The organism is Streptomyces sp. NPDC001851 (assembly GCF_040297165.1).
In the GTDB taxonomy this organism is placed as follows: Bacteria; Actinomycetota; Actinomycetes; order Streptomycetales; family Streptomycetaceae; genus Streptomyces.
In genome coordinates this window covers 228,061-284,769 of record NZ_JBEOYR010000010.1, presented here as the reverse complement: position 1 = coordinate 284,769, position 56,709 = coordinate 228,061, and the positions used below count along the sequence as shown (strand labels likewise).

General features: G+C 71.2%; 48 protein-coding genes, 1 tRNA gene and 4 pseudogenes (1 of these 53 only partly in view). 29 read left to right on the top strand and 24 right to left on the bottom strand.

Translation table 11 applies throughout. The features are described from left to right. The 3 genes and pseudogenes from ABT171_RS17620 to ABT171_RS17610 all read left to right on the top strand — a co-directional run. Positions 1-260 carry the end of a glycoside hydrolase family 97 protein gene (locus tag ABT171_RS17620; protein WP_351244601.1) on the top strand. The gene continues 1,690 nt to the left of window position 1, outside the view, so only the last 260 of its 1,950 coding nucleotides appear in the window; the start codon falls outside the window, past its left edge; it ends in the stop codon at positions 258-260. A gap of 231 nt (positions 261-491) precedes the next feature. Then, positions 492-1,148, top strand: a pseudogene (locus ABT171_RS17615) (right-handed parallel beta-helix repeat-containing protein); the annotation flags it as partial. Between the two features lie 418 nt (positions 1,149-1,566). After that, positions 1,567-3,108, top strand: coding sequence for an alpha-L-arabinofuranosidase B (locus ABT171_RS17610; protein WP_351244637.1), 1,542 nt, complete (start codon positions 1,567-1,569; stop codon positions 3,106-3,108). A 135-nt stretch (positions 3,109-3,243) separates the two neighbouring features. On the opposite strand, the pseudogene ABT171_RS17605 reads toward ABT171_RS17610, so the two are convergent. Continuing rightward, positions 3,244-3,582 (bottom strand): annotated as a pseudogene (locus ABT171_RS17605) (right-handed parallel beta-helix repeat-containing protein); the annotation flags it as partial. 211 nt (positions 3,583-3,793) lie between these two features. On the opposite strand from ABT171_RS17605, the pseudogene ABT171_RS17600 reads away from it, so the two are divergent. The 4 genes and pseudogenes from ABT171_RS17600 to ABT171_RS17590 all read left to right on the top strand — a co-directional run. Beyond that, positions 3,794-3,907 (top strand): annotated as a pseudogene (locus ABT171_RS17600) (LPXTG cell wall anchor domain-containing protein); the annotation flags it as partial. A gap of 92 nt (positions 3,908-3,999) precedes the next feature. Continuing rightward, the gene (locus ABT171_RS41915) at positions 4,000-4,491 is read left to right on the top strand and encodes a hypothetical protein (RefSeq protein WP_503075512.1); all 492 of its coding nucleotides are present in this window, start codon (positions 4,000-4,002) and stop codon (positions 4,489-4,491) included. After that, a complete protein-coding gene (locus tag ABT171_RS41910; protein WP_503075511.1) occupies positions 4,464-5,936 on the top strand; it encodes a hypothetical protein in 1,473 nt (490 codons plus the stop codon). The genes ABT171_RS41915 and ABT171_RS41910 overlap by 28 nt, the downstream gene beginning before the upstream one ends. A 174-nt stretch (positions 5,937-6,110) precedes the next feature. After that, a complete protein-coding gene (locus ABT171_RS17590) occupies positions 6,111-7,880 on the top strand; it encodes a sigma-70 family RNA polymerase sigma factor (protein WP_351244599.1) in 1,770 nt (589 codons plus the stop codon). Positions 7,881-7,924: 44 nt separating this feature from the next. On the opposite strand, the gene ABT171_RS17585 is transcribed toward ABT171_RS17590, so the two are convergent. The 9 genes from ABT171_RS17585 to ABT171_RS17545 form a co-directional block, all read right to left on the bottom strand. Continuing rightward, positions 7,925-9,769, bottom strand: coding sequence for an RICIN domain-containing protein (locus tag ABT171_RS17585; protein WP_351244597.1), 1,845 nt, complete (start codon positions 9,767-9,769; stop codon positions 7,925-7,927). Positions 9,770-9,948: 179 nt separating this feature from the next. Next, on the bottom strand, positions 9,949-11,799 hold the full coding sequence (locus tag ABT171_RS17580) for an RICIN domain-containing protein (RefSeq protein WP_351244595.1): 1,851 nt from the start codon (positions 11,797-11,799) through the stop codon (positions 9,949-9,951). A 70-nt stretch (positions 11,800-11,869) separates the two neighbouring features. After that, positions 11,870-13,606: an amylo-alpha-1,6-glucosidase gene (locus tag ABT171_RS17575; protein WP_351244593.1), complete on the bottom strand. Its 1,737-nt coding sequence runs from the start codon at positions 13,604-13,606 to the stop codon at positions 11,870-11,872. A gap of 52 nt (positions 13,607-13,658) precedes the next feature. Next, a complete protein-coding gene (locus ABT171_RS17570; protein WP_351244591.1) occupies positions 13,659-14,498 on the bottom strand; it encodes a carbohydrate ABC transporter permease in 840 nt (279 codons plus the stop codon). Further along, on the bottom strand, positions 14,495-15,478 hold the full coding sequence (locus ABT171_RS17565; RefSeq protein WP_351244589.1) for a carbohydrate ABC transporter permease: 984 nt from the start codon (positions 15,476-15,478) through the stop codon (positions 14,495-14,497). Before ABT171_RS17565 ends, ABT171_RS17570 begins: the two co-directional genes overlap by 4 nt. A 20-nt stretch (positions 15,479-15,498) precedes the next feature. After that, on the bottom strand, positions 15,499-16,746 hold the full coding sequence (locus tag ABT171_RS17560; RefSeq protein ID WP_351244587.1) for a sugar ABC transporter substrate-binding protein: 1,248 nt from the start codon (positions 16,744-16,746) through the stop codon (positions 15,499-15,501). Positions 16,747-16,873: 127 nt separating this feature from the next. After that, positions 16,874-17,920, bottom strand: coding sequence for a LacI family DNA-binding transcriptional regulator (locus tag ABT171_RS17555; RefSeq protein ID WP_351244585.1), 1,047 nt, complete (start codon positions 17,918-17,920; stop codon positions 16,874-16,876). Between the two features lie 507 nt (positions 17,921-18,427). Beyond that, positions 18,428-18,619 carry a PASTA domain-containing protein gene (locus ABT171_RS17550; protein WP_351244635.1) on the bottom strand — a complete coding sequence of 64 codons (192 nt, stop codon included), beginning with the start codon at positions 18,617-18,619 and terminating at the stop codon, positions 18,428-18,430. A 378-nt stretch (positions 18,620-18,997) separates the two neighbouring features. Further along, complete coding sequence (locus tag ABT171_RS17545) at positions 18,998-19,612, bottom strand: protein kinase domain-containing protein (RefSeq protein ID WP_351244583.1); 615 nt, start codon at positions 19,610-19,612, stop codon at positions 18,998-19,000. A 480-nt stretch (positions 19,613-20,092) separates the two neighbouring features. Here ABT171_RS17545 and ABT171_RS17540 point away from each other — a divergent pair, with 480 nt between their 5' ends. The 10 genes from ABT171_RS17540 (at position 20,093) to ABT171_RS17495 (ending at position 30,132) form a co-directional block, all read left to right on the top strand. Continuing rightward, positions 20,093-20,971, top strand: a complete 879-nt coding sequence (locus tag ABT171_RS17540; protein ID WP_503075504.1) for a polysaccharide deacetylase family protein — start codon at positions 20,093-20,095, stop codon at positions 20,969-20,971. A gap of 202 nt (positions 20,972-21,173) precedes the next feature. Further along, positions 21,174-22,295: an alpha/beta hydrolase gene (locus ABT171_RS17535; RefSeq protein WP_351244581.1), complete on the top strand. Its 1,122-nt coding sequence runs from the start codon at positions 21,174-21,176 to the stop codon at positions 22,293-22,295. A gap of 409 nt (positions 22,296-22,704) precedes the next feature. Continuing rightward, positions 22,705-23,289 (top strand): class I SAM-dependent methyltransferase, encoded by a 585-nt coding sequence (locus ABT171_RS17530; RefSeq protein WP_351244579.1) that lies wholly within the window; start codon positions 22,705-22,707, stop codon positions 23,287-23,289. Between the two features lie 342 nt (positions 23,290-23,631). Continuing rightward, positions 23,632-23,763: a hypothetical protein gene (locus ABT171_RS17525; protein WP_351244578.1), complete on the top strand. Its 132-nt coding sequence runs from the start codon at positions 23,632-23,634 to the stop codon at positions 23,761-23,763. A gap of 135 nt (positions 23,764-23,898) precedes the next feature. Beyond that, positions 23,899-24,651 (top strand): hypothetical protein, encoded by a 753-nt coding sequence (locus ABT171_RS17520; RefSeq protein WP_351244577.1) that lies wholly within the window; start codon positions 23,899-23,901, stop codon positions 24,649-24,651. Positions 24,652-24,666: 15 nt separating this feature from the next. Further along, entirely contained in the window at positions 24,667-25,395 is a 729-nt protein-coding gene (locus ABT171_RS17515) for a hypothetical protein (protein WP_351244576.1), read from the top strand. Beyond that, complete coding sequence (locus ABT171_RS17510; RefSeq protein ID WP_351244574.1) at positions 25,388-26,650, top strand: MFS transporter; 1,263 nt, start codon at positions 25,388-25,390, stop codon at positions 26,648-26,650. Before ABT171_RS17515 ends, ABT171_RS17510 begins: the two co-directional genes overlap by 8 nt. Next, positions 26,647-27,843: an insulinase family protein gene (locus tag ABT171_RS17505; RefSeq protein WP_351244572.1), complete on the top strand. Its 1,197-nt coding sequence runs from the start codon at positions 26,647-26,649 to the stop codon at positions 27,841-27,843. The genes ABT171_RS17510 and ABT171_RS17505 overlap by 4 nt, the downstream gene beginning before the upstream one ends. Next, the gene (locus ABT171_RS17500; protein ID WP_351244570.1) at positions 27,840-28,997 is read left to right on the top strand and encodes an insulinase family protein; all 1,158 of its coding nucleotides are present in this window, start codon (positions 27,840-27,842) and stop codon (positions 28,995-28,997) included. The genes ABT171_RS17505 and ABT171_RS17500 overlap by 4 nt, the downstream gene beginning before the upstream one ends. 16 nt (positions 28,998-29,013) lie before the next feature. Beyond that, positions 29,014-30,132: a GNAT family N-acetyltransferase gene (locus ABT171_RS17495; RefSeq protein ID WP_351244568.1), complete on the top strand. Its 1,119-nt coding sequence runs from the start codon at positions 29,014-29,016 to the stop codon at positions 30,130-30,132. Positions 30,133-30,815: 683 nt separating this feature from the next. On the opposite strand, the gene ABT171_RS17490 is transcribed toward ABT171_RS17495, so the two are convergent. Then, positions 30,816-31,844 carry a helix-turn-helix transcriptional regulator gene (locus ABT171_RS17490; RefSeq protein WP_351244566.1) on the bottom strand — a complete coding sequence of 343 codons (1,029 nt, stop codon included), beginning with the start codon at positions 31,842-31,844 and terminating at the stop codon, positions 30,816-30,818. 394 nt (positions 31,845-32,238) lie between these two features. Here ABT171_RS17490 and ABT171_RS17485 point away from each other — a divergent pair, with 394 nt between their 5' ends. Together ABT171_RS17485 and ABT171_RS17480 are read left to right on the top strand one after the other, a co-directional pair. Next, positions 32,239-32,451, top strand: a complete 213-nt coding sequence (locus ABT171_RS17485; RefSeq protein ID WP_351244564.1) for a hypothetical protein — start codon at positions 32,239-32,241, stop codon at positions 32,449-32,451. A gap of 55 nt (positions 32,452-32,506) precedes the next feature. Next, entirely contained in the window at positions 32,507-32,776 is a 270-nt protein-coding gene (locus tag ABT171_RS17480) for a response regulator transcription factor (RefSeq protein WP_351244562.1), read from the top strand. A gap of 105 nt (positions 32,777-32,881) precedes the next feature. On the opposite strand, the gene ABT171_RS17475 is transcribed toward ABT171_RS17480, so the two are convergent. The 5 genes from ABT171_RS17475 to ABT171_RS17455 form a co-directional block, all read right to left on the bottom strand. Then, a tRNA-Leu gene (locus tag ABT171_RS17475) sits at positions 32,882-32,969 on the bottom strand. Between the two features lie 252 nt (positions 32,970-33,221). Then, a complete protein-coding gene (locus ABT171_RS17470; RefSeq protein ID WP_351244560.1) occupies positions 33,222-33,899 on the bottom strand; it encodes a GntR family transcriptional regulator in 678 nt (225 codons plus the stop codon). A 151-nt stretch (positions 33,900-34,050) separates the two neighbouring features. Continuing rightward, positions 34,051-34,998 (bottom strand): beta-ketoacyl-ACP synthase III, encoded by a 948-nt coding sequence (locus ABT171_RS17465; RefSeq protein WP_351244558.1) that lies wholly within the window; start codon positions 34,996-34,998, stop codon positions 34,051-34,053. Between the two features lie 136 nt (positions 34,999-35,134). Beyond that, positions 35,135-35,263 (bottom strand): MFS transporter small subunit, encoded by a 129-nt coding sequence (locus ABT171_RS17460; protein ID WP_351244556.1) that lies wholly within the window; start codon positions 35,261-35,263, stop codon positions 35,135-35,137. Further along, on the bottom strand, positions 35,238-36,566 hold the full coding sequence (locus ABT171_RS17455) for an OFA family MFS transporter (protein WP_351244554.1): 1,329 nt from the start codon (positions 36,564-36,566) through the stop codon (positions 35,238-35,240). The genes ABT171_RS17460 and ABT171_RS17455 overlap by 26 nt, the downstream gene beginning before the upstream one ends. Before the next feature lie 214 nt (positions 36,567-36,780). Here ABT171_RS17455 and ABT171_RS17450 point away from each other — a divergent pair. Then, positions 36,781-36,968 (top strand): annotated as a pseudogene (locus tag ABT171_RS17450) (2Fe-2S iron-sulfur cluster-binding protein); the annotation flags it as partial. 7 nt (positions 36,969-36,975) lie between these two features. Continuing rightward, positions 36,976-37,824, top strand: coding sequence for a formate dehydrogenase accessory sulfurtransferase FdhD (gene fdhD, locus ABT171_RS17445; protein ID WP_351244552.1), 849 nt, complete (start codon positions 36,976-36,978; stop codon positions 37,822-37,824). Positions 37,825-38,077: 253 nt separating this feature from the next. Here the strand turns inward: fdhD and ABT171_RS17440 are convergent, their stop codons facing one another. Continuing rightward, positions 38,078-38,605: an isochorismatase family protein gene (locus tag ABT171_RS17440; RefSeq protein ID WP_351244550.1), complete on the bottom strand. Its 528-nt coding sequence runs from the start codon at positions 38,603-38,605 to the stop codon at positions 38,078-38,080. A 19-nt stretch (positions 38,606-38,624) separates the two neighbouring features. After that, entirely contained in the window at positions 38,625-39,062 is a 438-nt protein-coding gene (locus ABT171_RS17435) for a MarR family winged helix-turn-helix transcriptional regulator (protein ID WP_351244548.1), read from the bottom strand. A 126-nt stretch (positions 39,063-39,188) separates the two neighbouring features. Between ABT171_RS17435 and ABT171_RS17430 the strand changes: the two genes are divergently transcribed. Together ABT171_RS17430 and ABT171_RS17425 are read left to right on the top strand one after the other, a co-directional pair. Further along, a complete protein-coding gene (locus tag ABT171_RS17430; RefSeq protein WP_351244546.1) occupies positions 39,189-40,106 on the top strand; it encodes a quinone oxidoreductase family protein in 918 nt (305 codons plus the stop codon). A 132-nt stretch (positions 40,107-40,238) separates the two neighbouring features. After that, complete coding sequence (locus ABT171_RS17425; RefSeq protein WP_351244544.1) at positions 40,239-42,119, top strand: exo-alpha-sialidase; 1,881 nt, start codon at positions 40,239-40,241, stop codon at positions 42,117-42,119. Here ABT171_RS17425 and ABT171_RS17420 read toward each other — a convergent pair. Beyond that, positions 42,069-43,085 (bottom strand): bile acid:sodium symporter family protein, encoded by a 1,017-nt coding sequence (locus ABT171_RS17420; RefSeq protein WP_351244631.1) that lies wholly within the window; start codon positions 43,083-43,085, stop codon positions 42,069-42,071. The genes ABT171_RS17425 and ABT171_RS17420 overlap by 51 nt on opposite strands. A 178-nt stretch (positions 43,086-43,263) precedes the next feature. Here ABT171_RS17420 and ABT171_RS17415 point away from each other — a divergent pair, with 178 nt between their 5' ends. Continuing rightward, the gene (locus ABT171_RS17415) at positions 43,264-44,133 is read left to right on the top strand and encodes a LysR substrate-binding domain-containing protein (protein ID WP_351244542.1); all 870 of its coding nucleotides are present in this window, start codon (positions 43,264-43,266) and stop codon (positions 44,131-44,133) included. Between the two features lie 16 nt (positions 44,134-44,149). Here ABT171_RS17415 and ABT171_RS17410 read toward each other — a convergent pair whose 3' ends face one another. Continuing rightward, positions 44,150-45,130, bottom strand: a complete 981-nt coding sequence (locus tag ABT171_RS17410; protein ID WP_351244540.1) for an Lrp/AsnC family transcriptional regulator — start codon at positions 45,128-45,130, stop codon at positions 44,150-44,152. 116 nt (positions 45,131-45,246) lie between these two features. Between ABT171_RS17410 and ABT171_RS17405 the strand changes: the two genes are divergently transcribed. The 3 genes from ABT171_RS17405 to ABT171_RS17395 all read left to right on the top strand — a co-directional run bounded on the left by ABT171_RS17405 (position 45,247) and on the right by ABT171_RS17395 (position 49,824). Beyond that, complete coding sequence (locus ABT171_RS17405) at positions 45,247-46,734, top strand: MFS transporter (protein ID WP_351244538.1); 1,488 nt, start codon at positions 45,247-45,249, stop codon at positions 46,732-46,734. 339 nt (positions 46,735-47,073) lie between these two features. Next, a complete protein-coding gene (locus ABT171_RS17400; RefSeq protein ID WP_351244536.1) occupies positions 47,074-48,900 on the top strand; it encodes an AMP-dependent synthetase/ligase in 1,827 nt (608 codons plus the stop codon). A gap of 87 nt (positions 48,901-48,987) precedes the next feature. Further along, the gene (locus ABT171_RS17395) at positions 48,988-49,824 is read left to right on the top strand and encodes an aldo/keto reductase (RefSeq protein WP_351244534.1); all 837 of its coding nucleotides are present in this window, start codon (positions 48,988-48,990) and stop codon (positions 49,822-49,824) included. 95 nt (positions 49,825-49,919) lie between these two features. Here the strand turns inward: ABT171_RS17395 and ABT171_RS17390 are convergent, their stop codons facing one another. Continuing rightward, entirely contained in the window at positions 49,920-50,531 is a 612-nt protein-coding gene (locus ABT171_RS17390) for a hypothetical protein (RefSeq protein ID WP_351244533.1), read from the bottom strand. Positions 50,532-50,694: 163 nt separating this feature from the next. Here ABT171_RS17390 and ABT171_RS17385 point away from each other — a divergent pair, with 163 nt between their 5' ends. Beyond that, positions 50,695-51,393 carry a glycoside hydrolase family 75 protein gene (locus ABT171_RS17385; protein ID WP_351244531.1) on the top strand — a complete coding sequence of 233 codons (699 nt, stop codon included), beginning with the start codon at positions 50,695-50,697 and terminating at the stop codon, positions 51,391-51,393. A 59-nt stretch (positions 51,394-51,452) separates the two neighbouring features. Here ABT171_RS17385 and ABT171_RS17380 read toward each other — a convergent pair whose 3' ends face one another. Then, the gene (locus ABT171_RS17380) at positions 51,453-52,364 is read right to left on the bottom strand and encodes a class I SAM-dependent methyltransferase (RefSeq protein ID WP_351244529.1); all 912 of its coding nucleotides are present in this window, start codon (positions 52,362-52,364) and stop codon (positions 51,453-51,455) included. Positions 52,365-52,492: 128 nt separating this feature from the next. On the opposite strand from ABT171_RS17380, the gene ABT171_RS17375 reads away from it, so the two are divergent. Further along, entirely contained in the window at positions 52,493-53,266 is a 774-nt protein-coding gene (locus ABT171_RS17375; RefSeq protein ID WP_351244527.1) for a phytanoyl-CoA dioxygenase family protein, read from the top strand. A 35-nt stretch (positions 53,267-53,301) separates the two neighbouring features. On the opposite strand, the gene ABT171_RS17370 is transcribed toward ABT171_RS17375, so the two are convergent. Beyond that, positions 53,302-55,035 carry a glycoside hydrolase family 6 protein gene (locus tag ABT171_RS17370; protein WP_351244525.1) on the bottom strand — a complete coding sequence of 578 codons (1,734 nt, stop codon included), beginning with the start codon at positions 55,033-55,035 and terminating at the stop codon, positions 53,302-53,304. A gap of 30 nt (positions 55,036-55,065) precedes the next feature. Next, complete coding sequence (locus ABT171_RS17365) at positions 55,066-56,541, bottom strand: cellulose binding domain-containing protein (protein ID WP_351244523.1); 1,476 nt, start codon at positions 56,539-56,541, stop codon at positions 55,066-55,068. Between the last annotated feature and the right edge of the window lie 168 nt (positions 56,542-56,709).

Sequence of the window (56,709 nt, the reverse complement as noted above, 5' to 3'; positions counted from 1 at the left end):
GCAGCGGCACCACCTGGTACCTGGGGGCGATGACCAACGAGACCGCCCGGACCCTCTCGATCCCGCTGCCCTTCCTCGGCAGCGGCTCCTACACCGCCACGGTCTACGCCGACGGGACACCGGGCAGCAGCCCGTACCGGACCCCCGTCGTCGTGAGCACTCAGAGCGTGACCTCGTCGACCACGCTGAGCGTCGCGATGGCGCCCGCGGGCGGGCAGGCGGTCGTCCTGAGGAGGGATGGGGAGGCACACCGCAGATGAGACCCGCCTACGCGGCCACGACGAACTTCTACGTCGACCCTGTCCATGGCAGTGACAGCAACTCGGGAACCAGCACCGCCACGGCGTTCAAGACCATCCAGGCCGCCAAGGCGGCGGTGCGGGCCGTCAACGCGAACATGTCCGACGACATCGTCGTGAACCTGCGCGGAGGCACCTACCCCCTCACCACCCCGATCACTTCGGCACCAGTGACTCGGGCACTCCACCGGGATGGAGGCGACGGACAACGGCTACCTCAACGGCCAGGGCGGCAACTACAACCTCTCGGCCGACACCTTCACGCAGATGGGCGCCACCGCCCTCGACCTGTCCCACGGCGTGCACGACAGCACCGTGACCGGCAACCTCGTCCATGACATCGCCAGCAACGGAATCATGGTCGACAAGTTCTCCGACCCGACGGTGGAGTTCCACACCGTCTACAACCCGCCCACCTCCCCGGCCGGTGAGGACGCCCGGGAGGTGGTCAAGAACGTCACCGTCAAGGACAACCTGATCACCCGGACCGGCGAGGACTACCTGGGCACCCCGGGCATCAACGCCGGCTTCGTCAACAGCACCACCATCGACCACAACGACATCTCCGACGCTCCGTCGGCCGGCATCTCGCTCGGCTGGGGCTGGCAGTCGGCGGCCAACGCCGAAGGCGACAACAGCGTCAGCCACGACCGGATCGGCAACGTGATGAACCGGCTCTGCGACTCCGCCGGTATCTGCCACCTGTCGAACGACCCGGGCACGGTCTTCGACGGCACCTACATCCACGACGTGATACGCATGCCGTCCGCCTGCACGTCCGCGGTCAGCGGCATCTACCTGGACGAGGGGTCGAACAACATGACCCTGTCGAGCAACGTTCTGTCCCACACCGACGGATTCATCAACCAGAACCACAACGGATCCAACGTCACGCTCACCAACAACAGGACCTCCGGCGACTCGGTGATCAAAGCTTCCGGCCCTGAGTCCGCCTACCGGGGGCTGGCGGCGAAGCTCAACCTCGCCTACGGCAAGCCGGCGTCCTCCTCCTTTGTGAGCAGTTCCGCCTGGGGGCGGCCAAAGCCAACGACAACGACAGTGCCACCGGCTGGTCGTCCAACCAGGCCTGGACGATCCAGTGACCGGGTGACCCGACACGCCGGCGGATCCGCTCGCCCGGATGCATCAGCTCGCCCTCGGTCTCCTCTCAACCCGCCCCTGCCATCAGTCCACCGCGAACCCGGAGGGGCACGGCTTGCCGTCCCCGCATCGACGAACAAGGGAGTTTGTTGTGCTTGCGCTGCTCATGCTTCGACGACTGCGCCGGGGGGTGGTTGTCTGCCTGGCCGCGGTGGCGCTCGTCTTCGCCGGCCTTGGCGCCTTCAGCGGCGCTGCGCAGGCCGCCACGCAGGGACCCTGCGACATTTACGCGGCGGGCGGCACGCCGTGCGTGGCCGCGCACAGCACCACCCGGGCGCTGTTCGCCTCCTACAACGGCCCGCTCTACCAGGTGCAGCGGGCGTCGGACAACACGGTGCAGAACATCGGGGTACGGTCCGCCGGAGGTGTCGCCGACGCAGCGGCCCAGGACTCGTTCTGCGCGGGCACCACCTGCACCATCACCCGTGTCTACGACCAGACCGGCGGCGGCAACACCCTGGTCTACCAGGGACCCGGCGGGACCGGCGGCGCCGACACGGCGGCCACCGCGACCACCGAGGCGCTCAGCGTGGGCGGCCAGAAGGCCTACGCGCTGTACATCAACCCCGGCAACAGCTACTTCGCATACAACTCCACCGGGGGTGTCCCGGCCGGCAGCTCGCCCGAGGGCGCATACATGGTCACCAGCGGCACGCACGTCAACAACAGCTGCTGCTTCGACTACGGCAACACCGAGATCGACCACAAGGCCGACGGCAACGGCGCCATGGACGCGATCAACTTCGGCACGGAATGCTGGTTCGGCGGCTGCAGCGGGACCGGGCCGTGGGTGCAGGCGGACCTGGAGAACGGCCTGTTCTCCGGCGGCAGCACGACGTGGAACCCCAACCAGGTCTCCCAGACCAGCCGCTTCGTCACCGCGATGCTCAAGAACAACGGCACCACCCACATGGCACTCAAGGGCGCCAACGCCCAGTCAGGGAGCCTGACCCAGCTCTACAGCGGCGCACTGCCCACCGGGTACAACCCGATGCACAAGCAGGGCGCCATCATCCTCGGCAGCGGCGGCGACTGCTGCCAGACCAACCGCAACGCGAGCGCGGGCACCTTCTACGAGGGCGCCGTGGTCAAGGGCTACCCCTCCGACGCCACCGACGCCGCGGTCCAGGCCGACATCGCCGCGGCCGGCTACAGCACCCACACCACCAACCCCTTCACCCCGGGCGCGAAGGTGTCGCTGCAGGCCACCACCTCCTGCTGCACCAGCGACTACCTGCAGCACGACACCGGCGACGACAAGGTCGTGATCGCGCCGGTGACCTCCAGCAGTTCCGCCACCGACAAGGGCAACGCCACCTGGATCGTCCGCGCCGGTCTGGCCGACAGCAGCTGCGTCTCCTTCGAGTCGGCCGACACACCCGGCCGCTACCTCAGGCACTACGCGTTCCAGCTCCACCTCCAGCCCCCTGCCGGCACCGGCCAGTTCGCCGCCGACGCCACCTTCTGCCCCAAGCAGGGAAACAGCGGCACGGGTTACTCCCTGCAGTCCTTCAACTACCCGGCCAGGTACATCCGCCACTACCGCTTCACCGGCTACATCGCGAGCAACGGCGGTACCAACGCCTGGGACACGTCGTCGTCGTGGGCCCAGGACACCAGTTGGCTCACCGCACCTGCCTGGAGCTGACGAGCATCCGGCACGCGCAGCCACCCGGCCCGGCCGGGTGGCTGCGCGAGGCCAGCCGGTGACGCGGTGGAAGGTGTAGTAGTACAGCGTGTGCTTCGTCTTGTCGAAGTAGAACTCGCCCGGCTGGTCCAGGAATTCATACGCGTTCATGAGCGTGTGGCTGCCGCTGCCGGCGTTGAACCTGCCGTTCGGCGGGCCCTGGGCGATGGCCGCACCCGGCTCCTGGAACAGGGCCACGCGGTGGGCGCCGTCCGGGCTGGTGGTGATCTGCCGGACCCCCACGATGGCCGTGGTCCAGGTCGTCGCCGACTTGATCTCGACGTCGTCCTGGTGGGAGGCGACGGCGGGCAGGTCGGAGAGGCTGTACTTGGCTCCGTCGCACTGCGAACCCGACTCCCAGGCCCAGGGGGCCTGGCCGGCCGTCACGGTGTAGGTCCCGTAGCATCCGGCCGAGTCGACCGTCTTGGAGGCCATCTGGGCGCGCTTGCCGTTGACGTACAGCGCGCGGAGCTTGTCGTCGCGGTTGAGCGTGGCCTTCCAGATGTTCCCGCTGTGCTGGGTCCAGCCGGTCACCTGAACGCCTCCGTCCAGCACCGGCTTCTCGTTCTGGTAGGCGGCGTACACGACACGGTGGCCGGCCACCGCATCGGCCTCCCCCACCGCGGGGGGCGGCCTCGCCGCCACCGGCTCCGGGGAGAGCGTCGGGTGGACGGCCGCCGCGGGCGTCACCGCCTTCGCCGGCGGCCTGCTCTTCCTGCGCCGCCGCGACCGGGGGCACCACAGCTCCTCCAGGAACTGAAGAACTTCTCCGGGTTTCTGAGATTCCGGTGGCCGGCCACCGGTCTTCAGGTCCGTAAGGATCACCAGCACTTCAGGAAGCACCCTGACTCGATGAAGCGATCTTGGCACCTCGTCCTGGCGTCGGCTCTCGTCGCGGGAGCCGTCACACCGGTGGTTGCGGCGGGCAGCGCAGTCGCCGCAGACGGCGACATCACCTCGGCCGTCCTGGCGAACCGTAATGTCGTCCTGACCGGCGACGCGGTCGTGCGCGTCCCGCAGGGAACCCACACGTACACCGGCGTGATCAGCGGTGAGGGAACCCTTCGCGTGTCCGGCACCGGCACGCTGGTCCTCGCCAAGGACAGCACCTTCACCCTGCCCCGCTCCCGGCAGCACCAGAAGGTCCGGATCCCGGGCGGCAACCATCCGTACGTCGTGGCCGGCAGTCCCGACCAGCCCGCGGTCACCGTGGACGCGGGGGCGACCCTCCAGTACGGCACCGGCGGTACGACCGGCCTGATCGGGTCCTTCCCGTACCACACGCCCGGTTACCGGCAGAACCAGGACAATTCCGGGTGGACGGCACACTGCGCCTGTCGCTGACCCGCCTGTTCAACCTGGGCGTCATCAGCGGCTCCGGCCTGGTCACCCAGCCCCGGAACATGTGGGGAACGCTCCAGATCTGCGGCACCAACCAGTTCTCCGGCGTCTTCGACAACGGCACGGGCGCCAACTTCGCGAGCACCACCTGTGCCGCCTACCTGCCCCACGCCCGCTCCGTCGTCAACCGCGGTTCATGGATCATCGACACCCCGCTCAACCACACTGTCGTACAGCGGCAGAACTTCTACAGCCACGAGTACGGCAACGACGTCAACGTGCACTCCCGCCCGGGCAGCAAGGTGATCCTCACCGGCGTCTACAGCTGGAGTGACAGCGGCGACGGGGCGACGCCCTCGCTGAGCGACCCGGGACTGAACTGGCGGCCCGTGGCCCACAAACTCAACAAGCGCGGCACCAACATCGAGGGCGCCGACGTCCAGTGGGGCGACGGGACCACACACCAGATCTTCATGCCCGGCACGGCGCAGACGGTCTACATCAACCTGCACGCCAGACGACAGCGCTCCCGGCTCACCTTCGACTACAACGGACCGGTGACCCTGGGCGCGCCCATCGGCGGCGGCATGTATCACGACACGCTCAGCGCTCCCGGCGCCGGGGACGTCGTCATCGCCGGCACCAGCGGCAACGATGTGACCTTCGCAGCAGCGCAGTACTACGACGGATCCACCACCATCGACAGGAACGCGACCCTCCGTCTCGGCTCCGGGACCGCGGGCGGCGACGGAAGCCTCCACACCGGCGGAGCCCTCGACAAAGTGATCGACAACGGTTCACTCGTGCTCCGCAACACCAGGACACCCACCTCCCTCCCGACGGTGACCGGTGCCGGATCGGTGACGCAGAGCGGAGCCGCGGCCACCACCGTCACCAGCGCCGCCTACACCGGCGCCACCACCGTGACCAAAGGCAGTCTGATCGTCTCCGGGACCTCTCTGCGGACATCTCACGCGGTCGCTCTGACCGGTCCCTCGGCCGTCCTGGACCTCAGCAGGGCACGCGACACGACCCTGCGCAGGCTACGGGTCATCAAAGGCGCGGAGATCCTTCTTCCCCGGAACTCCCCCGAGTTGACCGTGGGTTCGACGACCGCAACAGTCTCCGGTACCCGTCTCGCCATCGGCGGGGCACGCTTCTCCGTGAGCCGGGGTGACGCCCACACCGTGCTCACCGCTCTCACGTCCACCACGACCGCACACCCGTCCTCCGCCGCGACCGGACCGGCGCCGTCCCCCGCCGGAACCGGCCGAGCGGCCACGCCCCCGGGCTCCTCCACCGGCACCATGGCGGACACCGGCAGCAACGTCGGTGCTCTGAGGACCGTCACAGGACTGGCGGGCGTCGTTCTCGCCGGTGTCGCCGCGGCCTTCGTCTTCGTACGCAGCCGCTCGCGCCGGCGTACGGCCCCGCGTCACTCCCGCTGATCCCCGGCCGCCGCGGATTCCACCGGCCCGCCCATGGCTGTCAGCGCCCGTCTCCTACGATGGCATCGCTGCCACGGTGCCTGTGATACCGACGGCGGTTACCCGAGGGCCCCGCAACCTGACCGGTCGACGTGAGCGGGGCCTCGTACCCGCGGCAGGCCGAAGGGAGACCCGATGCCAAGGCATGCCGAGCCCGCGGCCGACGTGATCGCGGCGGCTCGGGCCGGCGAACGCGGCGCCCTGGAAGAGCTCAGCTCCCGGACGCTTCCGCTGGTCTACAGCGTCGCGGCGCGTGCGCACCCGTACCGCGACGACGTCGACGACATCGTCCAGGAGACGATGGTGCGCATCCTGCGCGGCATCGGGGGGCTGGAGCGCCCGGAGGCGTTCCGGTCCTGGGTGGTCACCATCACCGTGAACGAGGTCCGCGACCACATCCGCCGGCGCGGCAGGAGGGAGACGACGGGGGCGGCGTTCGACGCGGCTGAGCACCGGCCCGACCCGGCCGCCGACTTCGCCGAGGGCGTCATCCTCGACCTGCGGCTGTCCGGGCAGCGCGAGGAGACCGTGCGCGCGACCCGTTGGCTCGACGAGGACGACCGGGAACTGCTGTCACTGTGGTGGCTGGAGACGGCCGGCCGGCTCGCCCGGGCCGAGCTCGCATCCGCTCTGGACATGACGAGCCATCAAGCGGCCGTACGGGTGCAACGCATGAAGGAGCGCCTGCACACCTCCCGCGTCATCGTCCGAGCCCTCGCGGCCAGGCCCGCATGCGGGGAACTGACCCGGCTGACCCTGGACTGGAACGGGGCCCCCAGCGGCCTGTGGCGCAAACGCCTCGGCCGTCATGTGCGGCAGTGCCCGCGGTGCGTGCGTCACGAGGAAGGCATGCTGGCCCCGGAAGGGCTACTGGCGCCCCTGGCCCTCCTGCCCCTGCCGGCGGCACTGCTGGCCTGGCGCCCGTGGCTGTCCGCGGGAACGCACGCCGCGGCGGCCGGCCATGCCGGCACCGCGGCCACTTCAGGCGGCGGGGGTTCCGCGACGGCGGGGACCGCAGGGACGAGCCTCACCGCGAAGGCCGTGGTGGCGGCGAGTGCGCTGCTCGCCGTGGGCGGTGGCGTGCTCGGGTACGCGGCCCCATGGTCCAGCCCGTCGGCGCGTCCGGCCACCGCCCGGACGGCTGCCGGCCCGGCACCCACGCCCTCGCCCACCGCGTCCGCGGCACCGTCGCGGCCGGCACCGGTGCTGGGCTCGGCCGTCTCGCGTCCCTCGCCCCGCCCCCTGCCAGGGCCGCGGTACGGGTCGGTGGTCGACACCGTGGACAGCGCGCCGCCGCCGGACCGGCCGCCCGCGGCATTGCCCCACCGCCCGCAGACCACAGTGACGATGACGGGGCTCAAGAGGCACCTGGACGGCTACCAGCTCGTCCACCGCGGGGACACGGTGGTACTGCGCGGGAAGGGCTACTTCACCGTCCACTGGGACGTGATGTACGGGCTGCGCCCCGGGCTGCTGACCATGCCCTCATGGACCGGACTCCGAGGAAGGCTGTTCCACGTGGCCTCGGGCGGCGGCCACCGCATGGACGACCACCGGCCGGGCGCGACCGCCGGCGGCCCCTGGATGGGCGACAGGCAGCAGGGGCTGATCACCCTGCCGCCGGGAGCCCAGCAGATGTGGCAGAACGAGTACTACTACCTCGACGGCAGCGTCACACTCCACCTCAACGAAACCCAGGCCGACTACAACCTCGACGTCCTGCCCTCCTCCTGGCAGGAGACGGCCGACGGCATCGCCACTCCCCCGACCCCGCACTCCGCCGACCGCGAACGGTACGGACTCGTGCGCGACACCGGCCGCGACGACGCCCCCGTACCGCAGTACACCACCCGCTCCACGCCGGCCGACGCGGGCACCGTGCCCCAGCACTCCGTCGTGTCCTGACCTCGGGTGGCTGCCCTCTGGCAGCCCCCGTGCCAAGCGACGGGTCAGGCGATGCCCATGAGGCGCCAGATCTGGTTCTTCTTGGTGCTCAGTGCGCTCGCGGGGTCGCAGGTCCACTGATGGATCTTGGCTCCGGCCGTTTTCGCGACACCGCTGACATCGACACACTTGCCGCTGTGAACCGCGATCAGCTGGTAGTCCTGGCTGATGCCGGGGGCGGTGACGGGCTTGAGGGCGAACATCTGGTTGGTGGCACCGTTGCAGGTGTACTGGATGACGGCGGCGCCGTCGGCGGTGGAAGCGCCGGAGACATCAAGGCACTTGCCGCTGAGCTCGTTGACGACGGTGTAGGTGTCGGTGCGTCCGGCGACCGGCTTGAGGTCGAGCATCTGCTGGTAGCCGCCCTCGCAGTAGTACTGCTGGTACTGGGTGCCGTTGGCGGTGCTGAGGTTGGTGTCGTCCAGGCACTGGAAGCTGTTCTCGCTGAGGGCGACCGTGGAGATGGTTGTGTCGGTCGGCGGGAGGAGGGTGATGGTGTAGCCGTCCGTGGCGTTGGTGTAGGGAAGGGTCACCGAGGCGGCGTTGTCGCTGACGGTCAGGTCGGTGTCGGAGACGGTGGTGGGTCCGGCGACGCCGTTGCTGTTGGGGACGCGCTGGATGACGGCGCGGACCCGGCCGTTCTCTACCACCGAGGTGGTGTCGAGCCGGTTGAGGGTGACCGTGACGTTACCGGTGTTGCCGTTGCTGCCTATGAGGATCTTGGCGTTCCTGGCGGTGTTGTCCTTGGTGGCGAAGCCGTCGGTGCCGGTGCCGGGGACGAGTTTGACGACGTTGCCCGTCTGGGAGCCGTAGTAGCGGTACATGAACCACTCGCCGCGCGGCAGGTACTGGCCGGCGCTGTTCTTGGTGAGCAGGTTGGCCTCGTAGTCGTGCAGTGCGGTGCCCGACCCCCAGTTGCCGCGCAGGCCGTCGGCGCCGGCCCGCTCCAGGCGGCTGATGTACCAGGCGCCGCCGCCGGGGCTCTGCTGGGCGCGCCTGGCGTATTCGTTGATCTGGTACGGCCGGTGGTTGGTGAGGCCGTAGGTGGCGAGCAGGCTGTCCATGGCGCGCGCGTCGGCGACGGGGTCACCGTCCTCGGCGTGCCAGCTCCAGATGTCGGGGACGGCGTTGTTGGCCTTGACGTAGGGCAGGAACGCCTGCCACCAGGTGTTGTTCTCGGGGTTCTGGGAGTAGCTGGGGCCGACGATGAGCTGGCCGGGGAAGTCGGCGCGGACGGCGGCGTGGAAGCGGGACCACATCTGGAGGTACTGGCTCTCCGGCCGCGGCCAGAACCCCTGGCCGTTGGGCTCGTTCCAGAGGTCCCACTGGACCGTCATGTTGTTGGCCTTGACGTCGGCGAAGAGCTGGTGGACGAAGTCGTCGAACCGGGTCCAGTCGCCGTTGTCACCGGGGAAGGGCTGGGTGGTGGTGCTGTCGGAGCCCCACAGGTCGTGCGGGAGGAGGATGAAGGTGCCGCCGAGCGCCTTGGTGCGCTTGTACTGGGCGAGGGTGGCGTTCCAGCGGGTCTGGTAGGCGGCGAGGCTGGTGCCGTAGCCGCCGCTGTTGAGCTGGGCGCCGCCGGCCCGCTCGAACTTCCACTTGATGTCCTTGTAGAAGTGGTCCTGCGGCAGCGAGCCGTCGGGGGTCATCCCGTACAGGGTGCCCGAGGCGCGGTGGGCCGGGGCGCCCCCGGCGGTGGCGAAGTCGACGGTGACGCTGCTGTCCGCGGCCTGCGACGGGCCGGCGGGCACCAGGGTCGTGGCCAGCGCGGCCAGGAGGACGGCGACCGCCGAGGCGGCTCGGCGTCCGGTGCGGGTGGCGGGCCTGGGAGGTGTCCAGGGCGATTTCATGGTGCGGCTCCTGCGTGAGCGGGGAGGAGGGGTTCCGGGGCTGTGGCACGGCGGACGGTTCATCGGTCGGCCCGGCACGGGGCTGCCCCGCCGGCAGCGGGCCGAAGGCCGTCCGCCATGTCACCGGTCGGCCCGGGCGGGTCTCCCTTTCACGCGGGGAGCCCCCGCCCGGGGACGGGTCAGCGCATGCCCTGGAGGCGCCAGATCTGGTTCCTCTTGTTGTTCAGCGCGCTCGCCGGGTCGCAGGTCCACTGGTGGATCGCCGCGCCGGGTGCGGTCGAGACCCCGCTGACGTCGACGCACTTGCCGCTGTGCACCGCGACCAGCTGGTAGTCCTTGCTGTTGCCGAGCGCGGTCACCGGGTTCAGGGTGAACATCTGGTTCGTGGTGCCGCTACAGGTCCACTGGATGACAGCCGCACCCTCGGCGGTGGAGGCACCCGAGACGTCCAGGCACTTGCCGCTGTGCTCATCCACGATCGTGTAGGTGTTCGCCCGTCCGGCGACCGGCTTGAAGTCCAGCATCTGCTGGTAGCCGCCCTCGCAGTAGTACTGCTGGTACTGCGTGCCGTCGGCGGCGGAGAGGTTGGTGTCGTCCAGGCACTGACCACTGTGCTCGGCCACCGCGACGGTGGAGACGGTCGTGTTCGACGGCGGCAGCAGCGTGACCGTGTAGCCGTCGGCGGCGTCCGTCCACGGCACGGTCACCGAAGCGGAGTTCCCGCTCACGGTCAGGGTCTGGTCCGAGACCGTCACCGGACCCGTCACCGCCCCGCCGCCGTTGTTCGGTATGCGCTGGACGATCGCGCGCACCCGGCTGTTCTCCACCACCGACGTGGTGTCGAGGCGGTTGAGGTCGACGGTGACGTTGCCGGTGTTGCCGTTGCTGCCCAGCAGGATCTTCGCGTTCCGCGCGGAGTTGTCCTTCGTCGCCAGCCCGTCGGTGTTCGTACCGGGCGTGAGGTTCACGATGTTTCCGGTCTGAGAGCCGTAGTACCGGTACAGGAACCACTCGCCCTTCGGCAGGTACTGACTGCCGGTCTTGGTGAGCAGGTTCGCCTCGAAGTCGTGCAGGCCTGCGCCCCACGCCCAGTTGGCGCGCAGGCCGTCCGCTCCGGCGCGCTCCAGACGGGAGATGTACCAGCCGCCGCGGCCGGGGTTCTGCTCGTCGCTGGCGGCGTACTCGTTGATCTGGAAGGGGCGGCTCGTCGTCATCGACCGTGCCGAGAGAAGGGACTTGAGGGAGTTGCTGTGGGCGACCGGGTCTCCGGGGAGGTCGTGCCAGCTGTAGATGTCCGGCGCGACGTTGTTCGCCTTCACGTAGTCGAGGTACGTGGTCCACCAGCCGTTGTCCACCGTGGGGTGGCCGCAGGTGCTCGCGCCGACGACGACCGCGCCGGGTATGGCGGCCCGGATCTTCTGGTAGGCGCGCTTCCACATCTCCAGGTACTGGGGCATGCCGGAACCCCAGAAGCCGGGGCAGTCGGGCTCGTTCCAGATGTCCCACTCGATGTCGGTCATGCCCGCGGCCTTCACGTCGCTGAGAAGGCGGTTGTAGAAGGCGTCGAAGCTGGACCAGTCGCCGTTGTCACCGGGGAAGGTGGGCTTGGTCGTGCCGTCGGCGCCCCAGAGGTCGTGCGGCAGGATGACGAAGGTGCCGCCGAGCGCCTTGGTGCGCTTGTACTGGGCCAGGGTGGCGTTCCACCGGCGGTCGTACTTGCCGGCGACCCAGCCGCCCGGGCTGTCCAGCTGGGCGCCGCCGGCCCGCTCCAGCTTCCACTTGATGTCCTTGTAGAAGTGGTCCTGGGGCAGCGAGCCGTCCTCGGTCATCCCGTAGAGGGTGCCCGAGGCGTGGTAGGCGGGGGCGCCCCCGGCGGCGGAGAAGTCGACGGCGACGGTGGTGTCGGCGGCCTGTGACGAAGCGGCGGGCACCAGGGTCGCGGCCAGGGTGGCCAGGAGGACGGCCGCGGACGAGACGGCTCGGCGTCGGGTGCGGCGTGCGGGTCCGGGCGGTGCGGAGAGCGACTTCATGGTGCGACTCCTAAAGGGTGGGGGACGGACCGGGGACTGAACGGCCCCGGAACTCGCGTAAGGCGGCCGGTCAGCGGCTGCCCCGGTGGGCATGTGCCTCGGCGAGGAGGAGGTAGCTGCTCGCGGTCCAGGTGTAGGCGCGGTCGCGCAGGCCCGTTCCGGTGAGGGCGTCGAAGTTCTCGGCGAAGCCGTGGGTTTCGCACAGGGCGCGGAAGCGGGCGCTGATCTCGTCGGCGAGGCGGTGGTGGCCGGCGCGGCGCAGGCCGTCCTCGACGAGGACGGTGGCGGGGGCCCAGATCGGGCCGCGCCAGTAGCCGTCGGAGAGGTAGTGGGGTGAGGCGGGGTGTTCGGTGGCCAGTCCGTACGGGGTCAGGTGGGTCTCGATCCGGGCGGCCAGGGCGGTGCCGATGTGCTCGGGCAGGTGCTCGCCCAGGGCCATCGGCATCAGGTCCAGCAGGCTGGAGCTGTCCCAGGTCGCAGCGCTGTCGACGCCGCGGGCCACGAACCGCTCTCCCGTCCACAGCTCGTCGAGCATCGCGGCCTGGGTCGCCTCTGCGGTACGGGTCCAGCGCCGGGACTCGTCGGGCAGGTCCAGTTCGGTGGCCAGCCGGGCGAGTTCGCGGAGCTGGAGTATGAGGAAGGCGGCCAGGTCGGCGGTGGCGACCACGCGCTCGGGGTCGAAGGTCGTGGCGTTGTCCCAGCCGCTGTCGTTGCCGTGCTGGTAGTGGGGCAGGGCGCCGCCAGGCGCGCGGCGGGCGGTCAGCCAGAACTCCGTCCACCGTGCCAGCCTGCCGTAGATCTCGGCCAGTTCGGCCCGGCTGAGGGGCTCGGGAAGCCGTCTGCGCAGGTGGGACAGGGTCCAGCCGTGGATGGGCGGCTTGACGAAGTTGTACAGGACCTCGGAGTGCGTCACCGAGTCGGGGAGAGCGCCGGTCTCGTCCTGGTGGTCGAAGGGCAGGGAGAACTGGTCCCGTGCCAGGGCGGGGGCTCCGGGTGCCAGGGCGAGGGCGTTGAAGCAGTGGTCCCAGCTCCAGACCTTGTCCATCCAGTGCTTGGACATCAGCACCGCGGGCCGGGTGACCAGGCCCGCCGGGCGGACCGTCGCCGACCACACGACGTAGGCGGCGAGTTCGGCCGCCGGCGTGGCGGACGAGCGCCAGGGGGCCACCGCGTCGACGAACGCGGCGAAGGCGTGCTCCACGGCCGCCACGACGGCGTCGAACGTCTCCGAGGACGTGTAGGGCAGGCGTGCGCTGTCCAGTTCCTCGACGGCCGCTTCCCAGACTCCGCCAGGGGCCGCGGTGACGGTGAGGCCTCGCGCACCGGCACCGAGGGCCTGACTGCCGGACACCTCGGCGACGGAACCCGACAGCACGGTGACCCGGTAACGGCGACCGGTCTCGTACGAGGTGAACACGTACGCTTCGGCCACCGGGTCGCGGTAGAAGTACGTGCCCGTGAAGGGGGTCAGGGCGTCCGCCGCCGCGTCGATGCGCAGGCCGAGTCCCTCGCCGCGCAGGCGGACGGTGTCCGGTGAGGCGAAGGCCAGGGCTACGCGCCCTCGCTCACCGGTCCAGCTGAGCAGGCCCGGCGTCGCCTCGGCGCGGGTTTCCGCGCGCTCGCCCGTCGTCGTGTCGAGGGGCGTGAAGCGCAGGATCGCGTGCATGCCGTTCTGGTGCGAGACGAGGTGGAGGTCCTCGGCCCGGGTCTTCTCCGCGAGCACGGGAGAGATGCCGAACCAGGAGCCGTGCGTGCTGAACGGGATGTCGTGGACGGAGAAGGCCGGGCCGGATCGGGCGGCGGTCATGTGGCGTGACTCGTTTCTTCAGCAGGGGTGACCGACGGTGGTCGCGTGGTGATCAGTCCTTGACGGCTCCGGCGGAGACGCCGGCGGCGACGTAACGCTGGGCGAGGACGAGGATCACCGCGGCCGGCAGCGAGGCCACGACGGCGGTGGCCATGATGGCGTTCCACTCCTGGTTGTTGTTGCCGATGTAGTGGTAGATGCCGAGGGTGATCGGCTCGTGGGCGCCACCGTTGACCAGGGTGCTGGCGAAGACGAAGTCGGACCAGGACCACAGGAACGCGAACAGCGACACCGTGACGACGGCGTTGCGGCTCATCGGCAGCACGATCGACCGGAAGGTGCGCCAGGTTCCGGCACCGTCCATCGTGGCGGCCTGGAGCAGTTCGCCGGGGATGCCGGACATGAACGCCGTGAAGATCAGGACCGCGAACGGGACGGCCAGGGTGGAGTCGGCGACGATCAGGCCGGGGACGGACTGGAGCAGGCCGAGCTGGAGGTAGACGGCGTAGAAGCCCATCGCCATGATGATGCCGGGGATCATCTGGGCGGCCAGCAGGACGAAGCTGAGGATGCCGGCGCCACGCGGGCGCAGCTTGGCCAGCGCGTACCCGGCGGGGGCGGCCAGGACGACGGTGAGCGCGACGGTGCCCAGCCCGATGACGAGGCTGGTGCCGAGGTAGGGCAGTTGTTCGCCGAGGACGGTGCGGTAGCCGGCCAGGGTGCCGTGCACCGGCAGCAGGTCCGGCGGGCTCTTGCGCATGTCCTGGTCGCGGGTGAGGGACACGTTGATCATCCAGTAGACCGGGAACAGCATGACCGCGGTGAGAAGGACACCCGCGGTCGTCTTCACCCCCGCGCGGCGACGGTTCAGGACCAAGGGCGGACGGGTCATGACCGTGCCTGCTTTCGCTGGACTCTCAGGTACACCAGGCCGAAGAGCAGGGCGGCGACGACGAGCAGGTTGCCGACGGCGGCTCCGGGGCCGAAGGCGGGCAGCAGGCTGCCGAACCCGAGCTGGTAGGACCAGGTGGCGAAGGTGGTGGACGAGTCCGCCGGGCCGCCCTTGGTCATGATCCAGATGATGTCGAAGACCTTGAGCGTGTACACCAGCCCCAGCAGCAGGGTGATCGCGGACACCGGGCGCAGCAGCGGGAAGGTGATGCTCCAGAACCGGCGCCACGCACCCGCCCCGTCGAGCGCCGCGGCCTCGTAGAGGCCGGCCGGGATGGACTGCAGGCCGCTGTAGAGCACGACCAGGTTGAACGGGATGCCGATCCAGATGTTCGCGATGATCACGGAGACCAGCGACCAGGAGGGTGAGGTCAGCCAGTTCACCGGCCCGACGCCGATGACGTGCAGGGCGGCGTTGACGATGCCGGAGTCGCTGTTGAGCATCCACGACCAGGTGGACGCCGACACGATCAGCGGCAGCAGCCAGGGCACCAGGAACAGCGCCCGCAAGGTGACGGACAGCCGGAAGTTCTGGTTGAAGAAGACGGCGAGGGCCAGCCCGATGGCGTACTGGAAGACCAGGCACACGGCGGTGAACACCGCGGTGTGGAGCAGGGCCGGGGCGAAGGCCGGGTCGGCGAAGACGGTGCGGTAGTTCGCCAGGCCCGTGAACGGCGCGTCGCCCTGGACGAAGGAGCGCACGGTGTAGTTGCGCAGGCTCAGGTCGACGTTGCGGTACAACGGATAGGCGTAGAAGAGGGCGAGGTAGAGGATCACCGGGGTGAGGAAGGCCCAGGCGGACCACCGCGTGGAGGGGGGCCGGCGGCGCTTCCCCCGGTGAGCCGGGGGCGGGGCGGCGGTGCCCGCCCCGTTCCGGACGCGCACGGACCGGTGGGCCGGCGTCTGTGTCGTGTGGTTCATGGACGACCCTTGTGCTCCGGCTACTTGACGGCGGACTGGGCCGCGGACAGCGCGTCCTTGGGCGACTTGGACCCGCTGAGGGCGGACTGGACGGCCTTCCACATCTGCTCGGAGATCTTGGGGTACTTGGTGCCCAGGCCGTCACTGGTGCGGCCCTTGGCCGCCTTGACCGCGTCCACCCACGGCTTCAGCTCGGCGTTCGCCGCCACCTGCTTGTCCTGGACGGCACCGGTGGGGGCCACGTACGACAGTGTCTTGTCGGTGACGTTCAGGTTCTGGTCGCTGGTCAGACAGGACACCAGCTTCTGGGAGGTGGCGTAGCGGCCGGTGTCCTTCTGGACCGGGACGGTCACGAACTCGCCGCCGGTCGGGGCCGAGGCGTTGCCTCCGTTCGCGCCGGGAATGGTCAGCACGCCGTAGTCGAGGCCGCTCTTGCGGGCGTTCGCGAGCTGCCAGGTGCCGTTCTCGGCGAAGGCGTAGTCGCCGCCGGCGAACTCCTGCCAGCTGGTGGTCTGGGTGTTGTTGATGACCGAGTTGGGGGCGTACCCCTGCTTCAGCCAGTCCGTCCACAGCGACAACGCCGAGACGCCCTGGGGCGAGTCGAGCTGGGTCAGCTTCGCACCCGAGCCCCAGAACCAGGGCAGGAACTGGAAGCTGCCCTCCTCCGTGCCGATCGCCGCGAAGGTGATGCCCTTCTTGCCCGCCGCCTTGACCTTCGCCAGCGCCGCCGTCAGCGACGTCCAGTCCTTGACCGAGGAGACGTCGACGCCGGCGGCCTTGAGGACCTTCTTGTTGTAGTAGAGGGCGAGGGTGTTGGCGCCGATGGGCGTGCCGTAGGTCTTGCCGCCGGACTGGCCGGCCGCGAGCAGGTTGGGATCCACCTTCGAGGTGTCCAGTTCGATGTCGTCGTTCGTGGTGAGCGCACCGGCCTCCGACAGGGTCGGCACCACGGGATTGTCGACGATCATCACGTCCGGGGAGTTGCCCTGCTGCGCCGCGAGCAGCGCCTTGTTCGCCAGGTCGCTCGTGTCGAACGCCGTCCGCTTGATCTTCACGCCGGCACCCTGGCCGCAGACGTCCAGCAGGTGCGCCCAGGCCGAGCTCCTGTCGAACTGCGGGTAGGGGTCCCAGACGGTGTACGTGCCGCTGCCCGCGCTCTTGGTGCCGCCGCTGCCCGAGCCGGAGGAGCAGCCGGTGGCACCGGCGGCCACGGTCAGGACGGTCAGGGCTGCGGCGGTCAGACGGCGGTGTCTTGAGAAGCGGTTCATTGAGGTTCCCTTGTTCTGTTCCGGACATGCGGGTGCCGAGGGCACGGGTGGTGAGGACAGACGGGCACGGAGAACGGCACCGCCGAGCGGTTCGGCGTCGGGTGGGGGGGCGGTGTGTGAGGAGGGGTCAGAGGGCGCGGGCGGGACCGTCGCCCGTGGTGGGCGTGGCGTGCGCGGGCCCGGTACTCGCCCGCAGGGAGATCGGCGGCGCCAGGAGATGGTGCCGGGGCGGAGCGCCGGGACGGCCGAGCCGCTCCACCAGCAGTTCGACGGCGCGCCGGCCCATCTCCTCCGCCGGTACGTCGGCCGCGGTGAGCTGCGGGGTCACCGTCTCCGCCCAGCGGCCGGCCACGACTCCGGTGACGGAGAAGTCGCGCGGCACATGGCGGCCCGCCCGGGCGAGCCCCCGGTAGAGACCGCCGAGCGCGGCCTCGTTCAGTGTGACCAGGCCGGTGGTGGCCGGGTCGTCGTGCAGGATCCGCTCCAGACATGCCTGGCCGGAGGCGGCGTCGTCCCCGCAGCAGTAGGTCCGCACCGTCAGCCCGCGCTCGGCCGCGGCCTTGGTGAAGCCCTCCAGCCCCCGGTGCGCGGACTCGTACCCGGCCCGCAGCAACTGCTCGGGCCGGTTGACGAACGCGACCCTGCGGTGGCCGAGGTCCGCCAGGTGGTGCGCGCACGCCGCCGCCAGCGCGGTGTGGTCCAGGCCGACCCACCAGCCGCGTTCCGGACGGGCGGTACGGCCGATGGCGACGGCGGGGAAGTCCAGGGCGGCCAGGTGATCCACCCGGTCGTCCTCCAGCCTGATCTCCATCAGGATCGCCCCGTCGACGCGCCGCTCCGCCAGCAACCGCTGAAAGGACCGGTCACTGTCCACGCCGCTGGGCGACAGCAGCACGTCGTAGTCGTATGCCGCGGCGGCCTCCACCACGCTGCCGATGAAGTCCAGTTGCATGCCCGTGTAATGGTTGCCCGCCGGCGGGAAGACCAGGCCGATCGTGCTGGTCCGGCCGTTGGCGAGGGCCCGCGCGCTGGCGTTCGGGCGGTAGCCCAGCTCGTCGATGACCTCCTGGATCTTCCGGCGCGTGTCGTCCGACACCGGGCGTTTGCCGCTCAGCGCGTACGAGACGGTGGAGCGCGAGACACCGGCTCGCCGGGCGATCTCACCGATGTTCACGGCGACTCCTTGCTCGAACCGATCCGCTCCCCCCGTGGAAAGCGGACGTCCGGTCGCGTGGGTACTGGAGTGGGTACTGCGGTGGAAAAGTCGGTCGCCGGTCATCGAACCGGTTCGGTGAGTGAAGATAGAAACGACCCAGAGGGCTGTCAACGCCTGCGGCGAAACTTCTCCGAAGCACTCCTGTCACCCCGCTGATCCGCGGTCTCCGCTCGCGTCGGAGTGTGTTGCTGAGAGCTTTCCTCGCTGCTAGGTTCCTGCGAACCGGTTCGATGAAGCGCGCAACGGGACCACGGAGACCACCGCGATTCCCGGGCATCGGCCTGTCCGGCCGGGGACTTCACTCCTCAAGCCCTTCGGGAAGCGAGGCCCATGTCCGACAGCACGGTCAGCGACCGCTTGACGGGGCTCGACCCGGGACAGCAGCCGCCCCAGGGGGAACCGCACGAGTCCGTGGATCGCGGAGCCGGCGAAGAGTCCGACGCGGCGGCATCGAAGCGGACTGCCTCACCCGCTCCGCGACAGAGTGACCCGCAGGATGGTGTGACGCGGCACCTCGCTGCCGGGCGAGGGGGTCTGCTCACACACTCGGCCGACGGGCGTGCCCGGGTGAGGGCACTCCCGGTGCCGGACGGGCTGGACGCGTACGCCGACCGCCTGCGCGCTCGATCGGGCTTCGTTCATCGTCTCGCCGATCAGCGAGGGTGCCGCGACCCGGGGACGAGCAAGGGAGTGGGAGGCCGGCGATCACGTAGGTGCCCACGGCGGCCGCCAGCAGCACCGCCATCGCCTGGAGTGGCCGGCGGATGCGCCGTCGGCGCACGGGGCGTTCCTTCAGCGGATCCCGGGGCGGCGGCAGCCGGGTGTGCCGAACCGTCGCAGGTGGATCCGCCGGCGGCGAGGTGACCGCTGTGGCACGGCCCGCCAGTACCTTCCCGATGGCGTCGCGCATCTCTTCGGCGGTCTGGTACCGGTCCGCACGGTCCTTGGCCAGCGCGCGCAGCACCAGGGTGTCGTAGGCGGCAGGCAGCTGCGGGGCGTGCGCAGAGGGAGGCACCGGTGGTTCCGAGAGATGCTTCATGGCCACGGCCAGCGGGGTGTCACCGGTGAACGGGGGGCGGCGGTGAGCAGTTCGTACAGCAGGCAGCCGGTCGAGTACAGGTCGGTGCGGACGTCCACCTGCTCGCCCCGGGCCTGTTCCGGCGAGAGGTACGCGGCCGTGCCCACCACCGCCGAGGTGCGGGTGAGGGTCGTACCCGCCCGATCCACCGAGCGGGCGATGCCGAAATCCGTCACCTTCACGGTGCCCTCGTGGGAGAGCATGACGTTCGCCGGTTTGATGTCCCGGTGGACGATGCCGTGGCGGTGGGCGTGACCGAGCGCCTCCAGCACGCCGGCGGTGAGTTCCAGGGCGTGCTCGGGTCCGGCGATCCGTGCCTCGCGCGCGAATTGGAGGAGCGTGGTGCCCTTGACGTACTCCATCACGAGGTACGGCACGAGGTGGCCGTCGATCGTGTCCTCTCCCGCGTCGTGGACGGCGACGACGGACGGGTGGCCCAGCAGGGCCGTCGAGACGACCTCACGGCGGAAACGCGCCCAGTGTTCGGCATCGGCCGCCAGTTCCGGCCGGAGCGCCTTCACCGCGACCGGGCGGAACAGCAGCAGATCGTACGCCAGCCATACTTCGGCCATCCCCCCATGCCCCAGGACCTGTTCAAGACGGTAGCGTCCGCCCAGACGACGTGAACGATCCACGGTGCTCCCCCTCGTTGCCGGCTTCCGCCGGGCACCGTAGGGGCGGTCCTTGTGGGATCTTTGTGATCCGGTCCACCTTCTTGCTGAACGTCACCGCCGGGCCCCCGTCCTCCACCGCGCATGCTTGACCAACCGGTGTGCCCGACAAAGCGCTCGTCATCGTCCACGCTCCGCTGCGCGGGCCGCCAGGACCGAGACAAGAGCCCCCGCGCACCCAAGCCGGTCTGCACGGCTCCGGCAGCCGGCGCGGCAGAAGACCTCGGGCGCCAAGCAGCTGCGCGAAACTCCTTCACCCGCCGCACCGGCGGTGTCAGCTTTGGCCATATTCTCACCCTGCGCTGAACTTCGCCTTTCATGGCGGGGCTACCTTCCCACCAGGGTCAAGGTCAGTGGTTCTGCAGTCAGGAGACCGGTACGGTGAAGCGACGCGACATGGGCGGTGGCAGGTTCTACGCCCCGCTGGCCGGCGTGCTCCTGGCCCTGTCCGCAGGCGGCTGCGGCATGAGCGGCGGCGACGCAGCCGGTCCGGCGGCCACCTCGTCGGCGTCCGCCACCGCCGGCAGCGTGCCCGGGACCGCGTCGCACGTCACGGCTGAGCCTGCCGCCTGGCACAAGTGGGGCCTGACGCCGCTGTCCGCGGCTCCCGAGCCCCCGGCGGACAAACCCGTCAAGCTGTCCCCGACCGGCCCGGTTCCGGTCCTCACACACATACCGACATCCCAGAAGGTCGTCTTCATCACCGTCGACGACGGACTGGAGAAGGACCCCAGGTTCATCGAGATGATGCGGGACCTGAAGATCCCGATCACGATGTTCCTGATGAACGACGCCATCAAGTCGGACTACGGGTACTTCAAGGCACTACAGGCGATGGGCAACCACATCCAGAACCACACCCTGCACCATCCCGCGATGAACACCATCCCACTGGTCCGCCAGAAGCAAGAGGTGTGCGGCGACCAAAGGATCCTCACCCAGCAGTTCGGCACCGCCCCGTTCCTCTTCCGGCCGCCTTACGGGGCGTACAACAACAACACCAGGATCGCGGTGGGAGAGTGCGGGCCGCGAGCGATCGTCTGGTGGCGCGAGTCCATGCAGATACGCGATATGCAGTACCAAGAGCCAGGCAAGAGGCTGCGTCCCGGCGACATCATCCTCGCCCATTTCCGCGGCCCCGCGGAGCTCAAGGGCGCCACCATGACGGAGATGTTCGCCCATCTGCTCAAGCGGATCCGGGAACAAGGCTTCGCGGTGGCCCGCCTGGAGGACTACATCCAGCCGCCGGCCGGAAGCTGAACCGGACAGAAATCAGTGTGCTTCGCAGCCGCAGCACTCTTTCGGCCTCGGAGCGCGGACACCTCAGCAGGCGCTGCGGCTGGACCGGGTCGGAACCTCGCCCCATCGGAAGGCCGGGTCACAGGCCAAGGAAAGCCCCGGGCAAGCCCTCGCAACAAAGCGCGGGCGGGTGCCGGGCGGAAACGCAGGCAGGAAACAGCCCATGGGTCTCACGAGCAACAAAGTGCTGGTGCTGGCGATCGTCCTCGCCGTCGTGCTGTTCGTCGGCACGGTGTGGCTGTGGCCGCGGCTCGCCCGGCAGAGCTGGCGGGCCATCAGCGGCCGGGTCGGCCTGCTCCTCGGCACACAGCTGGCGCTCTTCGCCTCCGTGGGCCTCTACGCCAACCAGGCCTTCGGTTTCTACGCCAGCTGGGCCGACCTGTTCGGCCAGGAGAACGGCCAGGGCGTGGTCGTCGACCACATGGCGGAGGGCAGCAGCCCCGTCCACGTGGTCTCCGCCTCCCGCGTCATCGGCGCGAGCAGCCCGCTGCCGCAGGTGGCCGGGCAGGTCCAGAAGGTCGACATCATCGGCCGTACGACCCACATCGCCACGCCGGCGTTCGTGTACCTGCCCCCGGAGTACTTCCAGCCGCAGAACCGCGCGCGGAAGTTCCCGGTGTCCGTCGTCCTCACGGGATACCCCGGCACGGCTCAGGCGCTGGTGGACAAGCTGCACTACCCCACCACGGCGCAGCAGCTGGCCCGGCAGGGGAAGATGCAGCCGATGATCCTGGTGATGCTGCGGCCGACCGTGGCGCCGCCGCGGGACACCGAGTGCGTGGACGTTCCCGGCGGCCCGCAGACCGAGACCTTCTTCGCCAAGGACCTGCGCGACTCGGTGGTGGCTCACTACCGGGTCGACAAGACGCCCGCCGGCTGGGGCATCGTCGGCGACTCGACCGGCGGTTACTGCGCGCTGAAGATCGCCATGCACCACCCGGCTTCGTACGCGGCCGCCGCGGGCCTGTCGCCGTACTACAAGGCGCCGATCGACCCCACCACCGGTGACCTCTTCCGCGGGAACGAGAACCTGCGGAATCGTGCCGACCTCTTCTGGGACCTCAAGCACCTGACGGCGCCCGAGACGTCGCTGCTCGTCACCAGCAGCAAGGTCGGTGAGCACAACTACAAGGACACGCTCAAGTTCATCAAGAGCGTGCAGGACACGAACGTGACCAGGATTTCCTCGATCATCCTTCCGAGCGGCGGGCACAACTTCCACACCTGGCAGAGGGAGATCCCGTCGATGCTGCAGTGGATGAGCGAGCGGCTGGTCGCACACTGAGCCACGGCGGTGACGGCCACGCCCAGGATGGCCGACGATACGGCCGTGGTCGCGCAGGGGCGGGTTCACCTCGGGCGCCGGGCGCAACGGCCGGGGCGAGACGCCGAGCATGACGGCGGCACATCGCCCACCCATCGGAGTCGCTCCTCGTCCGCCGCCCATGAAAACGCGCGACGCCGTCAGGGCCGGCGGTCCCAGACCCATGGCCCGCCGATTCCGGGAGGTGTGGTAATCGGCGCGGCTCCCGGTCCGGGTGGCGGGGGTGGCGCAGGGGTCGTTGTACGCGAGCTCGCGGCAGAAGGCGGCGCGCCAGGCATCCTGCATCGGCTGCTGCGCTCCGTCCGAAACCTCGGCCAATGCCCAGCGGGACCACGGCCTCGGCTGTCCCGCCCGCTCTCGAAGGAGCCGCATGACGAGCACCCCTGCCACCGCCGACTACTGGGAGCCGCTCTGGGCCGGCGGACGCCGGTACCGGGAAGTCAGCAGCGCCGAGGCCACGCTTCTGGCGGATCACGTCGGCCCCGGCCGTGGACGCCCGGCCCTCGACATCGGCACGGGCGACGGCGCCCTCGCCCACCACCTCCACCAGCTCGGTTACCGCACCACCGGCATCGACTTCTCTCCCGGCGCCCTCGCCGCGGCAGCCCGGAAAGCCCGGAGCCACCAGCACGGCGAAGGGCCGACCTGGCATCTGATGGACTTCGCCGCCGACGACCTCAACGCCCTGCCGGAACGCTCGTACGCGGTCGTCACCTGCCGCCTGGTCTATCGGTGGATGGACGACAAGCCGGCCTTCCTCGACCGCGTCCGGAAGGTCCTGGCACCCGACGGGACCTTCCGGGTCGTCACCGAACCAGCCGGCCGCCGCGAGGACAACGACCCCCGCAGGCACCTCGGGATCACCGCCGCCGAGGCCGAGACGCTCACCGCGGGCTGGTCCCTCGTACGCACCGCCGATCTCGACGTACTGCGCTGCTACGCACTCCGCCCCTGAACCCGGCACGGGCGACAACACGTTGGACCTGGAACGACACACACGCCTCGCCTGGGACGCCTACGGAACACACCACCCGCGGCGCGGTACGCCCCTGACGGGGAGTGGATCAGATCACGTGGGGCCCGCGGCGAACGGACCGGGGGACGGCGGCGGCAGCGGTCTCACCGCGGGCATCGGCCGTCGGGGCCGGACATCCCGTGGGGGCGGTCACGCGTGTCCGTGACCTGGAGCGCGCCCCCCGTGAAGACGTGACTGGGCCGCGGTCCGGCGGTTCGGCAGAGTTCCTCGTGCCGGCAGACGACACTGCGGGCGAAGAAACCGAGACCGAGGGAGAACGCCATGAGCGAGATCACCAGCAACGAGCTGCTCCGCGTCGACGCGATCGTGCAGGACCTGGTGGAGCTCGACGCCACCGAGTACGGGACCGAGGCCCTGTCGATGACCCAGGCCACCTTCTCCGACTACAGCTGAGTGCGGCCGCGGGTGGTGGCGCGGCCCGTCCGCGCCACCGCCCCGGCTCCGGCCGTTGGCGACGGCCGCCGGTGCCGGACGACGGTGCCGGACGACGGTGCCGGACGACGACAGGCTACGGAGAGAGGACGAACGATGCCGGTCCGGTCGGACCCCCATCCGGTGGTGGAACGCTTCGCCCGGGTGCGTGAGGCCGCGTCGGCCCGTTACGGGCCCGACTCGCAGGCCGTCACCTTCCTGCTGTACGAGGAACTGATCTCGATGCGGACACTGCTCGCCCGGGACCTCGGCTGCGCCCCCGTGCGAAGCCGGATCGGCGAGCTGGTACCCGCCATCCAGAGCCGGTTCGACGCAGCCGGACCCCCGGCTCCGGCGCAGCAGTTCCATCGAACGGTGTCCGTGGATCCGACGGTGATCGAGTTCGACCGCCGTTTCTTCGAGTCGCGGTACCGGCGTTCCCTGGAAGGCACGGGCCTGCGTGCCGTTCGGCTCCGGGACCGCGGCCAGGCACTCGCGCTGCTCACCGTCGGGGCTTCCTACCTCTACGCGGTCGACGACGCGGGCGCCCTGTGGGTGTGGCCGCAGCCTCACCGGCTCGCGGACATGATGTTCGGCTGGGCACCGGGCCGCCGCGTCGAGGAGGCCCGCGTCGTGCACCCCATGCTCGTCCCCGACCGGCTCAGGGTCAGGGCTGCCGGGGAACTGGTGGTGGCGGGGTCCCCGGAGCACCTCTTCGTCACCGCCAACCTGAAGTCCGGACACTTCCGGCCGCCGCGCTCGTGCGCGGTGGAGATCCGCCGGGCCGCGATGAGCGCCCTGGCCCTGCGCAGTCCCGTCGATGTCGACGTGTTCACCATGCCGCAGCCGACGGTCACCCCGACCTGTTGAAAGGCGAGTCAACCAATGGAGACGGCAGCGGCAGCTACGCCCCTCTGCGACGACGACATCCACATCGGCGTGGAGCACGAGTGCAAGTGGCAACTCCCCACGGCCGCCGCTGCGGATCCGGCGGCCTTCGTCGAGGCGGCGATGTTCGCCGAGCTCGTCGACGCGGCCGTCGAGCCGCAGGACCACCTGCAGTCGGTGCTCTACCTCGATGACACCTCGGGCAGCCTCGCCCGCGCCGGCCACTCCTTGAGCATCGTCGTCAACAGCGGTGCACCGTCCGAGACCTGCGTCGTCGTGTTCAAGCAGACGATCCACCGCCGCGGTTGGCGCGACGGCCTCGAGGTGCGCCAGCGCGTACCGCACCGGGAGGTCGGCTCCCGCATCCACGACGGCTCGGTACTGCCCGTCGCCCACGCGGGGAGGCTCGGCCTGTTCGCCGGGGCCCTGCAGCCGGCCGGTGTCGCCGTCCAGCGGCGGTACAAGTGGTACGGGCGCACCGCCGACGGCACGGAGGTCTGCTGCAGTCTGGACCAGGTCGAGTTCGGTGACCCTGCGACCCCCCGCGCCGAGCGCCGCCGCTACGACTGTGTCGAGATCGAGGTCAACTCCTCGCTTCCGGTCGTGCTGGCCGGGCTCGACCAGCTGGCCCGGCAGCTGGACGTACGGCTCGGCGTGCCCCGGGATCGCACCAGTAAGTCCCAGCGCGCCTGGGCGGCGGAGAGGGACGGCCGGGCCGATGGGTAGTGCTTCCCGCCCCGAGCGGCTGGGCGGCGCGTTCCTGCTGATCTGGTCCGGGCGATCCCTGTCGCTGCTGGGCGGCTACATCCAGTACCTGGCGCTCCCCCTGTGGATCCGGCAGGTCTCGGGATCGACCGTCGCGGGGCTCCTCGCCCTCGGGATGAACTTCGTACCCCAGATCGTCTGCGCTCCCTTCGCGGGTGTGCTCGCTGACCGGTTCGACCGCCGCCGCCTGGTGATCGCCGTCGACCTCTCCTCCTTCGTGGTGGCGGCCTCGCTGGCGCTCAGCGTCGGCCCGCACCGGCTGGGCTGGGTCTACCCGCACCTCGCCGTGCTCCAGGTGCTCGCGGCGCTGAGCATCCCCGCGTTCATGGGGATGCTCCCCGACGTGGTGCCCACCGGTCGTCTGCTGGCCGCCAACTCCCTGCTCAACGCGTCGGCCGGGGCAGCCGTGACCATCGGACCGCTGCTCGGCACCGCACTGCTGACGCACTCCTCGATCACCGTGGTCGTGTGGATCAACGCGCTGTCCTACCTCGTGGCGGCCGCGTGCATGCTGCCGAAGGCACCCGGCGGCGCCGGCGATGAGGCACCCGGGCGCGGGCAGGTCCGCAAGCAGCTCTGGCAGGGGCTGGCCGCCGTCCGCACCGACCCGGTGCTGCGGGCGACCGTGGCCGCCGAGGCGCCCTGGAACCTGTGCTTCGGCGCAGCGAGCGAACTGGTCCTGATGCACTTCGGCGCGACCGCGCTCAAGCAGGCCCCCGGGCTGTTCGGGCTCGGCGCCGGTCTGGGCAGCCTCGCGGTGACCCTGGTGCTCGCTCGGGTCCGCCGCGACGTGCCGGCCGCGTCCTTGTTCATGACCGCGGTCCTGGGCACCGCGCCGGTGGCCCTCGCGGTGGCCTGGCTCGCGGCCGACGGCGGGACGTGGTGCGTGGTACTCGCCGGACTGCTTCTGGGCGTGCACGCGTATCTGATCGTCATCGGACCGACCATGCACTGCCAGCAGCGTCCGGACCGGCACTACCGAGGGCGCGTCACCGCCGTCCGCCGAGCCTGGAAAGCGGTGTGGCAGCTCGCCGGCCTCGGCACCGCGGCGCTGCTGACCCAGTGGCTGCCGGTGCTGGCCGTGGTGGCCGTCGGCGGTGTCCTGGCCGGCGCGACCGCGGCCCCGTGGGCATGGCGGGCGCTGAGAGCCGACGGCCCGCCCCGGACGACGGTGCCGTCCCCGGTGCCGTTGCCGACCGGCGGAGGCGCCCGGTGACCACCGTCCTGCCTGGCGCGCCCACCGCCGTCCGAGCCGGTGACACAGCCCCCTCCCGCCCCGGCGGGGCGGTCATCGTGGACCTCCCCGCCGGGCACCTCGACGACCCGCCGGACAAGGCGGGCCTGGCCGCTCTGCTTGCCGCCGTGCTGAACGAACCACGGTGCCGCGGTGCCGCGGCGCGCGCCGCGGCCGAAGGCTGGCGCACGCGGCACCGCCTGGACGGACACAGCTCGTCCTTCGCGTACTGGTCGCACGAGCCCGCCGAGCTGGCCCGGATCGTCGACGACGTACGACGCACCCGGCTGCCCTCCGGAGCGGCGGGGGAGGAACTCCTCTCAAGCCTCCGGGCACGGCTGGTGGCAGCGGCCGAGGGACACGGTGCGACCATGCTGGCCCACGTCAAGAGCCAACTCGAACGGGCCTCCTGGGGAACCCTCCCCCACGACCGGGGGATCACCCGCGACACGGTGGCCGCGGTGACGCCCGCCGACGTGGCCCGGTCGGTCGACCTGCTGGTGTCCCGGGCGCAGGTGTACGACGCCACCACAGCGCCGGGCGGCGGCGGCGAGCCGTCGCCCGGGGCGGAGCACCGTGCCGACGCCGACACCGACGCACCCCGGTGGCGCGGCGGACTCGACATCGCCGTGCGTGCCGACAGCGATGCGAGGGTCGCGGTGCGTCTTCCCGTGCAGGCCCCGCCATCCGGGGTCCTCGACCTCGTGGTCGAGGTGCTGGGCAACGGCACCGACGGACGGCTTCACCGCGAGCTGCGCCACCGCAACCACCTCGCCTACGGGTTCACCGCCGCATGCGCGCAGCAGCACGGCTGCGCCTCGATCGACGCCACCGCCACGGTGGCGCCGCAGGACGCCGCGGCGGCCGTGCGCGTGCTGGCGGCAACCCTCCGTCAGCTGGCGGACGCCGTCGGGCCCGAGGAGACGCGCTTGGCGCGGTGGCGGTGCCGGGCCGGGCTGCTCGCCGAACTCGACGGCCCGTTCGGCCCCGCCGACGAACTCCGCCGGTACGTGCTCGGGCGGCGCGGCATCCGGGCGCGGCTGGCGGCAGTGGCGGACCTCGACGTCCTGCCGGGCCTGTCCTTCGTCCCGCTTCCCCCGGCGGTCGCGGCGGTCGGCCCTTTCGACGGGCGACACCGACGGCAACTCGTTGCGGCGTACGAGGAGATCCAGTGAACGACACGGAAGCGGCCTCGGCCGCCCGGGGTCTCGCCTTCGACTCCGGTGGGCTCCGCGTCGAGTGGGAGGTCCTGCCGTGGGCCCACTCGGTCGGCGCCGCCCTCGTGGTGGGCTGCGGCTCCCGCGACGACCCGGCGGACCGCGAGGGCACCGCCCACCTGGCCGAGCACCTCCAGGTGCTCGCCGCACCGGCCGCCGGCACCGGCGGCATCCCCCTGGACGCCGTGACCGGCATCGACCGGACCACGTTCCGGGGCACGGGCGATCCGGACGACGCGGGACGGCTGGTGCGCCGCCTCCTCGACATCGCGTCGGGGCACACGACCCATGCCACCCCGGACGTCTTCGAAGGCGAACGTCATGCGGTGCTCCTGGAGACCCGCCGCATGGATCACCGGCCCCTGCTGCGGCTCGGGCCGGTGCTCGCCGCCGCAGCGGCCGACGAACCGGGTCTGGACGCCATCGGCCGCACCACCACGCGGTCCGTCGGCCGGATCACCCCGGCGGACGTGCGCGAGGTGATCGAGCGGGGGTACCCGGGCGCCAACGCCCGCCTGTTCCTCGCAGGTCCGCCCCGCGTGACCGATGACGTGCGGGCGGCCGTCGACCGCCACCGACCGGCCTTGAGACCTCCCCGGGACTGCGGCGGTGACACCACCGTGCCCCACCACCGGGTGGTGAGCGGCGGCTGCCCCCCGCTCCACGGTCTCGACGGCCTGGCGGCCGTCACGCTGCTGCGCCCGCGCGGCACCCCGTCCCTCACCCTCGACGCGTTCCTGGACCGTCGGGGTCCGGTCGTGGGCCCCCTGGCCGACGACGGCCTGCGGCCACTCGGCAGCACCGTCATCGAAGGCCGCACCGAGCGCGTCGACATGGTCGTGTGGCGCGGCGACATCACCGTCCCGCTCGAACGACGCCTGGCGCAGCTGGTTGCGGGCGGCTGGCGCGTGCCACTGGCGGCGCTCACGAGCCGGCTGCACAGCGCACGCTCGGCCGCACGGCACTGGCGGCTGGCCACACCCATCGGCCGGGTCGGCGACGCGGCCGACCGGTACGCCCTCCCAGGGCGTCCGTGCGGCCTGCCACGGGTCGCACTGTGGCGGATCACCGGTGGGGCCCCCGAATGCCTGGCCCGGCATCCACTTCCCTAGAAGAATCGGAGCGACCATGGAGTTCCCCAGCGCCTTCGACGCCCGCGGGCTGCGTCTGCGCCCCTACCGGGACTCGGACGTGCCGGTCCTCGTGGCCAACGGCAACGATCCCGACACCCTGCGCTTCATGTCCGGCAACCCGGGCGTCATCACCACCGAGACCATGCGTTCCTGGGTGGGCTCATCAGCGTCCCGCGCCCGGCGGAATCCCGACCGACTCGGTTACGCGGTCGCCGACCCGGCCGGCGACGAGTTGCTGGCCGGTGCCGTCATCCACGTCACCCGCCGCCGCTCCAGCGCCGAACTGGGCTTCTGGGTCGCCCCGGCCGCCCGAGGCCGCGGGGTGGCGACGACGCTCACCCGGGCTCTGACCGATGTGTGCTTCGCCCGGGGCCTCCACCGGGTCGAGATGTTCATCAGAGGAGAGAACGTCCGCAGCCAGCGGGTGGCGCTGGCCGCCGGCTTCCGCCGGGAAGGGGAACTCCGCAGCGTCCTGCCGGGAGCCGGCTCCGAGCGGCACTCCGCCACCCTGTGGTCCCGGCTGCCGGCCGACGACGACGCCCGCACCCCCCGGCTGCTGCCGGACCTTCCGGCAGGCGCACTGACCGATGCGGTGGTCACCCTGCGCCCGGTCGGCCCGGACGATGTCGCCACCCTCGCCGCGCTACGGGGCCACACCCCGGCCGGAACACCGGGCGCACCGCAGGACCGGGCCGCCCTCGCGCTGCACTGCGCCCACGCACCGGCCCGTTGGCTGGCCGGTGAGCGCGCGGACGTGCTCGTCGAGGGCGCCGCGGGCGAGGTGGCAGCCGAACTGACGCTGGAGTACCGGGATCCCGAGGCCGGCCACGCCGAAATACAAGCCGTCCTCGCCCGGGGCGAAACGGCTCCGGCGCTCGCGGCGCGGGGCGTGGAGCTGCTGGCGCGCTGGGCCTTCGGTATCGGGGTCGAGACGCTGGCCGCCACCGGGACGCCCGACGCTCGACTGCAGGACGTCCTCACACGGGCCGGGTTCAGCCGGCTGGCGCTGCTCGCCGCCCGGCCGGACACGAGTGCGTCCCCTCCTCCCGGCGCCGACGCCCCGGGAACGGACGCCCGGCGACCGATCGTCCGGCGGCCCGCGCTCCGGTCATGACACACGGCGTCCGGCCGCCCTCATGGCCGCTCGGTTCGCCTGTACGGCGGCGGCCGGGCCGGTCGTCGGCTGACGACGGCCACCGTCTCACCGGCGGGGCGCAGCGGGCGGGCCGAGCCGGACCAGCGTCAGCCGTGCGTTCGGGGTGAGGTGGGCGTGCCACCGCCAGCCGGGTGGCACGCAGAGCACCTCCTCGGACCGCAGGCGACAGCGGAAGTGTCCTCTGCGGCCGTACCGGCTCCGCCGAGCAGCGTCCAGGATCCGGCCCCGGCCGTGTGCCGCACCAGCACATGGCGGGAGGAGCCGGTGGGCATCGGCCGGGTGCCCGCCTCGTCCGTTCGGTGGGTCCCGATGGTCACCGGCATGCCCGTCAGCCGTTCCAGCTCACGGGCCGCCGCGGTGAGGGCGGCAGCGGCGTCCGGCCGGCCGTGGACCGGAGGTTGCTCCTCGGGGCCACAGGATGCCGGGGCCGTCGCCGCGGTGCAGGTCGAGGAACCGCGCCAGTTCCAGCACGCGTGGCAGGATCTCTCCGTCCGCCGACGGCGCGGTGTTCATGGCCCCCCGGTGCCTGTGGTGGCCGTGCGTCCCTGACCGTCCCGGGTAGCGCGGCGTCCGCCCCGGGCATTCCGGTCGCCGGCCCGGGGCAGTCACGATCATCCGTTCCCCGGGCCGTGTCGGAGGATTCAGGGTGCGGTGGCCAGTTCGGTCGGCGCTCCGTCCAGCAGCCCCCGGGCCGAGGCGCGGAACCCGGCCTGGAACCGGCTCCCGGCGCCCAGTTCCTCCATGATGTCGGCGATGTGACGGCGGGCGGTACGCAGCGACATGCCCAGACGGCGGGCTACCGCTTCGTCCTTCAGGCCGGCGGCGAGCAGCCGGACGATCGTTTCGTCGATCTCCCGGGAGACCTCCACGAGCTGTCGGCCGACGGCCGTGGTGAAGGGTGTGGCCCGGTCCCAGTTCTGCTCGAAGACCTCGCACAGATAGGCCACGATGGACGGCTCGCGAATCACGATCGCCCCCCAGCTGCCGTCCTGGGCCGGGATGAACGCGGTCTCGCGGTCGAAGACGATCAGGCGGCCGAACAGCTCGTGCACCGTGCGGTACTCCCCGCCCAGGGCGGAGGCCGCGGCGACGTACGCCTGACTGGGCCCGTTGAAGCGGGCGGTGTGGTGGTAGAGGGTGCGAAGCCGGATACCGCGTTCCAGCATCGCCCGGTCGCGGACCAGGGCCTCTTCCATCGCCTCGGAGGCCCGGGAGCCTCCGCCCGGCTGGCTGGTCAGGACCTCCTTTCGGCAGTGCTCCGACGCCTGGTTGAGGGCGACGCGCACGAGCTGGACGTTCGCCAGGGCCTCCACCGCTCCGAAACGCGAACGGTGCCGCTCGTAGGACGGAGCGAAGCGGTGCAACTCGCGCTGGATGCCCGCTAATTGCCGCTGACGATCGCGGATCTGCGCCTCCAACGGCGAGGCGAGCTGGGCGGCGGCGGTCTCGGGCGCCACCGCGCAGATCCCGGGCGGTCTGTCCGGGCTGCCCTGGAGCAGTCGGACTCGTAGCAGGCGCCTGATGCCGGCGGCAGCGCTCTGCGGGCTGATCCCGGTGGCCGCGGCGATGGCAGCCACGTCGGCGGTCCCGTGCTCCAACACCCAGCCGTAGACGGCTATGTCGGAGTCCTGCAGTCCCTGGACGTCATCCAGGGTGTCGTTCGATACCAATGGCCTTGCCCCCCAACCGATCTGTCAGGCCCTTCGCAGAGCCGTACGGTTCAGTCGATCAGCCTAGGCACCGGGGGGCGCGCAGCACGTCGGCGCGCCGGGAGGAGCCTGTGGGCGGGCTGCCGGGGCAGGGCTCGGGCGCTGCCGGGAGACCTGGGGGAGAACGCCGGTACCGGTCCGCCGATTGTCCCGCTGACGGCTCCTCGGGGGACGGGACCACATACGGCGACGTCACTCTTTGTCATGAAAAGTCCTTTATGGGGCCTGGCGTCTTGCTGCCAGGTGGTTTCCTGACGGGGAGCGCTCTCTCGCACGGGACCGGGGACGGGGCAGTCTGGTGCCCGTCCGCAACCGGCGCCCCGGACGACAGGTCCGGGAGAACAGGAGAACCACCATGGCGCGATCGTCCCTGCCCATCCGACTCGTCGTGGCCGCCGGATTGCTCGCCCTCTGTTCGGCCGGCACGGCTGCCGCGGCGACGCCGGGCCCGAGGGCGGCCTCCTTCATCGCCCGGGCAGCTGCCGTCGAAGACGACGGTCCCGACGGTCAGGACGGCCCGCACCATCCCGGCCTCCCCTGGTGCGAGGACACCTCCTGGGGCGGCTGACCCGTCCGGCGTCAACCGTTCGCGCGTTCACCCGACCCGACACCAGGAGTCCGCAATGGCCTACGCCGCCGAGGCGCCGCACGCCTTCACCCCCCGGGAGCAGCAAGTGCTGGTCCTCCTGTCGGGAGGGGAGACCTACCGGGGCATAGCCCGCCGACTGGGCATCAGCGAGCACACCGTCGACACGTACCTGCGACACCTGCGGACGAAGACCGGAACCGCCAACCGCACCCAGCTGGCCGTACTCGCCGCACGACTGGGCTACCAGCCGGACCCGGCCGCGATCGCGGCCGACCCTCCGGCGCCCCTTCGACCACGGCCCTGACGTGAGCCGGCAGATTCCCGCGTGGTCTCCAGGATGCTGATCACGTGGTCGGTCGCGCCACAGCCGGAGAAAAAGAAAAAACCCCAGGTGAACTGGGGTTTCTGCTGGTGTCCGAGGGGGGACTTGAACCCCCACGCCCGATAAAGGGCACTAGCACCTCAAGCTAGCGCGTCTGCCATTCCGCCACCCGGACTAGGTGTGTGCCGCCTTGCGGGGGGTGTTCCCCGCGGCGACATGGACAACAATACCAAGGTTTCAGAGTGCGTTTCACCTGCGTATCCGCCGCACGGAGGGCGACCTGGGCTGAACCAGAGCACTGGCCGGGGCGACTGTATGCAGAATGCAATATCCTGTGTACGAACAGTGAGCCGCCGGCGCGGCGGAAGCCCGGTTCTGCGGCGGCGTGACGCCGGACGCGGTCCGTCCGGGACGTGACGGCGGCGGGTCAGGTCTCGTCGCGGTGGCGGTACGAGTGCCGGGTGTGCTCGGTGTGCTCGCGCATCAGCCGGCCGGCCCGTTCCGCGTCCCCGTCCTTGATCGCGAAGACCACGTCCGAGTGTTCGCTCCAGGAAGTCCCGCCGCGCAGCCGCGCCACGGGGGTGTAGTACCAGCGGACCCTACGGTCGACCTGCGCGGCCAGCTCCGCGAGCACCGCGTTGCCGGCCAGCTCCATAACCTTGGCGTGGAAGGCCACGTTGAGTGCCACGGCACGGGTCACATCGTCGGCGGCGACCGCCGTCCGGCCCTCCTTCACGATGTCGAAGAGGGCCTCGACCCCCTCCTCGCCGGCGTTGAGGGCCGCCAGCCTGGCCGCCTCCGCCTCCAACAGGGTGCGGACCGTGAGCAGCTGGTCGGCCTCCTCCTCGGTCGGCTCGTGCACGAACGCGCCCTGCGCGGGCCGCAGATCGACCCAGCCCTCGGTGTTGAGCCGCTGCAGCGCCTCGCGCACCGGCTGCCGGGAGACGCCGAGGTACCCGGCGAGTTCGCTCTCGACCAGATGCTGGCCGGGGTGCAGGGCGCGGGTGGTGATGAGGTCCAGCAGCGCCTCGTAGACGCGCTCGCGCAGCGGTCCGGGACGTTCCAGCTTCGGCATCGATCCCTGCGGTAGTCCGGCCGACAACATCGCGGTCCCCCTCCTGGGCAGCGCTGGCGCGTGAACCCTGGACGCTCGGTATCGATGAGCTCGATATCGTGTCTTTTGTCTGCAGTCTATGGTCTACAAGATCCAGGCTGCCGGTATACAGAATCCCGCCAGGTGTACCGACCACGCCCGCTCAAGGGCAGCGTACGACCTGCCCGGCGTACGACAGGTTGCCGCCGAAGCCGAACAGCAGCACCGGGTCGCCCGTGCTGAGCGCTCCCTGCTCGATCAGCTTGGAGAAGGCGAGCGGGACACTGGCCGCCGAGGTGTTGCCGGATTCGGTGACATCGCGGGCGACCACCGCGTTGACGGCACCCAGCTTCTCCGCCAGCGGTTCGATGATGCGCAGGTTCGCCTGGTGCAGGACGACGCCCGCGAGGTCCGCCGGGGACACGCCGGCCTTCTCGCAGGCGCGCTGGGCGATGGCGGGCAGCTGGGTGGTGGCCCAGCGGTAGACGCTCTGTCCCTCCTGTGCGAACCGCGGTGGTGTGCCCTCGATCCGTACCGCGTGCCCCATCTCCGGCACCGACCCCCACAGCACCGGCCCGATTCCCGGCTGCTGCCCCGGCGCGCAGGCCTCGACGACGGCGGCCCCGGCGCCGTCGCCGACGAGGACACAGGTGCTGCGGTCGCTCCAGTCGGTGACGTCGGACATCTTGTCGGCGCCGATGACCAGCGCCCGGCCGGCCGCACCGGCCCGGACGGTGTGGTCCGCCGTGGCCAGCGCGTGGGTGAACCCGGCGCACACCACGTTGATGTCCATCGCGGCCGGCTGCGGGATGCCGAGCCGGGCCGCGACCCGGGCGGCGGTGTTCGGGGAGCGGTCGATCGCCGTCGAGGTGGCGACCAGCACCAGGTCGATGTCGCCGGGGGTGAGACCGGCGGCGGCGAGGGCCTTGGCCGCGGCGTGCGCGGCCAGTTCGTCGACCGGCTCGTCGGGACCGGCGATGTGCCGGGTCCTGATGCCGACCCGGCTGCGGATCCACTCGTCGCTCGTGTCGACCAGGCCCGCCAGGTCCTCGTTGGTGAGCACCCGGGCGGGCTGGTAGTGACCGATGGCGGCGATGCGCGAGCCGTTCATGGCGGGGGTCCCTCGTTTCCGTCGTAGCGGGATGCACCAGTCTGAACAGTGACTCGCGAGTACGACGGCAGGTGAAGCCACAGGAATCAGCTGCCTCGGTTGTCGGCTTCGCTCAGGCCCTCGGACGCCCGAGTACTCACCCCGTGAACAGCTGGGTCGCCTTGTGCACGAGTTCGTAGACCCCGTATGCAAGGGGTGCGCCGACCCACAGCCAGGCGAGCGTGATCAGGCCCCGCCGGCTAGGCGGGCTGCTGTCGCTGGGCATCTGCGGCCTCCCTCGGGGCGGGGACGTGATGGCGGGTGTGGACGGGACGGACGAGTTCGTTGGCGACGAACCCGACGACGAGCAGGCCGATCATGATGCCGAACGACAGCCCGTACAGCGACGAGCCGTGCTTGCCGGCCTCCTTCTGCCGGTCGGCGATCCAGTTGACGATCAGCGGCCCGAGCACGCCGGCCGTGGACCAGGCGGTGAGCAGCCGGCCGTGGATGGCGCCGACCTGGTAGGTGCCGAACAGGTCCTTCAGATAGGCGGGGACGGTCGCGAAGCCGCCGCCGTAGAAGGAGAGGATCACCAGCGCGCACAGCACGAACAGCGGCTTGGACGAGTCACCGAACAGGGCGATGAGCAGGTACATCAGCGCACCGACGCCCAGGTAGAGGCGGTAGATGTTCTTGCGGCCGATGAGGTCGGAGGTGGACGACCACCCGATGCGGCCGGCCATGTTGGCGGCGGACAGCAGGGCGACGAACCCGGCGGCCGCGGAGGCCGACACCGGTGCGGGGCTGTCGACGAAGAAGTCCGTGATCATCGGTGCGGCCTTCTCCAGGATGCCGATGCCGGCGGTCACGTTCATGCAGAGCACGATCCACAGGCACCAGAACTGCGGGGTGCGCACCGCGCTGCGTGCCGAGACCTGCACTCCCTCGAAGGCGCTCGGCCCGCTGGGGACCGGCCTCTCCGTGCGTGGCACGCGGACCAGGAGGACGCCGAGGGTCATGAAGACGGCGTACGACAGCCCGTGCGCCAGGAACGCGAGGGCGATGCCGTCGTTGTCACCGCCGAAGGACGCGAGCATCTGCGCGGACCAGGGCGACGCGATCAGCGCGCCGCCGCCGAAGCCCATGATGGCGATGCCGGTGGCCATGCCGGGCCTGTCCGGGAACCACTTGATCAGGGTGGAGACGGGCGAGATGTACCCGATGCCCAGGCCGATCCCGCCGACGAAGCCGTAGCCGAGGACGATCAACCAGTACTGCTTGGTCCCGGCGCCCAGCGCGGAGAGCAGGAAGCCGGAGGAGAAGCAGACGAGGGATACGGTCATCGCCCAGCGCGGACCGTTGCGCTCGACGAGGGTGCCGCCGAACGCGGCCGACAGCCCGAGCATCACGATCGCCAGCTGGAAGGGCAGCGCGCTCTGGGTCCCGTCGAGGTGCAGGGCGGATTCGAGCGGCGGCTTGAACACGCTCCAGGCGTAGGCCTGGCCGATGGACAGGTGGACGGAGAGGGCGGCGGGCGGGACGAGCCAGCGGCTCCAGCCCTCAGGCGCGACAGGGGGGCTGCTCATGGGCCGGACCGTACGGCGGAGCATGGGAGTTGAGAAGGTGCGGCGTCGACTGTATGCGGTGAACGGTAGGCGGAATGCGGTCAACGGTCGACAGGCGAACCCTGCCGCGACCGACTCCATACTGTCGCTGCCGGATGCGAGTGGATCACGGACGAGGCGAAGCCGACCGTCTCGGCCCTGACGCGCCGCTCACCCGACTCGACGCGTGCGCCGCGGGAACTGCATGGAGCCCTGCCCGACGGGTGCGCTGTCGTACAAGCCGGAGCGGGCGGCAACCTCACGGCCCATGTGCAGGACAATGAGACCGTCAGGGTCACCCCGCCGCACGACAACCCGGTGACCCACGGCAATCTCTGCATCAAGGGCCGTTTCGGCTACCAGCACGTACAGAACCGGGGCTGATCAGGACATGGGACGAGTCACGGAACGACGCAAGGTCCTCCGCATCCGGGACGGGGCGGTCAGCACCCGGCCGGACACGCTCGTCGCCGAGGAACCCCTGGAGATCCGGCTGAACGGCAAGCCGCTCGCGATCACCATGCGCACACCGGGCGACGACTTCGCGCTGGCGGCGGGGTTCCTGGTGAGCGAGGGTGTACTGGCGACTGCATACGATCTGCAGAACATCGTCTACTGTGCGGGGGCGACCGTAGACGGCACGAACACCTACAACGTCGTCGACGTCAGGACCGCGCCGGGCGTCGCCCTGCCGGACTTCACGCTGGAGCGGAACGTCTATACGTCCTCCTCGTGCGGCCTGTGCGGCAAGGCCAGCCTGGACGCCGTCCGTACGACCGCCCGCTTTCCGATCGCCGACACTCCCCCGGTGCGGGTCACCCCGGAGCTGCTGGCGAGTCTTCCGGAGCGGCTGCGAGCGGCCCAGCGGGTGTTCGACCGGACCGGAGGTCTGCACGCGGCAGCCCTGTTCACGGAGGACGGGGAGCTGCTGGACATACGCGAGGACGTGGGCCGTCACAACGCGGTGGACAAGCTGGTCGGGCGGGCACTGCAGAACGGCGACCTGCCGCTGTCGCGGACGATCCTGCTCGTCTCCGGGCGCGCCTCGTTCGAGCTGGCGCAGAAGGCCGTGATGGCGGGCATCCCCATGCTGGCGGCGGTATCGGCGCCGTCGTCGCTGGCGGTGGATCTGGCCGCCGAGACGGGGCTGACCCTGGTGGGGTTCCTGCGGGGCAGCTCGATGAACGTGTACGCGGGCGAGGACCGCATCGCCCTGCGGGAGGCGACCGCCCAGAGCTGAGAGCCCTTCCCGCGGCACGGCGGCGGCCCCGGCCGGCGGGGAACGGCCCCCTGCGCGGCCGGCCCCCTCCGCCGGGGACTGCGCCGCCACGGCACGGGCTGGCATGCGCGGCCCGTTGGACGCAGCACCGGGCCCCGCCGGCCAGGGGTAATCAACAGCCCTGTTTGGCGCAGGAGTTGATGTGCGGCGCCGGTCAATGCCGGGGCGATCCGGCCGGGCGTCGCGGGCGGGGGCGGCGCGCCGGTCCGGGCGGTCAGGCGGGCCCGAGGCGTACGGAGGCGGCGGTCACGACCGTGCCCAGCCGGGGGAAGTCGAGCCGGACGGACGCCTCGTGCTCGGCGGCGGTGTAGGCGGCCATGGCGTCCTCGGCGAAGACGAGGTCGTAGCCGAGGTCGGCGGCGGCGCGGGCGGTGGACTCGACGCCGAGGTTGGTGGCGACGCCGCCGAACACCAGGGTGGTCACGCCTCTTTCACGCAGTCGTTCGTCCAGGCCGGTGCCCTGGAAGGCGCCGATGGTCCGCTTGACCACCTCCAGGTCGCCGTGTGCCGCGAGGCCGGGGACCAGGGCGCTGCCGGGCGGCTGTTCGGCGGCCGAGGGACGTTCGACCCGGACGAGGACGACGGGCGCTCCGGCGGCGCGGAAGGTACGCGCCAACTCCTCGGCTGCGGCCAGTACTTCGGTGCCTTTGCGGGGTTCCAGGGGCAGCGCGACGATGCGTTCCATCAGGTCGACGAGGATCAGGGCGGTGCGCTGCGGATCGAGTAGGTGAGCTGCGGTCATGACGGAACGTTAGTCGCCGTCAGCCGTCCGTGCCGGAAATCCGGATCAACAGGCCCATGAACTGCTCGCGTTCGGCGGCCGACAGCGGGGCGAGCAGCTCGTCGTTGGCCGCGCGGGCCGCCTTCTCGCAGCGGCCGAGGAGGCGGGCGCCGTCGTCGGTGAGGGACACGGCGTTCTTGCGCCGGTCCCTGGGGTCGGGGGCGCGGACGACGTGCCCGGCGGACTGCAGGTCGTTGAGGACGCCGACCAGGTCCTTGGGGTCGAGGCCCACGCTGCGGCCGAGGTCGGCCTGGGCGACGGGCTGGAGGTCGCGGACGGCGGAGAGGACCACGTGGTGCCACATCTTCTGCCCCTCGGCCGCGAGGGCGTCGGCGACCAGGGCGCGCCCCCGGCCGGCGGCGCGGCCGAGGAGCCAGCTGGGCAGGGAGCGGATCGCGGGCAGGGGTGCTTCGGCCATATGGGCAGCGTATCCCGAGATCGTTGGACGCCCCAACAAACACACGCTATCGTTGGGACTCCCAACGAAGTCGTGGGTGTTCCCAACGATTGATGTGCCGGATACCCGGCCCTGGAGGTGTGTGTGATGCGTCGCGTCCGATACGAGTCCACCGGCGGCCCGCTGTTCCTCGAGGAGACCTCCGTCCCCGCACCCGGTCCCGGCGAGCTGCTGGTGCGCTGCGCGGCCGTCGGCGTCACCCTGCCCGTGGTACGCAAGGTCGCCGAGGCCGCCGAGCCGATCCCGCTCGGCGGGGAGATCGCCGGTGAGGTGGTGGCGGCCGGCGAGGGCGTGACCCGCTACCGGCCGGGCGACCGGGTGACCGGGCTGTGCTTCGGACACGGATACGCCGACTTCGCCCTGCTGCACGAGGCCATGGCCTCCCCGATACCGGACGGCGCGGACGCCGTGGACGCGATCGCGCTCGTGCGCAGCGGCCTGGTGGCGTTCGGGGCACTGGAGGCGGCGCGCCCGGTACCGGGCGAGGCGGTGCTCGTCACGGCGGCGGCGAGCGGGGTCGGGCACCTCGCCGTGCAGCTGGCACGGGCGCGGGGTGCGGGGCGGGTGGTGGGGGCGGTGTCCGACCCCGGCAAGGCGGACTTCGTCCGCTCGCTCGGCGCGGACGACTGTATCCAGTATGGGGACGACAGTTGGGGGGATCCCGTCGACTGTGTCCTGGATGCCGTCGGCGGTGACCTGCTCACCCCCGCTCTCGCCGCCCTGGCCCCGCACGGCCGCCTCGTCGCCTACAGCTCCGGCGGCGGCACCCTCCGGGCGTACGACCTGCTGGTGGGCGCCAAGTCGGTGATCGGATTCCAGATGGCCCTGATCGCCCGCGGCCGGCCGGACCTGTACGAGCAGTGGCGCAAGGAGCTGTGGCGGCTGTTCACCGAGAATGCTCTGAAGCCCGCCGTGCACGCCGAGTTCGCGCTGGAGGACGCGGCGAAGGCGCACGAGGTGATCGAACGGCGGGCCAACCTCGGCAAGGTGGTGCTGCGCCCGTAGTCCCTTCACGTACCCCTTGTGCCGCACGCTTCTTGTGGGGCGACCGAACCCCAACTACCGTCGTTGGAGCGCCCGTTCGACGTGGGATGTCCGGATGTCCAGATGCCCGGCCGACGAAGGGCAGGTCCCACCATGCCGTCAGGTCTTCGCGCCCGTCCCAGCTCCGCACTCGCCGTCGCCGTCACCGCGGCCGTGGCGGCCGCCCTCGCAGCGTTCCTCCCCGGCACCACGGCCCATGCCCAGCCAGCCGCCGCACCTCCCGAGTTCCAGCAGCAGATCCTCTTCAAGGCCGCCCAGGACCCCGGCTACGCCTGCTTCCGCATCCCGGCGATCGTGCGGACGACGGACGGCACCCTGCTGGCGTTCGCCGAGGGCCGGGTCCTCAACTGCGGTGACGCCGCCGACATCGACATCGTGCTCAAGCGCTCCACCGACGGCGGCCGCACCTGGGGCCCGCTGCAGGTGGTCAACGAGGGCGCCGGTGACACGCACGGCAATCCGGCGCCCGTCGTGGACCGCGAAACGGGCCGGGTCTGGCTCGCGGAGACGTACAACACGGGCCGCACCGACAGCTCCAGTTGCCCGATCCCCTGCGACCGCACCCCGCATCTGCAGTACAGCGACGACGACGGCCGGAGCTGGTCCGTGCCGCGCGATCTGAGCCCGGAGATCCTGCCCGCCGACTGGAACTCGTGGTACGCGACCGGGCCGGGGCACGGCGTCCAGCTCACCCGCGGCCGGTACGCGGGCCGGCTGGTCTTCGGCGTCAACACCGAGACCTGGGACGGCAGCCGGGTCACCGCCAACCACGCGGCGCTGATCGTGAGCGACGACCACGGCGGCCACTGGCGGATCGGCGCCACCGACACCTGGCCCGTCGCCGACGACGGCACCTTCCGGCAGAAGCCGTCCGAACTGGCCCTCGCCGAGCGCGGCGACGGTTCCGTCCTGGTCAGCGGCCGGGAACAGGACGGCACCGACCTCGGCCACCGCACCCAGGCCGTCAGCCGCGACGGCGGGACCAGCTTCACCGCCCCCTTCCGCGACCAGCCCGACCTGTACGCCCCGCAGGTCCAGGGTTCCCTGCTGCGCCTGGGCGACCGGCTGCTGCTCGCCTGCCCCGCCGACCCCGACCGGCGGCGGACGATGATGATCCGCTCCTCCTACGACGGCGGCCGCACCTGGGACAGCGTGGACCGCGGCACGGTCGTCACCGGTGACTGGTCCGGCTACTCGGACCTGGTCCGCGCCGACGCGGACACGGTGGGCCTGATCTACGAGGTCGGGGCGGTGGACGCACGCGACGAGATCCGCTTCGCCCGGTTCACCGAGGACTGGCTCGCCCCGCGCCGCGCCCCCGACCCGGTCACCGCGGACCGGGCCCCGCACGCCCGTCCGGCCGCGGTGCTCGGCGGCGCGGAGGAGACGGGCGGGGTCTTCGGCGGGGCGCTGGCGTTCGACGGCACCGACGACGCCGTACGGCTGCCGTTCCGCAGCGGGCTGCCCCTGGGAAGCAGGGGCTTCACGGCGTCCCTGTGGTTCCGGTACACGGCCACGTCCGGCGAGCAGCCGCTGCTCTGGATGGGCGGGGTCGGTCCCAGCGAGCCGCAGGTGTGGGTGCGCGGCGAGCCGGCGAACCACCGGATCCAGGGACTGATCACAGTGCGGGACGGGGCGATCGCGCCGCAGACTGTCTACGTTCGTACGGATACTGCATACAACGACGGCCAGTGGCATCACCTGGCGTTGCGCCGGGGCGGAGGGCGGCTGTCGTTGTTCGTCGACGGTATGCAGTCGTCCGTCGACGACATACCGGGGACGGTCAGCCGTAACTCCCCCTTCGGTGTGCACATCGGTCAGCGCATGGACAGCCGCGCCTTCTTCACCGGCGCGATCGACGAGGTGCACGTCTGGGACCGGGCACTCAGCGACGAGGAGCTGTCGGATCCCCGGGCGCTCTGGTCAGCGAAGGGCACGGTCCTGTGGCTGCCCCTGGACCGGGTGCGCGGCTGACGCGCCCGGAGCGTCCGGGGCCTCCTCGGGGTCCCGGGCGCGCCGCTTGGCGATGACCGCGCAGACCATCAGCTGCATCTGGTGGAACAGCATCAGCGGCAGCACGGCGAGGGACGCCTGCGCCCCGAACAGGACGCCGGCCATGGGCAGCCCGGAGGCCAGGGACTTCTTCGAACCCGCGAACTGGATGGCGATGCGGTCGTTGCGCCCGAAGCCGAGCGCCCGGGCGCCGTACCAGGTGAGCAGGAGCATCACGGCGAGCAGGACGGCCTCGACGGCGAGCAGCGCGCCCAGCCGTGCCGGGCTGATCCGGTGCCAGATGCCCCGGGCCATGCCCTCGCTGAAGGCGGTGTACACGACCAGCAGGATGGATCCGCGGTCGACCAGGCCGAGCACCTTCTTGTGCCGGGCCACGAAGCCCCCGATCCAGCGCCGCAGCACCTGCCCGGCGAGGAACGGCACCAGCAGCTGGAGCACGATCTTGATCAGTGAGTCGGCGGAGAACCCGCCCCCGCTGTTGCCGAGCAGTCCGGCCGCCAGCAGCGGGGTGACGACGATGCCGACGAGCGAGGAGAAGGAACCGGCGCAGATCGCCGCCGGTACGTTTCCGCGGGCGATCGAGGTGAACGCGATGGACGACTGGATGGTGGACGGCACCAGCGTCAGGAAGAGCAGCCCCTGGTAGAGCGGCTGGGTGAGCAGGACCGGCACCAGCGCCCGCGCGGCCAGCCCGAGCCCCGGGAAGAGGATGAAGGTGCAGGCCAGCACGGTGGCATGGAGCCGCCAGTGGCGCAGTCCGTCCAGCGCCTCCCGGGTGGAGAGCCGGGCGCCGTAGAGGAAGAAGAGGAGGGCGATCGCGGCCGTGGACGCGCCCGAGGCCACGTGGGAGGCGGTGCCCCGGGCCGGCAGGAGCGCGGCGAGGCCCACCGTCCCGAGCAGCAGGACGATGTACGGGTCGATCGGCATCCGACGCGGCGGGCGCAGGCGTTTCACGGTGCTCCGGTTGCTGTACGGGGTCGGTACGGGGTGTCGCGTTCGGGGCCTGCGGGGCCCTCTCCATCGTCCCCCTTCCCCAGCTGATCGGGAATCCCGCACACCACTCTGACTGTCATCATGAAATGCGATGACGGGGTAGCCTGCAGGGGTGTACGACCCGGCGCAGCTGCGCAGCTTTCTCTCCGTGGCCCAGACGCTCAGCTTCACGCAGGCCGCGCGCCGGCTGGGGCTGCGCCAGTCCACGGTCAGCCAGCATGTGCGCCGGCTGGAGGACGCGGCCGGGCGGCCGCTGTTCACTCGGGACACCCATTCGGTGGAGCTGACCGAGGACGGGGAGGCGATGCTGGGCTTCGCCCGGCGGATCCTGCAGGTGCACGAGCAGGCCACGGCGTTCTTCACGGGCACCCGGGTGCGGGGCCGGCTGCGGTTCGGGGCGTCGGAGGACTTCGTGCTCACCCGGCTGCCGGAGATCCTGGAGGGCTTTCGCCACGACCATCCGGAGGTCGACCTGGAGCTGACGGTGGAGCTGTCCGGCACCCTCCACGAGCAGCTGGCCGCCGGGAAGCTCGACCTGGTGCTGGCCAAGCGGCGCCCGGAGGATCCCCGTGGCGCGCTGGTCTGGCGCGACGACCTGGTGTGGATCGGCGCCGAGCGGCTGCGCCTGGACGCCGACCGGCCCGTGCCGCTGATCGTGTATCCGCCGCCCGGTATCACCCGGGCCCGTGCGCTGGAGGTGCTGGAGCGCGAGGGCCGGGCGTGGCGGATCGTGTGCACCAGTGGCAGCCTCAACGGGCTGATCGCGGCGGCCCGCGCGGGGCTCGGGGTGATGGTCCACTCCCGGCGGCTGATTCCGCCCGGCCTGTTCCGCCTGCCGGAGCGTTCCGGACTGCCCGGCCTGGGCAAGGTCGACTTCGTGCTCGTCCACGGCCGTCGAAGGGGCGCTGCCGAGGGGGCCGCGGACGCGCTGGCGGCGGCGGTGCTGGCGGGTGGGGAACGCCTCAGCCGCCGGGGCGGCTGAGGTCCGTCGTCCGAGGTCAGCGGGGCATGGGGTAGGTGAGTTTCTTGATCTGGCGCAGGAAGGGCGTGGTCTCCACGTGCTGGACGCCGGCCAGGCCGCCGAGAGGGCCGCTGAGGTAGGCGTAGAGGTCGGCGGTGCTGCGGAACAGCGCGGTGACGGCGAGGTTGGAGGGCCCGGCCGTCGCGGAGACCCAGGCGGTCTCCCGGTGCCCGGCCAGGGCCTCGCCGACGGAGTGCAGGGCGGCGGGTGCGGCGGTGACCCACAGCATGGCGACGACGGGGTGGCCGAGGACCTCGGACCGGTATTCCACGTCGATGTACAGCGCGCCGGAGGCACGCAGCGCGGCCAGCCGGCGTTTGACCGAGGACTCCGAGCGGCCTGTCGCCCGCTGGAGCTCGGGGTAGGCGGCCCGGCCGTTCTGCTCCAGGACGGCCAGCAGGGGTTCGTCCTCGGGTTCGATGCGGGCCGGTCCGGGCGCGGGAGCGCCGGCGGGGCGCAGGGCGGCGATCTGGTCGTCGGTGAGGGCGGCGAGCTTGCTGAGCCAGCAGTCCGCACCGCCGTAGAAGCGGTGCAGGAGCTGGAGGGCGCGGATCTCGACCACGTTCGGTGTGCGGGGCAGCTTGCCGAGCAGCAGCTCGTCGTGGTCGCCGGGGGTGCGCGGCCGGGTCAGGCACAGCAGCTCGGTGCCGCCCGAGGCGAGCCCGATCCAGTAGGTGTCGGGGCGCCGGGCGAGGGCCTCCCCGATGGCCAGGGCGCTGTCCGGCGCGCAGCGGATCCGCAGCATCCACTGGTCCTGGGCGAGCCGTGGGGCGTCGCGCACCGCGACGACCCGCAGACCGCCCTGCGCGCACAGGCGCCGGTAGCGGCGGGCGATCGTCTGGTCGGAGACGCCGAGCACCGCGGCGATCCGGCTGAAGGAGGCCCGGCCGTCGACCGCGAGCGCGGAGAGCAGGTGCAGGTCGAGCCGGTCGACGCTGTCGGGTTCCGTCTCCAGCATGCGGTCTCCTGTCGGATTCCATCGGGCAGGCACGGTGCAGCCGTCCCATCGTCCGTACTCGGGCCATCGTACGGAGCGGCGGGCAATCGGTCCGCTGGAACGCAGGGAGTGAGGACATGCGTACATGGGGGACGCTCACGGCCGTGTGCCTGGGCACGTTCATGTTGTTGCTGGACGTGACGATCGTGGTGGTGGCGCTGCCGGACATGGCTGCGTCGCTGCATGCGTCGCTGGGTGATCTGCAGTGGGTGGTCGACGGGTACGCGCTCGCGCTGGCCGCGCTGCTGCTGGGTGTCGGTGCCGCCGCCGACGTCCTGGGGCGGCGCCGGGTGCATGTGGCGGGCGTGGCGGTGTTCGCGGTGGCCAGTCTGCTGTGCGGGCTGGCGTCGGGGCCGGGGACGCTGGTGGCGGCGCGGGCGCTGCAGGGTCTCGGGGCGGCGGCGATGTTCGCGACGACCCTGCCGCTGCTGGGCTCGGTCTACCAGGGGAGGCAGCGGTCGGCGGCGCTCGGCGTGTGGGGCGCGGTCAGCGGTGGGGCCGCGGCGGTCGGTCCGGTGCTCGGCGGGCTGCTCACCGAGGGGCCGGGCTGGCGGTGGATCTTCTTCGTGAACCTTCCGGTGAGCGTGCTGGAGGTGTGGCTGACCCTGCGGGTGGTCCCGGAGTCGCGCGGGGCGCGCGGGATGAGCGTCGACTGGGCGGGTACGGCGGCCTTCGCGGTGTTCGCGGGCGGTGCGACGTACGCGGTGGTGCGCGCCGGTGAGGACGGCTGGACGGCGGCGGCGACGCTGACGGCGTTCGCGGCGGCGGCGCTGGCGCTGGTGGTGTTCGTGCTGGTGGAGCGGCGGGTGGCGCATCCGCTGCTGGATCTGTCGCTGCTGCGCCGGCCGGCGTTCGCCGGGGTGATGGTGGGCTCGTTCGCCTTCAACGGGGTGGCGTTCGGCGGGGTCCCCTATCTGTCGCTGTGGATGCAGACTCTGCTGGGCCTCTCGCCGGTGCGCGGCGGGCTGACGCTGCTGCCGATGACGGTGGTGTCGATGCTGGTCGCGGTGCTGGTGGGGCGGCTGCTGCACGGGGTGCCGGCCTGGCTGACGGTCGGCGGCGGGCTGCTGCTGATCGCGGCCGGCACGCTGTGCCAGGCGGTGCTGGACGCGGGCTCCGGCTGGACGGCACTGGTGCCCGGGTTCGTGCTGGTGGGGGCCGGCACGGGGTTCGTCGTACCGACCGTGTCGGGGGCGGCGCTGGCCGCGGTGCCACCGGAGCGGGCCGGGATGGCGGGCGGCGCGGTGAACACGGTCCGGCAGCTCGGCTACGCGCTGGGCGTGGCCGTCTTCGGCACCGTGCTCACCTCCCGGATGACCGGCGCGCTGCCGGGCGGCGCGGCCCACGCCCTGGCCGGCGGCGGAGCCGGTGCGCTGCGCGGCGGCTTCCCGGAGCACACCCTGCGCGGCGCGTTCGCCTCGGGCCTGAACGGCGCGCTGGTGGTGGCGGGGCTGACCGGCATGGCCGCGGGCGTGCTGGTGCTGCTGCTCGTGCGAAGGGGCCGGCCGGCGCCGCGGAACCCGTCCGGCGCGCACCGGCAGCAAGCGGTGCCGGTCCACCGCTGACCCCCGCCGGGCCCGGGTGAGGGCGGTACGCGCAACCCCTCTCGCCCGTGCGTGTCCGCCGGGCCGGACCGCGCCGCGTGTGCGGTGACCGGTACGGTACGTGCCGTAATCGCCGCGTACAGATTCGGTGGAGATCTACGGCACCGAAACTTACTGACCCGTCAGTATTGTGTCCGGCCCTTCCCTATGTGCGGGCATTTTCCGGCCATCGGCGTGGAGGAACGTGAGGTTTGCTCGGTTTCCGACCCCCTCCCCTCCGGTGACCGTGTGGGGTAGCTTTCACCGCGCTGTGCCGCGTATCACGGGCGTGACCAAGCAGCGAGGATCGGGGAGCGAGGTTTGCGCGAGTTCACCAACCCGCCGCTCACGTCGGCACCGCCGGTGGGCGGTCTGGCCGATGTGGTCTTCGAGCATGCCCGGACGGATCCCGCACACATCGCCCTCGGCCGCAAGGACGCCTCCGGGCAGTGGCGGGAGGTGACTTCCGCCGAGTTCCGCGACGAGGTGCTGGCCCTCGCCAAGGGCCTGCTCGCACGCGGCATCCGCTTCGGCGACCGCGTCGCGATCATGTCCCGCACCCGCTACGAGTGGACCCTGTTCGACTTCGCCCTGTGGTCGGTCGGCGCCCAGGTGGTGCCGGTCTACCCCACGTCCTCGGCCGAGCAGTGCTTCTGGATGCTCTACGACGCCGAGGTGTCCGCGGCGATCGTGGAGCACGAGGACCACGCGATGACCATCGCCACCGTCATCGACCGCCTCCCGCGGCTGCGCCAGCTGTGGCAGCTGGACGCGGGCTGTGTGCAGGAGCTGTACGACGCCGGGGCACACCTGGACGACGAGCTGGTCGACCGGCACCGGCAGGCGGTCACCCCGGAGTCGGTCGCCACCATCATCTACACCTCCGGCACCACCGGCCGCCCCAAGGGCTGTGTCCTCTCGCACGCCAACTTCATGTACGAGGCGGACACGATGATCCAGCGGTGGCAGCCGGTGTTCCACACCAAGAAGGACGACGAGGCCTCCACCCTGCTGTTCCTGCCGCTCGCGCATGTCTTCGGGCGGATGGTCGAGGTGGCCGCGATCCGCGGGCGGGTCCGCTTCGGGCACCAGCCGCAGCTGAACGCCGCCGCCCTGCTGCCCGACCTGCAGGCCTTCCGGCCCACCTTCATCCTCGCGGTGCCGTACATCTTCGAGAAGGTGTTCAACGCCGCCCGCCGGAAGGCGGAGAAGGAAGGCAGATCCGGGCCGTTCGAGAAGGCCGTCGACATCGCGGTGAAGTACGCGGAGGCCGTGGAGGCCAAGGCGTGGGGCACCGGGCCCGGCCCGTCGGCGGGGCTGCGCATGCAGCACCAGCTGTTCGACAAGCTCGTCTACTCCAAGGTCCGGGCGGCCATGGGCGGTCGTATACGGAATGCGATGTCCGGTGGTTCGGGGATGGACCGCCGGCTGGGGCTGTTCTTCGCGGGCGCCGGCGTGCAGATCTACGAGGGGTACGGTCTGACCGAGTCGACGGCCGCAGCCACCGCCAACCCGCCCGAGCGCACCCGCTACGGCACCGTCGGCCAGCCCATCCCCGGCATGACCGTGCACATCGCCGACGACGGCGAGATCTGGCTGCACGGCGGCAACGTCTTCCAGGGCTACCTCAACAATCCGAAGGCCACCGACGAGACCCTGCACGACGGCTGGCTGGCCACCGGCGACCTCGGCTCGCTCGACGAGGACGGGTATCTGACCATCACCGGCCGCAAGAAGGAGATCCTGGTGACCTCCGGCGGCAAGAGCGTCTCCCCCGGTGTGCTGGAGGAGCGGGTCCGCGAACATCCGCTGGTCAACCAGTGCATCGTGGTCGGCAACGACCGCCCCTACATCGCCGCCCTGGTCACCCTCGACCAGGAGGCCGTGGAGCACTGGCTGCAGATGCGCGGGAAGCCGCGGATGACCCCGGCCGAGCTGGTGCGCGACCCGGACCTGGAGACGGAGGTGCGGCGGGCGGTGGTCGCCGCCAACACCCTCGTCTCCCAGGCCGAGTCGATCCGCACCTTCCGCATCCTCGCGCAGCCGTTCACCGAGGAACACGGCCTGCTCACCCCGTCGCTGAAGCTGAAGCGGAAGGCGATCGAGAAGGCGTACGACAACGAGGTCGAGGCCCTCTACCGGACCTGACGGAGTGCGCGGTCAGGAATGCACACCGGCGCGTGATCGTTGACGATGGGAGTACCACCTGTCGGCAACCGAAGGATCAAGAGGCTCGTGAGCAGCAAGGTCCCCCCGATCATCCTCAACAACGGCGTCGAGATGCCCCAGCTGGGCTACGGCGTCTGGCAGGTGCCGGACGACGAGGCCGAGCAGGCCGTCGCCACGGCACTGGAGGCCGGGTACCGCAGCATCGACACAGCGGCGATCTACGGCAACGAAGCGGGCACCGGCAAGGCCATCGCCGCCTCCGGCCTGCCCCGCCAGGACATCTTCGTCACCACCAAGGTCTGGAACAGCGACCAGGGGTACGACTCCACGCTGCGCGCCTTCGACGCGTCGCTTCGGAAGCTGGGTCTCGACTACGTGGACCTGTACCTGATCCACTGGCCGCTGCCCTCCCGCGGTGCCTACATCGACACCTACAAGGCGTTCGAGAAGCTGCTCGGCGACGGCCGGGTCCGCGCCATCGGCGTGTCCAACTTCCTTCCCGAGTACCTGCGGCGGCTGATCTCCGAGACGTCGGTCGTCCCGGCGGTCAACCAGATCGAGCTGCATCCGCATCTGCAGCAGCACGCCGCCCGCGCGTTCCACGCCGAGCAGGGCATCGCGACCGAGGCCTGGTCGCCGCTCGGCCAGGGCAAGGGCCTGCTGGAGGTGCCTGCGCTCGTCGCCATCGCGCGGAAGCACGGGCGTACGCCGGCGCAGGTCGTGCTGCGCTGGCACATCCAGCTCGGCAATGTCGTGATCCCGAAGTCCGTGACGCCGTCCCGGATCAAGGAGAACATCGAGGTCTTCGACTTCAGCCTGGACGACGAGGACCTCGCGGCGATCAGCGCCCTCGACGAGGGCCGGCGCCTGGGCCCCGACCCGGCCACCTTCGACATGACCTGAGCCCCGCGCGCCACGGCCGTCCGGGCCGCCTGTGCGGCGGGGCAGACGGCCGTCCGCCTGTCCGGGGGCGTGCTGCCGGGTGCGCGCTGTGCCGTTCAGTCCCCCCGTACGTCCGCGTGCAGGACCTCGAACTCCTCCAGGGCGATCACCGTGGCGTGCGCCTTGGCCGTGCCCTCGCGGCGGATCGCGGCCTGACGGGCGCGGGCCGCGGCGAGTGAGGCGCGGTCGGCGAAGAGGACGCCGGTCATGCCGCGGCCGCTTTCGCGGTCCAGGAAGAGAGCCGCCCCGGCGAATCCCGGCAGCACCTCCAGCCGGGGCAGCACGTCGGCGTGGAAGGTGTCGGCGGCGAGGTCCGCGTCCGCCGGTTCGTATGCGAGCCGGGTGAGCCGCAGCCCGCCGCCGGAGAGGGCCCGCTGCCCGGCGTGGAAGACGGCGGCCTCGTAGTTCTCGACCGCGACGGTGTCGGCGAAGGGCTGCAGCAGCTCGGGGCGCCGCGCGCTCATCACCTCGTCGCTGATGCGCCGCGCATCCGCGGACTCCCACCAGCTGATCGTGAGCAGCTTGCCGAGGCCACGGTCGACGAAGACGCCCGCCCCCCGGTAGCCGGGGCGCTCCTCCAGCAGATCATGCCCGCGGGTGTTCAGGGCCCGGACGGCGGTGTCCAGCTGCGCCGGATCGCCGGTCGCGTACACCGTGCGTACGAACATGCGCCTCACCTCCCGTCTTGCTCTTCAGTCTTGCCGTGGTCACAAATCACCGCAATACGCGCGGGTTTCACCGGTCCGCCACGGCAGATTTGACGAGGGCATGCACACAGGCCACGGTGACGGACATCTGGTAAGGAAACTTTCCTAACAGAAGGGCTCCCCCGTGCGCCTTCGAACCCTGCCCCTCGCCGCGGCCTCCGCAGCCACGCTGCTCACCGCCGGAGCCCTGCCGGCCCACGCCGCCGCCGGCCCCGCGGCCCCGCGCTCCGCACAGGAGGGCTCGGTCGGTGCGGCCGACCTGCTCGCCAAGGTGACGTCCTGTGCACAGATATCGAACGGCACGTACAAGACGGACGACGGGGCACCGGCCACGGTCCCCGTGTGCGGCAAGAACGGCGCGGTGTTCTGGAAGGCCGACATGGACGTCGACTGCGACGGCCAGCGCACCGCCTCCTGCAACGAGGACCGCGACCCCTGGTACCAGGACGACACCGCCTTCCACCAGTCCGACGGCAAGCCGCTGGCGGCGGAGTCGCTTCCGTACGTCGTGGTCCCCGGCTCCAGCAGCATCTGGAACTACGCCGGCGCCGGCATCAAGGGCGGCGGAGTGGTCGCGGTCGTCTACGGCAACAAGGTGGAGTACGCCGTCGTCGGCGACACCGGACCCACGCAGGTCATCGGCGAGGCGTCGTACGCCACCGCCAAGGCACTCGGCATCGACCCCGACCCGGGCCACGGCGGCGTCGGCTCGGGCGTGACCTACATCCTGTTCAAGAACTCCAAGGCCTCCCCCATCGAGAGCCACAGCGCCGCAGTGACCCTCGGGGACCAGCTGGCCAGGCAGTTCCTCGCGGAAAACTGACGCCCGCCGCACGCCGGCCGGGCCGGCCCGGCGGACGTACGACCACGGTGCCGACGTCGTCACACGGGCCGTACCGCCCGGTGCACCGTGTGGGCCGCCAGGACGAACACGTCGGGACGCCGGTGGGCGCTGCCGGGATCGGCGGGGTCCAGGAGACGGTCGAGGGTGGCGAGGTCGTCGGCGTCCAGGACGTCGGCGTGGGCCTCCCGGGCCCGGGCCAGGGCGGCGACGACGAAGGCGCGGGCCCGGTCCGGGACGGGGGCGGGCACGTCGAGGAGGAAGCTGCGGGTGCCCGTGTGCTTCAGGCCCGCCGCGGCCAGCAGGGCGGCCCAGTCCTCGGTCGCGGCGACCGCGCCGGGCAGCTCGGCGCGCATCCGGGCGAAGCGGTCCTCCTGGGCCGCGTCGATGCGGGCCTGCAGTCCGGGACGGCCGAAGCCGATCTCGCGGGGCAGGTAGCGGGCGGGCAGGCCGCCCTCCAGGACGGCCAGCGTGCCGCCGGGTGCGAGCCGGGCGGCGAACGCGGCGAGCGCGGTCTTCTGGTCGCCGAGGTGGTGCAGGCTGCGGCTGGCCCACAGCAGGTCCGCCGGATAGTCCAACTCGGCCAGGACTCCGGGCAGTTCCCCGGCGAGGGTGTCGAAGCGGTCGGCGACGCCCTGGCGGGCGGCGCGGGCGCGGGCGCGCTCCAGCAGGGGCGCGGAACCGTCGGCGGCCACCACCCGCGCGCCGGGGAACGTCTCCGCGATCAGGCAGGCGATGACCCCGGGTCCGCTGCCCGCGTCCACGACCAGACCGGGCTCGGTCACCTCCTTCGCCAGCCAGGCCAGGGCCCGGGCGTAGGCCGGACCGAACACCTCGGCCTCCGCCTCCAGCAGCGCCGCCATGGCGGCCCAGTCGGTGTCGCCTCCGTGGCCATGGCCGTGGGCGTGGGCGTGGGCGTGCTGTCCGTGGGGGGTGGGGTGGTCGTGTGCCATGGTGGTCAGCCTCTCGCTCGGATGCGGCCAGCCTGCGACGGCGCACGGGGGCGGTGCCACCTTCCTTGCCGATGCGGCAAAAACGCTCCGCAGAAAACGGGATGCGCGGGAGCGGCCGGGCGGCCAGCATGGGGCCCGTGAACGACGACCTTGTGACACGCTTCCTCACCGACGGCTTCGTGAAGATCGAAGGCGCCTTCCCGCCGCGTGTCGCCGCGGACTGCACCCGGCTGCTGTGGCGGGAGACCGGGTACGACGCGGACGACCCGGGCACCTGGAAGGAACCGGTGGTCCGGCTGAGCGGCATGGCCCAGGGGCCGTTCGCGGCAGCCGCCAACTCGCCCGTCCTGCACGAGGCGTTCGACCTGCTCGTCGGCGAGGGCCGGTGGCAGCCGCGGTATTCGCTGGGCACCTTTCCGCTGCGCTTCCCGCACCCGGTCGAGCCGGACGACGCGGGCTGGCACATCGAAGGCAGCTATCTCCCCGAGGGCGAGCAGTGGTACTTCACCAACCTGCGCTCCAGGGACCGCGCGCTGCTGATGCTGTTCCTGTTCAGCGAGGTCACCGAGGCGGATGCCCCGACCCGGATCCGGGTCGGCTCGCACCTGGACGTGCCCCCGCTGCTGGAGCCGTACGGCGAGGCCGGGGTGTCGGGCCTGGAGATCGCGCCGCAGCTGGTGCAGGCCTCTGCGCACCGCCCGCTCGTGTACGCCACCGGCAGCCCCGGCGACGTCTACCTCTGTCACCCCTTCCTGGTCCACGCGGCCCAGCCGCACCACGGCACCCGGCCCCGCTTCATGGCGCAGCCGCCGCTGGAACCGGCGGTGCCGTACCAGCTGGACCGGCCCGACGGGGCGTACTCGCCGGTGGAGCAGGCGATCCGCCGGGGCCTCGGCCGCTGACGGCAGGGCCCCGGCGGACGTTCACCGCGCCGGAGTCACGACAGCGGCGGGTAGGCGTTCTGCATCAGCTGCTGGAACTCGGCGGAGAACCAGTGCCCGGCCAGCGGCGCGTTCGGCAGGGCACCGGACATGTGGTAGTTGTTGCGGACGTTGCCCGTGTACGTCGGGTCGCACATCCGGTCGAAGCCCTTGCCCTCGTCGTTCGGGACCGCGGAGCTGGAGCCGTCGGACTCACCCGGGGGCTTCATCCACACATAGGCGTCGATCCCGGGGGCCGGGTTGGCCTGCGGGCGTTCGCCGAGGCCGGCGCCGGCCTGGTTGCACCAGTTGCCGACGTGGACCCGGCGGTCGTAACGGCCGCCGTCGACATAGGCGTCCACGCTGGTCCTCGGTCCGGGTCCGGTCGGGCGCGCGGTGCCGCCCCAGCCGTTGCGGGAGGTGTCGATCAGCATGCCGATGCCCGGGTTGAAGCCGACCGAGACCAGCTCGTTGCGGAAGGCCTGGGCGAAGGACAGCTCGTCGGCGTAACGGTTCCAGTCGACCCACTTCGACTGACGCACCGAGGTGCCGTTGACCGTGTCGTCGACCGTGAAGTTGTCCTCCTTCAGGGCGCTGTAGTTCGCCGTGTTGGTGATGAAGCCCTGTACATCGTCCACAGTCGCCCCTTCACTGGTCGCCGCCTGCTTGAACAGGTTCGCGGCGGCGCCGAAGTTGTCGTCCCAGCCGAGCCAGCCGTGGTGGCCGGCGTCGAGGTAGTTGTAGACGTTCGGGACGGCGCCGAGCTTGGCGAGGGCGTAGCCGACGCCCTTCACGTAGTTTCCGTTGGCGAGCATGGTGTCGCACTGGGGTGTGGCGGTGGCCCGGCTGCCCGTGTTGGTGACGAGGTTGGGCAGCGAGTCGAGCTCGATGGTGGTGACGATCCGCAGCGAGGCGTACTTGGGGTCGGACAGGATCGCCGCGATCGGGTCGATGAACTGCGTCCGGTACTTGTCGATCTCGGTCGGACCGAGTTCGCCGTTGGAGGCCAGCGCCGAGCAGTCACGTCCGGGCAGGTCGTAGATGACCAGCTGGACGACCTCGTCCCCGCTGCCCTTCTGCGCGAGGGCCGCGTCCAGATGGTCGCGCAGGCCCATGCCGCCGTTCACGCCCCTGATCGCGGCGATGCGGTCCAGCCAGACACCCGTCGGCTGGCCGGAGACGCGGCTGCCGCCCGGTTCGGCGGCCGCGTTCGCCGACCACTCCGGGTTCACATAGACCTTGGCGCCGGAGTAGGGGTTGTCGACGCGGCCTCCGGCACTGCCGCCCCCGCCGCCGGTTCCGCCTCCCCCGCCGCCGCCCCCGCTGCTGCCGTCGTCGACGTTGCAGGTGACACCGTCGAGCGTGAACGTGGCGGGCACGGCGTTGCTGCCGCTGTAGGAGCCGTTGAAGCCGAAGCTGACCGAACTCCCCGTGGCCAGAGTTCCGTTGTAGCTCTCGTTGGCCGCGGTGACGGCGGTGCCGCTCTGGCTGATCTTCGCGTTCCAGCCGCTGGTGACCTTCTGGTTGCCGGCGTACGACCACTTCACCGACCAGCCGGACTTCGCCGCCGCGTTGTTGGTGACGGTGACGGCCGCGGTGAAACCGGTGTCCCACTGGTTCTGCACCTTGTAGTCGACGGTGCAGGGGACGGCGGCGGCCGCGGCCGAGGCGGGTGCGGCGGTGAGCGCCGTCCCGGAGGCTCCGGCGACCAGGGCCAGGGCGGCGAGCAGCGGTGTTCTGGTACGAGTCATGAGTGCGGGTTCCTTCTGTCTTCCGTGGGTCTACGGGTTGAGGGCGCGCAGACGGTCGCGCAGCCCGACGCCGTACGCGGTGGGTGTGCCGTCGTAGGCGGAGATCAGGGACGGTCCCGAGGAGCAGTCCCAGGTGTTCCAGGTCCAGCCCAGGTAGGACAGGTCCCGGTCGTCGAACCACTTCATGACCTGGTCGACGAATCCGTGTGAGCAGGTGTTCTCGCCGGTCTCGCCGGCGATCAGGGGCACCTGCGCGGCGACCGGGGCGAGGGTGGAGTTCCAGCAGCTCGCGCTCGCGCAGGCGTTGAAGTTGTAGACGTGGTAGGCGGCGGCGAGATTGCCGGCCGGGTCGGTGGGTTTGTATGCAGTCCACTGACTGAGGTCGTTTGCATACGCCAGCCCGCCGGCCATGATGACGTTCTTCGCGCCGGCACCTCGGATACTGTCGACGAGATCCTGCATACCGGCGACCTCGTACGGGATCCCGGGACAGGTCCCGCCATCCCGCCAGCACGTCCAGGCGTCCGTGACGCTGCCGGTCGCCCGGTCCGGGTAGGGCTCGTTGAACAGGTCGAACACCGGCGCCGGGTCGTCCTTGAAGGTGCTCGCCACCGACGCCCAGAACGACGGGCTGTACTGCAGGTCGGGCATCGGCTTCTGGCAGGTGGCGTGCACGTCGGGGCAGCCGGCCGAGTTCCCGGTGTACTGGCCGTAGGACCAGTGGAGGTCGAGGACCGGCGTCATGCCGTGCGCTTCGACGCGGGTCACCAGGTCCTTGACGGCGTTGATGTAGCGGGTGCCGCCGTACTCGGGCTTGATACCGGAAAGGCCCAGCCAGCACTCCTCGTTGAGCGGGATGCGGACCGCGTTGGCCTTCCAGTCGGCGATCGCCTTGATCGCCGCGTCGTCGACCGGGCCGTCCCAGATGCCGTGGCCCTGGACGCACATGAACTCGCCGCCGGAGCGGTTGACGCCGAGCAGCCGCCGGGGCTTGCCGCCGGCGTCCACGAGCTTGGTGCCGGACACGTGCAGGGCGGGTGCGGTGCCGTTCGCGGGCGGCGGGTCGGTGGGCGGGGGTGTCGTCGGCCCCGGGTCGACATTGCAGGGGGTGCCGTTGAGTTTGAATACGGTGGGCGCCACATTGGACCCCGGCCAGGAGGCGAGGAATCCGGCGCTGACGCTGGCGCCGGTGCCGAGCGAACCGTTGTAGCTCTCGTTTCCGGCGGTCACGGTGGTGCCCGACTGGGACCACTCGGCGTTCCAGCCCCGGGTGACCTTCTGGCCGCCGGGGAAGTCGAAGGTGAGTGTCCAACCGGCCAGTGCCGCCTGGTGGTTGGTGATGCTGACCGACCCCTGGAAGCCGCCCGCCCACTGGTTGGTGACGGTGTACTCGACGGTGCAGGCGGGGGCGGCTCCGTGGGCCGACACCACCGGGACGAGCACGCTCCCGACGAGCGCGACCGCACCGGCGGCAGTTAAAAGTACTGAACGCGGGGGGTGTCGCATGAGCGACTCCTTGCAGCTGGGCGCGCCGTGGCGGACGCGCCGACTGACTGGAATCGCTCCCACTGGTGCGAAGGAAGGTAGCGCCAAGTGGCAGGGTTGCCCAGGGAAGTTGCTGACTTTTCCCCAGCGGCGGCCGTCGAATCTTTTCGATTCTTGGAACACCTTGAC

Excerpts from the sequence above, each read along its gene's own strand:
- ABT171_RS17610 (WP_351244637.1), top strand. The coding sequence starts at position 1,567 with ATGCTTCGACGACTGCGCCGGGGGGTGGTTGTCTGCCTGGCCGCGGTG.
- ABT171_RS41915 (WP_503075512.1), top strand. The coding sequence starts at position 4,000 with ATGAAGCGATCTTGGCACCTCGTCCTGGCGTCGGCTCTCGTCGCGGGA.
- ABT171_RS17590 (WP_351244599.1), top strand. The coding sequence starts at position 6,111 with ATGCCAAGGCATGCCGAGCCCGCGGCCGACGTGATCGCGGCGGCTCGG.
- ABT171_RS17585 (WP_351244597.1), bottom strand. The coding sequence starts at position 9,769 with ATGAAATCGCCCTGGACACCTCCCAGGCCCGCCACCCGCACCGGACGC.
- ABT171_RS17580 (WP_351244595.1), bottom strand. The coding sequence starts at position 11,799 with ATGAAGTCGCTCTCCGCACCGCCCGGACCCGCACGCCGCACCCGACGC.
- ABT171_RS17575 (WP_351244593.1), bottom strand. The coding sequence starts at position 13,606 with ATGACCGCCGCCCGATCCGGCCCGGCCTTCTCCGTCCACGACATCCCG.
- ABT171_RS17570 (WP_351244591.1), bottom strand. The coding sequence starts at position 14,498 with ATGACCCGTCCGCCCTTGGTCCTGAACCGTCGCCGCGCGGGGGTGAAG.
- ABT171_RS17565 (WP_351244589.1), bottom strand. The coding sequence starts at position 15,478 with ATGAACCACACGACACAGACGCCGGCCCACCGGTCCGTGCGCGTCCGG.
- ABT171_RS17560 (WP_351244587.1), bottom strand. The coding sequence starts at position 16,746 with ATGAACCGCTTCTCAAGACACCGCCGTCTGACCGCCGCAGCCCTGACC.
- ABT171_RS17545 (WP_351244583.1), bottom strand. The coding sequence starts at position 19,612 with ATGGCCGAAGTATGGCTGGCGTACGATCTGCTGCTGTTCCGCCCGGTC.
- ABT171_RS17535 (WP_351244581.1), top strand. The coding sequence starts at position 21,174 with ATGGGTCTCACGAGCAACAAAGTGCTGGTGCTGGCGATCGTCCTCGCC.
- ABT171_RS17530 (WP_351244579.1), top strand. The coding sequence starts at position 22,705 with ATGACGAGCACCCCTGCCACCGCCGACTACTGGGAGCCGCTCTGGGCC.
- ABT171_RS17525 (WP_351244578.1), top strand. The coding sequence starts at position 23,632 with ATGAGCGAGATCACCAGCAACGAGCTGCTCCGCGTCGACGCGATCGTG.
- ABT171_RS17520 (WP_351244577.1), top strand. The coding sequence starts at position 23,899 with ATGCCGGTCCGGTCGGACCCCCATCCGGTGGTGGAACGCTTCGCCCGG.
- ABT171_RS17515 (WP_351244576.1), top strand. The coding sequence starts at position 24,667 with ATGGAGACGGCAGCGGCAGCTACGCCCCTCTGCGACGACGACATCCAC.
- ABT171_RS17510 (WP_351244574.1), top strand. The coding sequence starts at position 25,388 with ATGGGTAGTGCTTCCCGCCCCGAGCGGCTGGGCGGCGCGTTCCTGCTG.
- ABT171_RS17495 (WP_351244568.1), top strand. The coding sequence starts at position 29,014 with ATGGAGTTCCCCAGCGCCTTCGACGCCCGCGGGCTGCGTCTGCGCCCC.
- ABT171_RS17485 (WP_351244564.1), top strand. The coding sequence starts at position 32,239 with ATGGCGCGATCGTCCCTGCCCATCCGACTCGTCGTGGCCGCCGGATTG.
- ABT171_RS17480 (WP_351244562.1), top strand. The coding sequence starts at position 32,507 with ATGGCCTACGCCGCCGAGGCGCCGCACGCCTTCACCCCCCGGGAGCAG.
- ABT171_RS17470 (WP_351244560.1), bottom strand. The coding sequence starts at position 33,899 with ATGTTGTCGGCCGGACTACCGCAGGGATCGATGCCGAAGCTGGAACGT.
- ABT171_RS17465 (WP_351244558.1), bottom strand. The coding sequence starts at position 34,998 with ATGAACGGCTCGCGCATCGCCGCCATCGGTCACTACCAGCCCGCCCGG.
- ABT171_RS17460 (WP_351244556.1), bottom strand. The coding sequence starts at position 35,263 with ATGCCCAGCGACAGCAGCCCGCCTAGCCGGCGGGGCCTGATCACGCTC.
- ABT171_RS17455 (WP_351244554.1), bottom strand. The coding sequence starts at position 36,566 with ATGAGCAGCCCCCCTGTCGCGCCTGAGGGCTGGAGCCGCTGGCTCGTC.
- fdhD (WP_351244552.1), top strand. The coding sequence starts at position 36,976 with ATGGGACGAGTCACGGAACGACGCAAGGTCCTCCGCATCCGGGACGGG.
- ABT171_RS17440 (WP_351244550.1), bottom strand. The coding sequence starts at position 38,605 with ATGACCGCAGCTCACCTACTCGATCCGCAGCGCACCGCCCTGATCCTC.
- ABT171_RS17435 (WP_351244548.1), bottom strand. The coding sequence starts at position 39,062 with ATGGCCGAAGCACCCCTGCCCGCGATCCGCTCCCTGCCCAGCTGGCTC.
- ABT171_RS17430 (WP_351244546.1), top strand. The coding sequence starts at position 39,189 with ATGCGTCGCGTCCGATACGAGTCCACCGGCGGCCCGCTGTTCCTCGAG.
- ABT171_RS17425 (WP_351244544.1), top strand. The coding sequence starts at position 40,239 with ATGCCGTCAGGTCTTCGCGCCCGTCCCAGCTCCGCACTCGCCGTCGCC.
- ABT171_RS17420 (WP_351244631.1), bottom strand. The coding sequence starts at position 43,085 with ATGCCGATCGACCCGTACATCGTCCTGCTGCTCGGGACGGTGGGCCTC.
- ABT171_RS17410 (WP_351244540.1), bottom strand. The coding sequence starts at position 45,130 with ATGCTGGAGACGGAACCCGACAGCGTCGACCGGCTCGACCTGCACCTG.
- ABT171_RS17405 (WP_351244538.1), top strand. The coding sequence starts at position 45,247 with ATGCGTACATGGGGGACGCTCACGGCCGTGTGCCTGGGCACGTTCATG.
- ABT171_RS17390 (WP_351244533.1), bottom strand. The coding sequence starts at position 50,531 with ATGTTCGTACGCACGGTGTACGCGACCGGCGATCCGGCGCAGCTGGAC.
- ABT171_RS17380 (WP_351244529.1), bottom strand. The coding sequence starts at position 52,364 with ATGGCACACGACCACCCCACCCCCCACGGACAGCACGCCCACGCCCAC.
- ABT171_RS17375 (WP_351244527.1), top strand. The coding sequence starts at position 52,493 with ATGGGGCCCGTGAACGACGACCTTGTGACACGCTTCCTCACCGACGGC.
- ABT171_RS17370 (WP_351244525.1), bottom strand. The coding sequence starts at position 55,035 with ATGACTCGTACCAGAACACCGCTGCTCGCCGCCCTGGCCCTGGTCGCC.
- ABT171_RS17365 (WP_351244523.1), bottom strand. The coding sequence starts at position 56,541 with ATGCGACACCCCCCGCGTTCAGTACTTTTAACTGCCGCCGGTGCGGTC.